A 57,671-nucleotide genomic window follows, 5' to 3' on the forward strand; every position below is an offset into this window, starting at 1 on the left:
ATTAACTCTTCATCACTTTTTAAACAGCTAATGATTAAATTGTTTAACTTAGTTACTTCATCTTTTAAATCTTGCTGTATTTTTACTATAATATTCATGGTTGGTATTTTTATAAATTGTTCTGTCATTGAGTTAAAAGCGGACGAATTCTTTTACCTCCTGCTTCTAGTAAATATTTACCGACCTTTTCTATTAACTCTTCATCACTTTTTAAACAGCTAATGATTAAATATGATGATTAACGAAGTTCATCGAGTATACATTCCTCTAATATTTTTTGATTAACATTAGGAATTAACTCCATAATTTTTTCTTTTACATTTTCACCGGGTTGCACTTTTTTTACTGCTGCTTGATATAAAGATAAATAATATAAAGGTATAAGTTTATTTATATCATCTATATTACCTATTTTAGCTTTGTTTAAATCGGACAAATCAAACACATACTCAATGCTAGCATCAATTAAATTAGATGAATTCGGGTGATCGGAAATAGTTTTTAAAAATGATTTCAAAGCATTCCCGTATACTTCCTTACTCTCTTCTGAAAAATCTTTAAAATCCCCTACTCCGTATATATATGCACTTAAAACATCTATTATTCTAGAGTAATCATTAATTACTATTGTACCTTTACTGTAAGAATCTTTAAGAGTATTTACTATAGTTTCATTTGTTATATTAAATCCCGATGCGTTTGAATAGAGACTTAAAGCATTTATCTGTGCTCTAGTTAATTTGTTTAATTCAGTCACTAAATTAATATTTAAATTAAAATTATATTCCCTATCTTCAAAAATACTAAAATTATATTGTTTATTATTATTTAAAATATAGCTTAGTTCATTATTAAAATCTTTATATAGCTTATTATCAGAAAGTTTAAATAAATAGGTTTGCTTATCGTAATATTTCTTTATAAATTCTAATGAACCTATTATAAAACCAGGTTTTAGCTTAAATTGCGAATCTACCAAAAGATCAATATTATTATTGCCGAAATCGTTTAACTTACCTTTATATAATAAATTAATATTATTTTCAAAGTTATTACTATTGATTTTTGCATTAGTAACTTCAATTGTTAAATCTTTAGCAATATCTTTAAAATGCACACTACTAGTACTAATCAAGAAATTACCGGAAAATTTGAAATTATTATTCCAAGCGGGTCGATATAATAATAAGCCGGCAGGTATTATTCTATCTTCAAGGTTACTTTGTACTATTTCAGTTTCATAATAAATTGCTAATTTTTGCGGTATGTTATCAAGGAAATCCTGTTTACTTGTATAATACTTACTTTTGTCAAATAACATAGTAAGTATAGTATGATCTTCTTCATATAATTTTTGATTATCGACTAAGTCAAAAATTTCTGTTTTACCGGAAGTAAATTTAATATTTTCTATTAAATTTATAACTTCAAATAAATCTTTTTTAAATCGTACTATTTCAAATAATTTTAAATTTAACGGTATTTTTGTTGATAATATACAGTTCTCATTATAAAATCTTACTCCAAAGCCTCTTTGAACCGGCTTAAATTTTCCGAATGCTTCTCCAGAAAAATGTATAAATAATTTCTGCTTAAGTAAATCATAACCGATATTTATCGGTGTGGTAAATTCAGTTATTCTATTAATACTCTCTTCTTGCCAATTAATTACTGAAATACCTAATTTGAAAGGAAAACCATATGGCTGAACTTTAGAAAACTTAATAAGATATTGCTGATTAGGATTATTATCAGCCTCTTCTATATTAAGGTTGGTACCGGCATATTTTTGATTTATAGAGTGTGATAAAGAGAACATAATAGTAAACCACAGCCCACTATATGCGAGTATAATAAAGATAGTTATAAATAATATTATTTTAAGAATTTTTTTCATCTTTAAATCGGTATTATAGTGTGTTTTCTGTTGTTGTATGGATAAGTTTTTTCGTCATTGCAAGGAAAAATTGAAAATTTTGACGAAGCAATCTCAGGAGTTTGTTATTATTTCATGAGATTGCCACGCAGTCTACGACTGCTCGCAATGACTGGGTGGTATCTACGCAACAATGCCCGCTTGCAATGACGTTTACTTACACAGCTCTATATATTCCTTATTCAATTTTATAACGTTCCAAATCCATAAACTCATCATAACTATAAAAGTTACTAATAAATATATTATAATAGAATCAAAGGTAGCAGTCGGAATAATAATAAATATCAAAGACTGTATAAATGCTCCAAGCGATTTACCGAATTTAGTACCTATTACCTCTACGGCAGCTTTTCCCTTAGTTCTAAGCTCTAAAGATAAAGGAATATACGCCATTTCTTTTGTTGAATCGAATAATGAATATTTGGACGATTTACTCAGTATGTTCTGAATTGCTCCAACAATAATCGCTGCATATAGAAGATTAAAATCACCGAAACATTCTCCTATTTCTTCAATAAAAATTATAAAGATAAAAAACATCAAGCCGGTAATAGACAACATAATAGGAGTTAATAATGCAGAAATGAGCCAACCGAGTCTTCTAAGAATATTACTGCCTATTATCATGAAAGTAACGCATGATATCCCCATCCAAATATTAAACCTGCCCATAAAGTTAACATAGTCTATAGTGTTTGGATGTAATTCTTTTATTTTTGCTTTCCAAGGTCCTTCAACTATATTTATTAATAATCCATAACAGATTATTAATAAGGCAATACGACCTATATATTTTGAGTGAATTACTAATTTGATACTTTCAATTACCGAAAGTTTTGTTTTCATTTTAGCTGTAACTTTTTTTGCATCTAAAACATTTATGGAATCTGTTAAAATAAATCTATTTATTATTCTAAATAGAAGCATAGCAATTATTCCTGCAGTAACAATAATTGACATGATTGGCTGAAGCATTATAGCATTTCCGGCAGATGAATTAAAAGAATCCGGTAATAATTCTGAATCAATGACGTCCTGCCCGCTTGAGAAAAAGACAAGTACGCTGCCTGCTATTATAAGACCGATATTACCGACCATTCCAAGAACGGGATAGAATCTTTTAGCTTTAGAAGTATCAAAAATGTGATTGGCAAACTGCCAAAACATTAAGTTTATGACTACTGCACTCCATAATTCCGCGAAAATATACATCAGTGCATAACTCCATTGACTACCTATTTTAATAAACCATTTAAAATTAGGGTATGAAGCAATTAATTTATTTATCATTTCATCATTAGGATGATAAATATCTTGATTTGGATAAATAATATAGGCAAATAATAAGAAAAATAGTAAAAAACTGCCGACTATAATGTAGAAAATATATTCAAAATTTAAGTTATTACTAAGTTTAATATAAAGTACGGTAAAAATTACGCACGAGGGTAATACTAACCATAATTTTAAGAAGCTAATAATTTCAGCCCCCATAGAGGGTACTACTAAACTATCTTTGATAGATCTTAAAGCCCCAAAATTAAAAAGGATACATAACATCATTAAAGCCATAGGTATAAATAGCTTTAATTCTTTCCTTTCTATAGGCCAAATTATTTCTTTAACTTTTTCAAAGAAAATTTTAGGCGGTAACATTTTTATTGTAACCTTACATATTAAAGTTAACTTTTAAATCTCTTAAGTGCTAAAGTCAATTAAAATAATTAATTTATACTACTCCAAGGTGTTATTTCTTTATATCACCAGTAATATTTTGTGATCTTATCTAATTTGTCCTGATTTGTCTTCCATAATTTCTGCTTATCGGTAGTCCATGGCTTAGGTCCTGCATAGTGTAAAATGAAATAAGAAAAATAAGGGCTTTGAGTCTCAAAATATGTACAACAGTTCCATCTCATCGATAAGGAATAAATATAATGCTGAAATGCAACATTTAATAAATCTTGGTTAGGAAAAGAAAAATCACATTTTGAATTTTGTAAAGTTTCTAAAAGCATATTTTTATCTTGCTTTTCTTGCATATTTTTTAAATAGAATAATCTCTGATATATTTCATGGAAGCTAATTTTTCCATTGATTCTTGACTAACGGGGTCATTAGAATTCATAACAATATGAAATCTATAGAAACTATCTAAGTCACTATTTAGTAGACTAGAGGATATTACTGTGCCGGCATGAATAGCAAATTTATCATTAAATAGTCAATGCTATATCGAGTATGTTATTTTGCTTTATACCGGTTAGTTTAATTACATTTTGTATTTCTTCTATGGCAAGCCTGTAATCGGTTTGTATAGTTTGTTCATTAAAAGATGACCTGCCTAATACATGAATTAAGCTAAGCCTATATAAACATCTAGCAGTAAGTTCCCGGTATATTAAGAGAGTAAACTGTTTAAAAAAGGAATCTCATCCGCTGTATAACCGCTATAATATTTGCTGTATAACCGCTATAATATTTTAGGAAATCATCATCATTCGTGACCTAAAATAATGAGTGTAGCTAAATTAATCGCAGCTTTTTTAGTATATAAAGTATCTAAACCGTAACTACCGTTTTTAATCGCTTTATATTGCTGAACTAAAGTAGCATTTTTGTCTAGATAAAGACGTAGTAAGCAATCATAACCCTGTGCTACCTCCAAACGCACCATTCCGTCTTCTACTTGAAAAGAGCAAATTCTTTCTAACCTTGCTTTACCTTTTGAGTTTAAAGATTCGCTATCTTCTAATTGCTCAAGTGCTAGATCAAAATTTAATTGATCTTCACGTATGGTACTATAGAACTTTTTATAACTATAATTCCCAATATCTATAATACAACCTGTGGTTTATATATTCTGTAATTACTTACGAAAAAAGTTGCAGTAATTATTACTGCTAGAAAAATAAAAAAAGATAGTATTAAATTCGTACGAGACATTTACATATTATAAAAATTAATGCATGGATTTTAACCATTAATAACAAAAGAGCAATAATTATTACAAATAGCGATAAAAAATTTATTAGTTATTTATATACTCATAATAAAGAACCTTATATAATGTTTTTTGTCAAAAAATAACATTTATGTCTAAAAAGAAAAATAGCAAGCCAAAACATGACGAGGTTATAAGAGTTGCATTTGAAAACCCTATAGTTACTCAAGAGTTCTTTGAAACCTACCTACTGCCACATATCAAAACTTTACGTTCTTTTGAAGCTCTTAGAATGGAAAAAAGATAGTTTTGTAGAGCGTAGCCTAAAGAAATCTATAGTAGATATTTTATTTTCCGCTAAATTTAATAATGAAAATGGATATTTATTTTTACTTTTGGAAAACCACAGCACTCCTGATCCGTATATGGCTTTTCGTGTGTTTAAATATATGTTAAAAATTGCTGAATATCATAGGAAGGCGACAGGCAATAAAAAATTTCCTTTTGTGTACCCTTGTGTGTTCTACAATGGTGTACAAAACTATAATGCACCTACTAATCTATGGGAGTTATTTGAAAACAGTGAACTTGTAAAAAATACATGGATTAATGATTATCAGTTAATTAATGTTCAAAATATTTCTGATGAAAAATTAAAAGAAAAAGATTGGTCTGGAATCTTGCAGTTTTTTTTAAACATATCCACGAACGAGATTTATTAAAGAGATGGCAAGAAGTAGCTGATCTTGTACCAGAATTTATTAAAGTTAATATCGGTATAGATTATATAGAGCTAATTTTGTCCTCTACACCTTGAATAAGATTAGGGAAAATGATAAAATAGAAATAGAAAAAATGCTTAAATCGCATTTAAACCCTGCATTAGGAGGAAACCTTATGAATAGCTTAGCTCATAGCTGGAAACAAGAAGGTATTGAAGAAGGTAGAAAAAAAGAGAAAATTACTATGGCTAAAGAAATGAAAAAAGAAGGACTTTCTTTAGAAGCTATTATGAAAATAACAAAATTAGATAAGAAAGATATTGAGAAATTAAAATAACATGATTACATTACATGCCGCAAATAAACAGAATACTCATATTTTTGCATATTAAGCCTATAGGAACTTAGAGCTAAAGGCATATATACTCGATCAACTGTAATAGTTGAGATTAAATCTTACATTTAGTAAAATAAATTAATTATTAAATGGAGATGAAAAATGAACTTAAATCAAAAAATAATAAAGCCAAAAATAGGGTTACTAGAACTAGCTAAGAGTCTTGGTAGCATATCGTCAGCATGTAAAGGTCAAGATTTGATCTTACAGACACTATAAATTTTGCACCTGATTGTCAGTTAAATTTTGACTGTCAGAGACGTATTCAAGATACAAGATTTCATTATTCTTTTCAACAGCTAATTTTTTACTATCCTTAAAAGTTTGCATAGGAGTTTTTCCATAACAATATTTTCCTAAATGTGGTCGCTCATTATTGAAATGCTCTAACCAAATATCAAGATCTAATTGTAAATCATCAAGATCTGTATAAATCTTTTTCCGCATAGCTGTATCAAAGAATTCTTGTTTCATGGTTTTATTAAAACGCTCACACATACCATTTGTTTGAGGAGAATATGCTTTAGTAGTAGTATGCTCTATACCTTCAATACTTAGAAATAATTCAAAAGCATGATGCTCTATATTTCCCTTATATTCTGCCCCACAATCTGTAAGAATACGAAGTATTGGTATCCCTTGAGTCTCGTACCATGGTAACACGCGGTCATTAAGCATATCAGCAGCAGTTAAAGCTGTTTTATCAGTATATAGTTTAGCATCAGCTACCCTAGTATAGCTATCAATAAATACCTGAGAATAAACCTTACCTATACCTTTGAAATTACCTACATAATGGGACTGTTGCGAGATAATTTTTAATAGTAAAATGAGAGGAAAACAGATAAATAAATATTTAGCTCTGTCCAAATATTTTTAAAAAGAAATTCTGTTTAATATTGAGATAAAATTTATTCAATAGTATAGTAATTTAATAGAGATTTGTTTACAGAGTTAGGATTTTTATTAACAAATTTCTCTAAGCTATTAAAGTTGTTAAAACCACTAATCGTTTTAAATTAAAACATATGGCATTCATAAATTCAGAGAATTGATTTTTGGCAATTCCTATATATCTAACCCGTTTATTATCTTTTGAAAATACCCTCTCAAAAGGTGCTCTGATTTTCGTATAATATTTATCAAGGTCAAAATTCTTATCTTTCATATTATTTTTCTTTATTGAGCAAAGATGGAACCCCTTTTTAGCTGCTGCATTCTTGGCAGAGATTGTACAATAACCTTTATCAACATATGTAGAGCACCGGAGCTTGGCATAACATGCTTAAAACCTTTGCTATCAGTAACATTTGCAGGGGTAACTGCAACCTTATTGATCATTCCTGATTGAATATCGACACTCACATGTTTTTTATAACCATACCAAAATTTATTTGCTCCCTTACAGCCAATTTTAGCTTGTTTATCCTTTACAACCTTAGGCAGAGTCTCATTATTCAATTTATCATATTTTTGTGTTCTTAGTTTATCACGTTCCTCCCAAAGATTAGCTTTTGAGATTAAATGAGAAGCATCTACAAAGGTAAATACTTCACCCATATAGCCTTGTGCTCGTAGTTGATCTCGGAATTTTACAAATATTTTTGATAGTAAATTAGTGCCTATTTTTTTACGTATTTTACTAAATACACTATAATCAGGCGTCTTCTCTGTAAGAGCAAAATCACAAAACCATTTTGCCGCTGTGCTATCAGCTAAATAACGTTCCAATTCCCGATCCGATAAGTCTTCCATAAATTGCAGCAGCAAACATTTAAACAGCCTCACTATACCATAGCCTTTATAGTTAGCTTCGCATTCTACTGCTAATAACTCAGCTTCAACTGCTTTAAAATTGAATAAACTTTTGAATTTACGATATTGATGATCCACACTTATTAACTCATCTAAACTTACCATTATCATTTGATACTCAGACATATGAACATATTTTTTGTTTTTTTTAATTATACCTGCTATCCTCTCATCTCGCAACAGTCCCAGTATATAGTTTAGCATCAGCTACCCTAGTATAGCTATCAAATACCTGAGAATAAACCTTACCTATACCTTTGAAATTACCTACATATAATACGTATCCTGACATCCTAAATAACCTGGATGCTGCGTCTCAATTTCTCCATGAGCTTCTTTTTCATTACGACGCTTCTCTAGCACTTGTAATTGAGATTCAGTAAGAACAATACCATCCTGAGCCATCTTTGCTTCTAATGCTTTAAGCCTTTTACTGATATTGTTTAAATCATTACGTAACCAAATTGATCTCACTCCTCCAGGCGATACAAGTATACCGCTCTTCTTAAGCTCATTTTATACTCTTAGCTGTCCATATGCTGGATATTCTATTGCCATATCCATTACTGCTTTCTCTATCGCTGGATCAACTCTATTCGCTATTATTGGCTTTCTTCGACTAATTTCATACAATGCCTCTTCGCCACCAGTTTCATACAGTTCTTTAAATCTGTAATAACTATCTCTACTATAGCCCATCGCTTTACATGCTGACGATATGCTATCAAGACTCTTAGCTAGTTCTAGTAACCCTATTTTTGGCTTTATTATTTTTTGATTTAAGTTCATTTTTCATCTCCATTTAATAATTAATTTATTTTACTAAATGTAAGATTTAATCTCAACTATTACATATAAATTGTTCCATCCTCTCCCATTACAAATGCTTGAACATTATTCATGCTTTTACTTTCTTTACCGATAGTAGAAGCTACTTTACCGTTAGCATCAAGTAATCTTTGAGAGGAGGTATCATAGAATAATTGGTGCTTCTTTTCCTCTGGTCCCATACGTAATATTTTAAATTCATGCCTATCCCATATTTGTTTACCTTGAGCTATTTTTTGAAGATGATGTTCTGCAAGTTTTGGATTTGGATGAACTACTTTAACTCTTACAGAATCTAATATTGCATCGTTTAATTTTCCTAACTCATGTTCCAGTATTAAAGCATGCTTAAATTTCTTTATTAATCTATTCCAATTATCTCTAGCTCTAGTTTTTGGATCTCTAAAAGGTGCATTAATCTTTCTTCCGACATCTCCAACTAGATAAACTTTATTATCTTTTTGGACTAAGTTATCTTTGTATAAAGGCTCTCCTTCTTGATTTATAAGTAGACCTTTTCTTTCAATAGCAGCTAATTGACCATCCTTATAAAGAATAATTTTTTCATTACTTAGTCCAAACTTTGAATTAATTTGTATTTTACCCTGATGATTTAAATGACCAATACCGATACCGTCAATATCTGCAATTTGAATACCTCTATTTTTATCAACAAATTTTCTAATTTCTTCAGAATTATTAATAAATTGACCGTTATCCTTTAATATTCCTTGTATATCGCCGGTAGTATAAGTAAATTCTTCTTTGATTGTTTTTGTGTCCTTTATAAGACCTACTGCAGCGAAAATTTGTTGAAAGAAATTTAGATTGCTCTTGACTTCAACATTTTTTACTCCAATAGCTTCTCGTTCATGAATTACCAATTGATCCGGCTTTAAGTAGCCGCCTTTATCATAAATATTAATTACTCTGCCTCTTATAAGGTCTACTTCTGTTGCTTCTTTATCTTGTGCAAATTCCTTAACTTGCAGCTCTTCTGCAAACCTTACTTTCTTTTTTTCCTTACCCATTTAAATTACCTAAATTTATAAATAAATAACTTTAGGTTTCATTTTAACAATAAAAACTTTTATTTTTTTAATAATAGGCTGTTTTTTTAGTAAATTGAGAATTTAAAATCACATATTATATGATAACTGATTTTTCTTATATATAGTGCGATAGGTTCTTGTTAATTTGCCAAATAGCGACAAATACTAAACAAGTTGTAAACATTTGTAGTAGCTGTAATAATATGCTTAATTCCGGTATTAATATAATAATAACCGGTTGTAATATTATCGGGACTCCGCTTGAAAACATTACTAGCCTTATAGAAGTTTGTATTGAAGTTTTAGTAGTAAGTAAATTAGCTAAGCTATATACTAACAAAACTATAATACTTCTCTCTAATAAGAATGTTACAAACCAAAATAATATAATAGCCGGCATACCGAAATAAATAAATAAATTTGGTGCATATAATAAATGATCGGCAAAATATTTTTTTATTATTTCAGGAGTTAAAATGACTTCATTTTGCTTGAATATCTCAGAATAGTTAACAGTACTTAGAAAATTTTTCTTAGTATTGGCTACAATTAAATTTATCTTCAGCTTATTCTCTTCAAGTACAAACGGTATTTTGCTTTTTTCTTTGTTAGAAACTTGATTTTTTGTATCAATGACGACTATTTTATTGTTATTCTTGCTATATAAATATATAGGCTCTACTTCTTCAACTGAAATGTTTGAATTATTATATTTAATTTCCGGTAATTGATTGATAATATATTCAATGTTGGCTGTAACTTTTGATGATTGTATTCCGTTAAAATAATCTTTTAAAGTTATTATGTAATTTAATATAAAAATACAATAAATTATTGATGGAATAAAAGATAAGGTAAATACATATCTTATTCCGTACCCTTGATAGTTTTTATATACATCTTTATAAAACTCTATAGAGCGAATTGATAAATGTAATTGACGGAGTAGTGCATTTAATCCTCCTAATATAAATGATAATAAATACATGTATAAGTAATTTATTTAAGTTTTTCAACCTCTTCCTTCTTTAATCCGGTTGAGGTAGCTATTAAATCAGTTTTTACACCGGCTGTGATTAAATTTTTGGCTATATTAATTGTGATTTAAGTATTTTTTCTATTTCTATTATATCATTTTGACCAAGTTTGGTCAAAATGTAGAATAACATTAACTCTATATAATCAATCCCTATATTAACCTCAGCAAATATAGCAAAAGGTCTGCTATTTCTTACCATCTCTTTAACAAATCTCGTGTATGAATGTGCTTCATACAAAATTATAAAATTCCGGACCAAGTATTTTCTGTCAATTTTTCATCAGGAATTTCATGAACATTAATTAGCTGATAATCATTAATCCAAGTAGCTTTTACTAATTCACTATTTTCAAATAATTCCCATAAATTTAAAGGAGCAGTATATTTTTGTATGCCATTATAAAACACTAAAGGATATATGAAAGGAAATTTTGTGTTTTTTAGTACTTTCTATGATATTCAGCAATATTTAACATAATATCATCACGGTTTGTATATAAAGATTCAATAAATAAAATAGAGTCCTTTAAAGCTAGTTGCACAGCTATATTGTCCTGATCATGTCTTTCTATAGCTTTAGAAGAAAGCCCAAATTCTTTAACTACATTACCTAATTCTTTTATATTAGATATATTTTTCAGTATTTTAGATGCGTCATGTAATATATTGGGGTTTATTTGTATTATCCAACCTAGGATTTTGGCGATTGTGAATTCAATATAATTACTAGGGTTATTAAGTAGTGTATTCAATATTTTTAATGTCTCTTGGGCTAAACTAGGATTTATACGTACTGTTTCAGTTAAGCTCCAAATAACTACAATTTTGACTTCGTTGCCGGAATCGTTTAATACTTCTTTCAATATACTAAATATTGCTAATGTTAAACTTGGTACAATATAATTTATTTTTTTATTTATTGCAACTATTAATTATTAATGTATAAGAAATTATACACTCAACAAAATTAGCACTTATAGTTATGAAATATAAAAATATGAAACGAACATCTAAAATATTAGCCATAGGAATTTTAATAGCCGGTAATAATATATTTGCACAGGATACGAAGTCTGCTAAAGAATAAGAACAAAGCAGGATTATTAGAACTAAGCTGTAAAGGGCTTTAGCAACTATAGGATTTTCAAATGCACTACGTACAATCTCATCATGTTTAGGCTTTTTTTTGTATAATATAATTTTACGAAGAAAATAATTTTAATTAGAGGTAGTATTAAAGTGCAATATTATATATAAGTTTGTTGATAAAAAATGATTTATTTACTAATATCTATATTTCCATAAATAATATTAGTTTTATATGCTACTGCTACTTCCTGAAATAACTTTGACTTTAATAGCACTTTTAGGGCAGTTTTTTGCCGTAATGATCCCAAATAAAAATAGAATTATTTCTAATATCATTATTTTACTATGCATATTATCAATTTTTCTTACCTTTAAGTACTCAAGTTATGAAGGAGTATGGTACTCATTTGCTACCGGAATAAATATCGGTATTAGTAAAAGCATAGTGCTACTATTCACTATTATCTCCATGATTATATACCGTGATTACTCTATTCTTGTTGCTGAGGAATTAAAGTTTGAATTTATTACTTTAATGTTATTATCGGTCGTAGGTATTTTTGTTGCAATTTCATCACGGAATTTTCTATTATTATTCTGCGGTATGGAGCTTACTGCTTTAACTTCATATGCACTTGCAGGATTCAAATTAAATGATATGAAATCATCGGAAGGTGCTTTAAAATATTTTATCTTAGGTAGTTTAGTTAGTTGTTTATCATTATTCGGTATTTCTTTTATATACGGATTTGGCGGAAGCCTACAATTTGAGTATATCTTATATAAACTAAATGATAATTCCGGAATGAATCTTGGTTTAATAATCGGTATTGTACTATTTTTAAGTAGTATTTTCTTTAAACTCTCAAGTGTTCCACTCCATTTTTGGGTCCCTGACGTATATGAAGGATCACCGATTACTTCGGTTACTTATTTCACCGCTGCCTCAAAAATAGGTATGGTTATTGTTTTATTAAATATCAGCAAATTAATTATAGGTAATTACTACCTTATTAATTATAATTTAATAAAGATAATTGCTATATTATCTATGCTGTTTGGAGCTTTTGGAGCCATTCGTCAAACTTCTCTAAAAAGATTAATGGCTTATAGTACTATTTTAAATATCGGTTATGTATTAATCGGCGTTCTTCTGCATAATCAAGAAGGATATAAAGCAGCTCTACTATATATTCTAATATATGCGGTAGGGAGTATAGGATTTTTTACTTGCTTAATTATACTGCTCGGTAAAGACGTCGATAAAGCTAGTTTTAAAACTATACAAGGAATTGCAGAGCATCATAAAACTATAGCTGCCGTAATTAGCATAGTTATGTTTTCAATGATTGGAATCCCTCCTCTTACAGGATTTTTCGGTAAATATTACCTTTTTTACCAAGCAATTAATCAAGAAGAATTCGCATTAGCTTATTGTGGTATTTTTACCAGCGTAGTTGCTGCGTTTTATTATCTTAAAGTAGTAAAAGCCATGTATTTTTCTAAAAAGATTGAGATAATTAAGCTGCCGATGCAATATGGGCTTTTACTGATTAATTACTTAGTTGTAGGCTTCTTGTTGCTTGGTTCATTTATTATCTCGTTTTAGCCGGTGTAGACTTTTTCTTTTTATTAACAACACTAGCTGCAGTAGTTTGAGTAGGCTTCATAACCTTTTCTTTTAGATTCTTTATATGTTTTAGATTTTCTTCATCTAATTTTAATAAATCTTGGTCTTTTTGTTTAGCTTTTTTAGTTAGACCTAATTGACTTGGAGTAACACTAACCATATCATCCGTTCCAACTGCTTTCTTAAATTTTTCTAGAGTATCTACATATTCTCTGTTTGCATATATATTTGTCTTTACCAATTTTTGTTTTGGTTCTTTCTTTATTTTATCAGAAGAACCAGCTAAATTTCTTTCATCTTTAATATCTTCATTTAAACTTTTTATTGTCTTTATTAAATGTTTTTTCGCACTATCTCTAATACCAAGTATTTCTAAAATTCTTGCAAAATTAGTAGTAATTTTATTTCTTAATTTAAGTTTTTGTCCTCCTTTTTTTCTTTCTTCATAATTAAGAATTTTCGCAAAATAATCAGGATACTCTTTCATTAATGTTTTTAATCCTTGCTCTTTCACTTCGTAATAAGGAAAACTATATTTTTTAGAAATTAAACTATTTACTTTAATTTCTAAGCCGTATTCCTTTAAGGATTCTTGCCTTTTTTTCATTGTATCTATTAAACTAGCCTTAATTGCTTCAGGCGTTATTTCTTTAGATTGTTTATTATTAAATTGTTTTGGCATCGCTTGTTTTGCAAATTCTGCAATTGCTTCATTACTATAATATTTAGTTAATTCATCAAAACTTTTATCAATAGTTTTGCTTAAATCAATTTTAGAAACTGCAAGTAAGCTATCGGCAAAATTAGGATTTTTCGTTCTTAAATTAGAAGGAAATTCTCTAAAATGGTTAGTGGGACCGAATCCAGGCAAATGTTTGGCTCTTGAATGCGGATATATATTATTTGTTAAATTATCAAAACTACCAACAAAATCAATTCTTACTAATTTAGGTAAAGTTTTTGGATTTTTTTTAATCTCTGATAACTCCTATATTTCCAACATGTATATCAAAATCGCCGATCAATAAACTTGCCGGCATAATGTTTTCAAAGTTCTGATACTTAATTTCCTTAAAAGCATTTTCTAAGGTTCTAAATAATTTATTTCTAGCCCCCATAAAAAGTGGTCTACCGCCGTCCTTTCTAAACCAAGAACTCGGTTTAGTTTTAGCAGACATATGTTTATCCATGTCCACATACATATCGCTACTATAATTCTCAAAAAATTCAGATTTGACATATATTTGCGAATCAACGGTTTTAGATTTATTAAAATCATCAGGAGCAATTAAATTAACCTTTGCTCCATTTCCAGGACTTATAGCTTCAAAAATTTGAGATCCTAAAAACTCGGCTATATTTTTTGAGCTTGAAGCCTCTTTTTTTATCATCGCCGTAATTTTACCGTCTAAGCTTTGATATACTCCGCCATGCTCTCCTACCTCATTAGCTCCGCCTCCTTTAGGCTTTAAAAAATTCCAACCTTTAAATACTGATTTCTTATTTTGCGTCATCTTCGCCTCTTTATAATGATTTACATCAAATTGATAATTTTGATATAATTATAAAACATATTATTTATTTTATATCAAGAACAGAAGCCGTTTTCTACTTAATTTTATTGTTCTTTAATATTTCAGCTACTTCAAGAGCTGCATAGGTAAATATACCTGTGGCACCGGCACGTTTAAAACTAATTAATGACTCCATCAAAGCTCTCTCCCAATCAATTGCCCCTGCTTCTGCTGCAAATTTTAACATTGCATATTCTCCACTAACCTGATATGCAAAAATTTTAGCATTAAAATTATTTGCCGCTTCACGAATAACATCCAAAAACGGCATACCAGGCTTCACCATTACCATATCGGCTCCCTCTGCTATATCATACTCAATCTCAAGCATTGCTTCCTTAATATTACGTACATCCATTTGATAGCTTGATTTATCTAAATAATTCTTTTTATTACTCTTAACAGCATCGCGAAACGGACCGTAAAAACTTGACGCATATTTAGCGGCATAAGCAAGAATTCCAACATTTATAAATCCCTCTTTGTCAAGATATTCCCTTATAGCCCTGATTCTTCCATCCATCATATCGGAAGGTGCAACAATATCTAATCCAGCTTTTGCTAGCACTAATGCCTGATTACACAAAGCTCTTACTGATCTATCATTATCAACTTCCCCATGATGCACAATACCATCATGACCATGTGTAGTATAAGGATCAAGTGCTACATCGCATATTATACCAATATCGATATTAGCGTTTTTGATGCTTCTAATAGTTCTACATATTAAATTATCTAAATTATAAGCCTCATCGGCATTTTCACTTTTTAGACTTTGATCAATACTCGGAAATAATGCAATAACATTAATACCAAGCTCTGCTGCTTCTTTTGCCGTTTCTACTATTTGATCAATCGATAAACGATATATACCAGGCATAGTTTTAATTTCTTGCCTTTCATTATGTCCTTCAACAACAAATAAAGGCAACACTAAATCACTAACCGATAAATTACTTTCGGATATTAACTCTCTAAGCCAAAAAGCTTTTCTATTTCTTCTAAGTCTAATATGGGGATACATAAAATTCATATCTCATTTTAGTTAATAACTTGGATTCTAATATATAAAATATATAACCTAACTATATTATAGTAAAAATATTGCATTACAAAAAGAAATTTTGCTTGCAATTTATAAAAAATTTAAGCAAGCTGTTTAATTATGTAAATAAACATAGGAGCTTAATATGGCACAATATAATATTCCAACATCAGTAAAAGATAGAATACAAGAGTGGGAAAAAAATCAAAAAATATGTCAAATAACCCACCAAAAAATACAAAACCGGCTGTTCCTCCAAAACCCACTTCTGAGCAAATAAAGGCATGGAACGAGGCACATAAAAAACAGACTGACTTAACTACACATTCCCAAGCACTTGATATATTTGTTGACACCCCATCTCCGCAAGTTGAAACCCAAAAGCCTATTATTTTTTCAAAACCGGCTCCGGAACAAACAAAAGTACCGGAAGAAACACCTAAAAAACAATCTAATTTAACCGTAAAAGAGAAAATAGAGAAATTTTTTAAAGATCATACTATTGATACCAAAGATGCTTTGATTCTGGAATTTAGCCGCTATATAGAAGCGTCTTGATGTTACTATTAAAGCTTATGAACAATCATTAGGACGGCTAATAAAACAAGTAGGAGTACCTCAAAAAGAGTTTGTTTCTTTTATAATCTAATAAAGAATCATACACACAAAGATAAATTTGAAAAAATCAATCAACATTATAAATTACCTGAACCACCTAAACTATCTGAGATAATTGATAATCTTAGAGAATTAGTAAACAATGATGATATAATAGCTTATTTGAAACAAAATAGAAAACACATTGAATTTAAAGAAAAAGTAAATAATATTATTCAGATTTATGATGATAATAAACATAATCCAGCTGCTATAGCTAAAGTTGAAGCAAAACTGAAAGAGGTAGGTAAATGGTGTGAAGAAACTACAAAAATGGATAATAATCCTATTTGGAACAATATTGGTAATTTTATAAAATATTCTTTTACCGGAGATAAAGCTAAAGCTGCTTTTTATAAAGATGCTATAAAAATTCTACTCAAAATACTAAAAAAGCTATAGCAGAAAAATCTCTTACCAATCCTTCTCCTCATTCATCTAATGTTCCACCATCGAAGAATCAAGGAGCAAGATATAAGAAGCTAATAAAAACTTTTAGGATCGATATCTATTTTTAGATGGCAAAAAGAAGGAATTTTTATAAGGCTTAGCCAAAATTTTAAATATTTCTGCAAATTAAATTTCTTATCAGCTATAATAAGTATTCGGTAACGATATTTACCAGCGAGCTTTGACATTAATGAGCTTGCCGGTCCTAAAATTTTCACGTTTGCTTTTGGTGCAATTCGGACCATATCCCTAGCAATTTCTAGAATTTTAGCCTCACTGGAACCTGATAAAATTACCGATGCTGTTTTGGAAAATGGTGGCATATCTGCTGATTTTCTTATTTCAAGTTCATTTGCAAAAAAACTATCTTCATCACCGGCTTTAACATAACTAAAAATTGTATTATCAGGATAATAGCTTTGTAAATATACTACACCTTTACTATCTCCTCTACCCGCTCTACCACCTACCTGATGTAGTAGCTGAAAAGTTCGCTCAGATGCTCTAAGATCGGCATTATTGCTTCCAAGATCGGCATCTATTACTCCAACTAAAGTAAGATTCGGAAAGTGATAACCTTTTGTTATTATTTGTGTGCCTATTAAAATATCAATTTCTAAATTTTCCATTTGATGTAGAAGCTGTGCTATTTTTTCCGGGCTTTTAGCATGATCTTTACTTATCACCGCAATTTTACTCTCAGGAAAAAGTACTTTTGCTTCTTCCTCTATTCTCTCTATACCTGGACCACAGATAGTTAATGTTTCATCCTCTAGACATTCAGGACAAGAACTAAAAATTTTACTTTGATAACCGCAATGGTGACATTCAAGTTTTTTAGTCGCTTTATGTACTACCATCCAAGAAGAGCAGAATTTACAGGTCAATCTGTGACCGCAAGCTTTGCATAGCATGAGCGGAGCATAACCACGCCTATTAAGAAATAATAAGACTTGCTTTTTATTATCTAAATTACCTTTGATAGCTTCTATAAGAATCTTGGATAAATAGGAATTCTTAGATAGCTTTTCTTTAGTCATATCGATTATTTCTATATTTGGCAAATCGACATTTTTGTATCTATTAACCAATGTAACCAATTGATATTTACCCATTTCTATATTATGTATCGTTTCAATAGACGGTGTTGCCGAACACAAAACAATTTGTGCTTTATCAAATGTACCTCTTACGATAGCCGTATCCCTAGCATTATATAATATACCGTCATCTTGTTTATAGGAATCGTCATGTTCCTCATCTATAACTATTAAACCGAGATTTTTAAAAGGTAAAAACAAACTACTTCTAGCCCCAATTACTACTTTAACTTTATCGCTTAATATACCTCTTAAAATCATTTTCTTGTGAGCTTTGGTAACGCTTGAGTTCCATATGATAGGCTCAAAACCGAATCGCTCTATAAAACGATTAATAATTTGTGTACTTAAAGCAATTTCAGGCAACATAACAAGCACTTGTTTGCCTTTTGCTAAGTAATCTGCTATTAGATGAAAATATATTTCTGTTTTACCTGATCCCGTAACACCTTTAACAAGTGTTGGCTTATTACTTTCATTTAAAATTGTTACTGCTTGTTTCTGCTCTTCTGACAAATCAGGTAGCACAAAGTTATTATTGACTTTCTGCTCCTTAACTTTAATCGGTTTTTCAGCAATATCTATAGGTAATACTAACTTGGCTATGCTCCCAAGCTCTGACATATAGTAGCTACTCATCCATTTAATTAATTCTAAAACTTCTGAAGTAATATTTAAGTTTAACGGTACTTTCGCTCTAATAGTTTTTATTTTTTTTGCCTCGGAATTTGAAACAAGCTCCCATACTATGCCGGTTAATTCCTTATTTCTAAAAGGCACTACAACAAGATCACCTATGTTTAGCTCTAAATCTTCAGGTATTAAATAATCTAGCGGAAATAATTTTGCTACCGGTAATAATATTTTTGCTATTCGCATATATAATGTATTTTATAATTTTTTTTTTATTATATACTAAACTGATAAATTATAGAAACCTAGATGAATAAAGAAACAAAAATTGTTATAGCAATTTCTGGAGCTTCAGGAGCAATATACGGTATTCGTTTGCTTGAAGTACTAAAGCAACAAAATATCGAAACTCATTTGGTTATTTCAGAGGGAGCAGCTCTTACTATAAAGCTCGAAACTCAATATTCTATAGATGAAGTTAAGCTACTGGCTAATGATTATTATGACGATAAAGATTTAGGTGCTACTATTTCAAGCGGCTCTTTTAAAACTTCAGGCATGATAATAGCCCCTTGTAGTATGAAGACCTTAGCCAGTATTGCTCACTCAATGGAAGATAATTTAATTAGTAGAACAGCAGGTGTTGTACTTAAAGACAGAAGGAAACTTATTTTAATGACCCGTGAAACTCCTTTGCATATCGGACATTTAGAAAATATGTTAAAAGTAGCGAGTTACGGCGGCATTATATCGCCGCCCGTGCCGGCTTTTTATAATAACCCTGTAAGTATAGATGATATAGTTAATCATTCTATTACTAGAGTTTTAGATTTTTTCGATATCGAAACTAATTTAATTAAACGCTGGGATAGTTATGAGCAATAAAGCATCAACTTTACTATTAAAACTTGCATTTAAAAAAGCCCGTAATATCATTAATAAATATTTTTCACCGGAAGAAAGTTTAGTAGATAAATTAATCGCTGAACGTAGAAATGAAGCAAAGTAATGAATAATGTAAAATGTTCTGTTTTGGGCTTTGTTGTGTGGATCGGTTTTAACGTCATTGCGAGGAAATGACATAAGTAATTGACGAAGCAATCCAGTAAAAATTCTGATTTACAGAATTTTTTTATCACCACGCAGCCTACGGCTGCTTGCAATGACGACTCGGTATCCTTTCAAACCATATAATAATTTAACAAACAACAATGGCACGTAATAAAATAAATAACGAAACAAATATATTAGCTGATAACAAAGATAATTTACCTATATCAAGGGTTTTACCTTCAAATGTTCAAGCAGAGCAAATGCTACTTGGGGCGATTTTAACCAATAACGAATTACTAAATTACGTATCGGAATTTTTACGTGATGAACATTTTTTTGAACCTATTCATCAAAAAATCTATAAGGCAATTGAGAAAATTACTGAAAAAGGGCTGACAGCTACACCTATTACTTTACGTAGTATGTTAACTCAAGATGAACTATTTCAAGAAGTAGAAGGAGCGGCGTATTTAGCAAAATTGATAACTATGTCAATGATGGTAATAAATCCGGTTGATTATGGTAAAATAATATATGATTTAGCAATAAAGCGTAATTTAATAAATATCGGTGAAGAAGTAGTAAATAATGCCTATAATTCTTCATTAGAAGTTGAAGCAAAGGAACAGATTGAACATGCCGAAGCTAAACTTTACGATTTAGCTAGCGAAGGTTTGAATGAAAAAAGTTTTACCAAAATCGGTATATCTATTTCAGAGTCACTAGCTAGTATTAATAGGGCTATGAAAAATAATGATCATATAATCGGTATATCTACCGGTTTGATTGATCTAGATAATAAATTATGCGGCTTTCATAATTCCGATCTTATAATTCTTGCAGGACGTCCGTCGATGGGTAAAACGGCATTTGCTATAAATCTTGCACTTAATGCCTGTAATAATATGCGCCTTAAAAATATTAGAGATAATCAAGAAATTCAGTCAGTAGGTTTTTTCTCTTTAGAAATGTCCTCAGAACAGCTAACCACACGTCTACTTTCAATGTGTGCAGAAATTGATTCTACTTCTCTTCGTACGGGGATTCTAGGTGAAGAAAAATATAACCGTCTTCGCAAGGAAGCAAATACTTTATCGGAATTACAATTTTTTATCGATGATACCCCTGCTCTATCTATTTCCGCTATAAGAACAAGAGCTAGAAGAATGAAACGCAAGCATAATCTCGGTATATTATTTATTGATTATTTACAATTAATTAGAGGAGTAAGTAAATCTGAAAATAGAGTTAGCGAGATTTCAGAAATAACCCAAGGTTTAAAAGCAATAGCAAAAGAGTTAAATATTCCGGTTATTGCGTTATCTCAGCTTTCAAGAGCGGTAGAACTACGTGAGGATAAAAAACCTATGCTATCCGATCTTCGAGAATCGGGAACTATAGAACAGGATGCTGATATAGTAATGTTTATTTATCGTGAAGAATATTATTTAACTAGAAAAGAACCGGCAGCAGGCGATGCTAAACATGCCGCATGGTTAGATAAGCTCAACAAAGTATATAATATTGCCGATATAATTGTTGCAAAACATCGTAACGGACCAGTTGGAAATGTTCCGCTTTATTATGATAGTCAATTTTCTAAATTTGGTAATTTGGAGACAAGAACTTTTAACTCTAATTAAATCAGAATTGTTTTACGTCATTATTGCGTGGATACCAAATCGTCATTGCGAGCGAACGTTAGTGAGCGTAGCAATCTCAGGAATTTTTCCTGAGATTGCTTCGTCAGTTACTTCATACCTTCCTCACAATGACTATGTTTATCTTTTATTTTTTTCTGTCCATCCTATTGCTTTATCAAGCATCTCATTATTATTGTTCCTATAAAGCCACATCTCATTATCAGGAATGAACTTACCGGGCTTTATTATTATAGTACCGTCACTTAATGTTAAAACTTGTATCTGTTTTCCTGCATATTTCTTCCCCATGGATATTTGCCCGTTATTTCCTACATGTTTGATTGTTTCTATATTATTTCCTATTATCATAATATACAAAATTCCTATTTTTCAATATTACTAGTATATGTATAAATAATAAATAGCCTTATTATTTAGTTACTATATTAACAAGTTCATAGCCCATTATAAGCATTTCGACAATTACGCATATAATAATTAGATATTGTTTTTGTAATTCAAGATAAAGGGACTGTTGCGAGATAATTTTTAATAGTAAAATGAGAGGAAAACAGATAAATAAATATTTAGCTCTGTCCAAATATTTTTAAAAAGAAATTCTGTTTAATATTGAGATAAAATTTATTCAATAGTATAGTAATTTAATAGAGATTTGTTTACAGAGTTAGGATTTTTATTAACAAATTTCTCTAAGCTATTAAAGTTGTTAAAACCACTAATCGTTTTAAATTAAAACATATGGCATTCATAAATTCAGAGAATTGATTTTTGGCAATTCCTATATATCTAACCCGTTTATTATCTTTTGAAAATACCCTCTCAAAAGGTGCTCTGATTTTCGTATAATATTTATCAAGGTCAAAATTCTTATCTTTCATATTATTTTTCTTTATTGAGCAAAGATGGAACCCCTTTTTAGCTGCTGCATTCTTGGCAGAGATTGTACAATAACCTTTATCAACATATGTAGCACCGGAGCTTGGCATAACATGCTTAAAACCTTTGCTATCAGTAACATTTGCAGGGGTAACTGCAACCTTATTGATCATTCCTGATTGAATATCGACACTCACATGTTTTTTATAACCATACCAAAATTTATTTGCTCCCTTACAGCCAATTTTAGCTTGTTTATCCTTTACAACCTTAGGCAGAGTCTCATTATTCAATTTATCATATTTTTGTGTTCTTAGTTTATCACGTTCCTCCCAAAGATTAGCTTTTGAGATTAAATGAGAAGCATCTACAAAGGTAAATACTTCACCCATATAGCCTTGTGCTCGTAGTTGATCTCGGAATTTTACAAATATTTTTGATAGTAAATTAGTGCCTATTTTTTTACGTATTTTACTAAATACACTATAATCAGGCGTCTTCTCTGTAAGAGCAAAATCACAAAACCATTTTGCCGCTGTGCTATCAGCTAAATAACGTTCCAATTCCCGATCCGATAAGTCTTCCATAAATTGCAGCAGCAAACATTTAAACAGCCTCACTATACCATAGCCTTTATAGTTAGCTTCGCATTCTACTGCTAATAACTCAGCTTCAACTGCTTTAAAATTGAATAAACTTTTGAATTTACGATATTGATGATCCACACTTATTAACTCATCTAAACTTACCATTATCATTTGATACTCAGACATATGAACATATTTTTTGTTTTTTTTAATTATACCTGCTATCCTCTCATCTCGCAACAGTCCCATAGTATCAGGAGGAACTGCATATTTAGTAACTACTAAATTTCCAAGATATTTAACTGTCACAGGTGCCAATAACGTTACAATACAAGATTGTGATGTTAGTGTTTTAGGAAAAGCTAAAGATCCTGACAATTTAATGGAAAAAATGACAAAAAAGAAATAGATTCCTAAGACATTAGGTACAAATGGATATCCTGTTGTACCTAAGGGTTAGGACTTGAGAAGCTTATTGAGCTCAGAGATAGAAAGGCCTGTAATACGCGATACTTCAGGAATGGAGTAATTATTAGAAAGCATATTTTTAGCCACTTCTATAGTTCTCTCGTGCTTTCCTTCATTTCTACCAATCTGCATGCCTTCATTTCTACCAATCTGTATACCTTCTTCTTTCCAATGATGAGCAAGACTAGTCATAAGTTTTTCTCCTTGTTCGGTATTAAGACGCGACTTTAATATTTTTTCTAACTCTATTTTATCAGATTTTTCAATTTTAATCAATGTATAGGTTAATATTAGCTCTAGGTAATCAATACCAATATTTAACTTAGCAAATTCAGGTAATAGGTCAGCTACTTCATACCATCTCTTAAGTAAATCTCTTTCGTGAATATGCTTCATGAAGAATTGCAGTATTCCCGCCCAAGCTTTTTGCTTTAATTCATCATCAGGAATATCATGAACATTTACTACCTGATGGTCTTTAGTCCAGATATCTTGCATTAGCTCTTTATGCTGGCACAACTCCCAAAGATTCTTTGGAGCGTTATATTTCTTTGTGCCATTATAAAATACTAGTGGATATACAAAAGGCAAATGTTTAGATTTAGGATTAAGAGTTAAATGCCTTGCGGCAATATCCGTCATATACTTAAAGAGCCTAAAAGCCATGAAGTGATCAGGAGTACTTTGATGTTCTAGAAGAACCCAAAGATATCCAGTATCATCTTTAAACTTAGCTGAGAATAGGATATCAGATATAGAGTGCTTTAGATCTGCTTCAACAAAGCTTTCTTTTTCCATCTTCAGAGTATGAGATGAAAACATAGCTTTAATTTCTTTTGGCAAATGCATCTCAAAGAACTCTTTAGCAACTATTGGGTTCTCTAGAGCTTTGCGAATAATGGCATCATGTCTTGGACGTTCGGAAGTAGCACCAGCATCGCTATCTGTACTTAATTCTGTTTGCTGTTGCCTCTGATTAAGCTTTTTGTTAGTCATGCTTGCAAATCCTTAAAATCTCATAGTCATTGTATGTTCTAACTCTCTTTCTAGACGTAGCTCTTTGACTTCTGCTTTTACCTTTGCAAATGTGGTAGCTATTTGCTTCTCATCTACAAAGCTTGGTATATTATTTTGCATCTCATGCTTCATATATTTAAGCGGACATGTATATTTCTTAGTGCCTACCATTACGTGCTCATCATCTAATAGCTGCTTGATATTCTCATTATGATGATCGACATAATGCTGCTGACATGTTTTACTTAAATTATTAAGCACGTTTCGACTATCATTAGAGTTAAATTGATCGAGTATATCTTGGTCATTTAATATACCATTTTTTTGAGCATATACTACCATATTATGCATATTTGTAATTAGCGTATTTTGCTCTATAGTCTTAGCATTTGAAATAGCAGATAATATACTGTTTCCATATTTCTCTGGATATTTAAGCTTGCCATCAAGAGACTTAAAGAACTCATGTTCACGACTAATTGCAGTTAACATTTCATCGGTAGTTTTGGCATCTACTTTATCTTGTCTGATCTTCTGATGCTGAGTCTCTAACTGATGACGCTCTAAACTGCTATCAAAATGCTTATAGGTCGCTGCTAAGTCCTTACTATCTTTCAGCTGAGTTAGTATATCTGCAGTGGCGAAGACATTATTACGCTCTACTGCTGCCACCACATCTTTTAATTTAGGTAAAAGTTCTTGTTCTTTGTATTCAAGAGCTTGCTCTGCTAGATCCATAAATTCATAATTAAATGTTGTGTATTTAATATTACCATTTTGAGCTACAAAAAACTTTTGATCTTTCTTTAGAGCTACAAATACCTCGGATACTGTCTTAGCTATCAATATATCTTGTTTGATTCGCTCCGTATGTGCTACTAAGGTCTTGCGTTCTGTTTCTCTTTCAATATCGGCAAGTCTTGTCTGTTCTAGGCGTTTTTGACGTTCCGCATAAACCTTATGGCTAGTAGCAACTAGCTCGTATGATTTTTGCTCCCAAGCTTTAAGAGTGCAATGTGCTTCATATACTGAATTTGCAATCTGATTTTTGTCAGTAGTATCTAGCACATATCTACCATTCCATTCCGAGATAGTACTATACACATCTCGTGCTATCTCTTTGTGGTGACTATCAGGTAAATAATGAATATTAGTGCCAAGCTGAGTTGAATGCAGAATAGATACATCACGAACGATATTTTCATACAAAGTTACTTTGCCGTGCGATTCACCATAGTTTTTAATCATTAACTCCAAGTAGTCGCGATATACTTCATGCGTCCCTGCTATTCCGCCATATTCTAACGCTTTTTTCTCGTATAGATTTTGAGTATCATCTATTAACTTAGCTCTATGCTCTATAGTCTCAATATCAGAAGTATTGTTGCCATTATTTAATTCCTTGATACTCTCACTTAAACGCTCATCGCGAGTTGCAAGACTAGTTAATATATCTTGATACATTGGTGAGTTATATTTTAAGTAATCATGTGCTACGCTTCCCTTACCTGTTACCTCTAAATACTTAACGTAATTACTTGATTCTTCTGCACTAAAGAAAGTGGCAGCCTTAAACTCATTATTAGCCACTAAGCCTGTGATTTTCTCTTCATTTACTATCTTGCCTTTAAATACTTCCTGCCAAATATTACGCTCAACTAACCACTGCGAAGCATCTGAAGCGTTAGTACTCTGTAGTACGTTTTGTATTTGCTGAATATCTAAATGAGCAGCGCTAACATTTTCTATTGCCTCTTTTACATTTGCAATGGTCATACCATCAGGTAATCTATCTGCTAAATCCCACTTCTCAGGTAGTAAATCTTTGTGGATACTACCATTAAACTTCAATGTCGTTGGATCAATGACACTTACAAAGCCTATATGATCGTTTGCTTTGTTGAGCTTATCTTTAATTACTTCTGCAGCTTTAAAGCCCGGCTGATCATTATCGGGCCATATTATTACGTCCCGCCACTGCAATTGACCCCAGTTTACTTTATCAGCAGCATTACTGCCTCCTATCCATGATACGACATTATAGTCAGGTAGTATTTTAGATGCAGCAATCGCAGCTTTTTCACCTTCTACTATCAATATAGTCTTACTACTGCAAATAGCTTTCTCTATACCAAAGATAGGCTTATTGCCCTTGTCAGTAAATCCTTTAAGACGCCAACTATACTCGTCTTTTGCAGCATTGTAGCAATAGGTAACAGGTAGCGTCTGTTTCTTGCCATCTTCTTTGCCTACAAAACGCACTACATATCCAAGTAACTTGTCATTAGCATCTTTGTAAGCATAGACCGCCTCTAATGTATTATGCTGCATCATGCCCTTTAGATGCTTGTTTGGATCAAAGATGTCAGAATTAGTAATTTTGTCCTGAGCAACTATCCACTCATTTTCTGGCTTCTGCTGTGTTTGTTCTTGCGTCTGCTCTTTATTTACTCTGCTAATGCGATAATCGTAACTATTTGATTCCGCTCTTAGCTGTGCTAGCTCAGCAACAATCTCAAGTGATTGACGTTTGCTCACTACAGCTCCTTCTGCTACAAAACCAAAGATATTACCGCCTTTCCCACTACTATGACGTATCCACGTCCCTTTGTTTAGGTTCATGCTAAGGCTGCCCATACTGATCTCAGAGCCACTTCTCTTTATAGCTCCGGCGACGCCTCTAATAGATGCAGCATATTGCCTAAATATTTTCTCTATATCGCTGCTTGTTAGAGCTTCCTGCACATCTTTAAATCTTAAAGATGGTACTTTAGTGCGTTCTTTTCTGCGATTACTACTATTCGTGATGTTACTGCGAGTAGTACCAGCACTAACATCGCGATTAATAGCCTGATGAGTAGCATGAGCTTTAACAACTTTCTCTTGAGATTCTGCGGCTTGCTGCTCTTGCTCCTTAGAATATCTCTCATACTCTACAGCGTACTCCTCATAAGTAGCATTTAGTCTTGTGTATTGCTCGTTCTGACTGTTGTAGTACTCACAAAGCAAATCTTGTACTTCATCACTCTCTATTAAAGACTTAAAGCTCTTGATATTTAAGCCGCTACCTGCCTGCATTGTCTTTAAATTACTTAAGAACTTCTCTTCTGCCTTACTTGCTTTTAAAGACCCAAGAACATTTAATTCCTCTTTAAGCACTACTATTTTCTGTTCTTGCTCTTTAATTAAATCAGCCTCCTTAATCTCTTTTAGCCTTGCCATACTTTCCTCATACTTTAGAAGCTGCTGCCCTAGTTTACCCACCTGCTCTATAGATTTACGACGGCTAGAGCTTACTCCAAATATAGTGCCTAAACCAATGCCAGCAAGCTTCCCAAGGTGTGATGGATTAGACTGAACACGCGCAATTAATTCTTGCACATCTATATTAGAGTTAGCCGCTTTAACTGCTTCCCACTTCTCTATTACTGCTGATCCTTGCTGCTCGTAAATACGCCCCAAGTAATGAGGAAATAATGTTCGAACAAAATTACCGGTAACTTGCTCTTCTTGTTTTAAATCACTTAAATATTGCTGGCTCTCAAGCAAATCACTTCTCTTAAGCTCTACTAATTCCTTGTTATCAAATATATAACTATCTATTGATGAAAGATCCTTTTGAATTCTTCTATTTAACAAGATCTCACCACTAGTATCACGAGCAAGCAGCATTAAATCTTGATATGCCTTACAATTACTTATTGTGCTTTTCTCGGTAATATCATGTAAATAATACTTGTATGTATCATGACCTGCATGTTTACGGAGCGTCTCATAGTTAATATTTAACTGAATAGTACGCTCGCCCATTAATACAGCATTACTCGTAAATGTAGTATTCTCTTGGATTAATTTAAGGTTTGTTGAAATTTTATTGACTGTTGCGTTTAAGCTTCCTTTATATTGCTTTAATTGCTCTTTAATCTGACCAATCTGCTCTTCTAACTGAGCTTTCCGATCTTCTGACTTGCTAAAATTCTTCTCACGTACTAAAGCTCTCATTGCAACCTTGCTTTCCGTAACTAACTTACTCTCAGCTTTCTTTGTAAGAATTAACTTCTTAAATTCATCTGCATTCTCAGTATCAACCACATTAGAGTAACTGGCACAAATAACTGAAGCGTAATCTCTTAAAACCTCTTTTTCTAATTTTAGCTCCTCAAAGATTTCTTTAAGATTTTCAAAGGCACTTTCTTTTAAACAAACAGCGATGATTTTGCTTTGATCTTTGCTATCAAGCTCTTTGAAGTTAATGTGAGCCTTGCCGTCAGTATATGTAACACCTTTTATTGCTTTTAGCTTAGTGCTTTCTTGCGTCCTACTATATGCACTCTCTGATTTCTCACCCTTTGCATCACGCACAATATTCTCAATAACGTATTTAAAGCTGTCTTGTGCCTCAGACAGAGCAATACTATATGGATCAATCTTTAAATCTTTGATATTTAATTCTAATTCAAAATCAATAGCAGGGCTTGCATCGTCTAATTTAATTCTCTTTAAATTAGTAGCTTGACTTAGAATTTTGCTATGTAAGCTTGTAATATTACCAACAGACTCGATATCTCTCTTCCATTCTCGCATCTTGCCGTGACACTCAAATACTCGCACCCGCGCTTCTAAATACTCCTTAATGATTGACTGGTTACCGTCTAAGACACCATCGCTCCTATAGTCTATTGCAAAGCTATTATTAGCTCGTCTGCTGACTGCAAGAGTTAAGCCGATTAACCAATTAGGCACTTCTTTTGGGATATGCTTTTGATATGTTGTTCCATCCTCATTCTTAATCGTTTGAGGCAGCATTTCATAGCTGTTAATCTTAAACTGATTTCTCACTTTCTCTACGTCACTATCAAGACGCTGATACACTATGTTTTCTAGCTCTTTTGCGGATGCATGAAGCTTAACCTCCTGTCTATGACGTGACATGAGAACCAAAAACGCCTCATATCCAATAGAGCGGTCAAAATATACATGCATGCGGTCCACCGTCTCGCCTTGCAACTTGTAACCAGTTAAGGCGTATCCATGATTTAACTTCACTCGTCTCTTATTGTTAAATGCATCTAAAAAAGTATTAATCTCAATTATATCCTTATTGCCATCTGCTTTATGGACTAATACCCGTAAAACCCCATCACCTTTACTATTTGCTCTTCCTCCAAAAGGATTTACTGATAATATTGTACCAACTTCACCATTACTAATACCGTATCTTAAACTATTCTCTTCAAATACTATTTGATCGCCTTTCATTAGAGGTAGCATTCGCCCGCCACTGCTAATTTGTACTTCAGCTCCTTTTAATGCTCCGCTATTTTTTAGCTCATTTCTTACTCGGCTATTAAACTCAGCTACCTTCTCATTTGTATATGCTCCAATTGCTATACTTCTTATAGCTATTAAATCATCTCTCTTAAGACTATCCATCTGCTCAGTATATTCCTTAGCAAATAACGTAACTAAGCTAGTTTTAGCCTCTTCTTCATTATCTTGAATGTTAAATACGTCTAGTTTTCTGTATATCTCGATGGCATCAACCATCTCAAAGCGTCCCATAGCTTCAGTTGCTTGTCTGTATTCTAACCGCTCTTGTCTTCTTACTTCAGTAAGTTTAACTCCTCCTGCAATCTTACGAGCTTTGTTAAATGCACCAGTCATACCAACAGCTGTAAACTGGTTGTTATCGCCGACTAATACTAATTTAGCCTTAGCCCTTAAGACTTCATGTGCTAAATAGTCCATATTAGCAAGCTCTATCATACTTGCCTCATCGGCAATCAGTACTGTTTTGCTATCAAGTACATCAGAGCGTAAAAAGTTCAATACCGAGTCACAACCAATAGATTTTAAATATTCCTCCTCCTCATAATATTTACTGCTTAAATCTATCTTAAACTCTCCTCCTTTGGATTCTACGATTTTCTTACGAAGTAAACTCGTATTATCTGCCTTAATTCCAGCATTGCGACTTAAGACCTTAGCAGATACACTGCTTGGTCCAGTACCTACTACCTTAAATCCTGCCGCTTTGTACTGGCGTACTATCTCTCGCATCACGAAAGTCTTACCTGCTCCGGGATTCCCTTCAAGTACACTAATGTCAGATCCGTTGCAGACAGACAAAATCGCTTTAATTTGCTCATCACTGAACTCATGAGCCTTACTACCTACTCCGAGCAACCTATCTTTAAAACTCTTATTCTCACCAATATTGTTGTTGCTAATATCAAGATTATGCTCTTCTTTTGTGTTTAATTCCTCTATAGCAGATACGTATCTCAGCTCTAAATTCACTCTGGATTTTAATGCATATAGCGTTCTCCCAGTCAAATCTTTCTGATCCATCAGCTCTATCTTGTCAGATACCAAAAGCTGATTGTAAAGACTTAAAAACTCCTCACCATATTCTTTGTTTAAATGCTCGATAGCTGGGTTGTTAGATGCGATGTTTGTTTGGTTACTATCTGTATTTTGCTCCTTGGTTCCTGCAGTAATTGCTACTGCATCATTTGCTATATTTTGCGCTACATTTTCACCGCCTACTTGCTCCCGCACAAGACCTTTGCCAAACGCTCTAATAGCTTCTTGCTCCTTTGCAATATCACTACCTTTTGAAACTAAATGCACCATCAATGCATCCGATAATGCTATAGCAATATCCTCTTTAGTAAACACTGGCTTTGTATATGAAATACGACCAAATACTATTTCAGGATTCTCATATATCTTCTTTGCATTCTCAGCTATAATCTCTTTGTTTTTTGCCTCAAGCTCAGTTGCTTTCATGTAATGTGCAGGGCCTTTATGATGCGTTGGCTCTTGATCTAGTCCGAGCTCCTTGAATGACTTAGCAGTTACTCTGAAAGGTAACCCTGCTTTCTCATATACTTTGTTGATTTCAATTTCGCATTGATGTCTTAAACCATGCAAAAATCTTTTGCTTATTAATTCTCTATCTTTGACTTTTGCAAATATTACCTCACCATTCTCTAAACGTTCTAATCTTCTTTCTAAAAACTGAAAATGTACATGCGGATTATCAGGATTATCATAATGTATATTGACGTCACATACTAAACCGCGTGCCACTATATTCTTTTGTACAAATTCCTCTACTAATCTAATATTTTCTTCCTTACATATTTCCCTAGGTAAGGCGAATTCTATACCTCTTGCAATAGTAGCATCATCTCTTTTTTCTCTTGTTTCTGCCGCGTTCCATAGTTGTGCTCTATCTTGCAACCATGCTACATCTTCAAAGCCTTCAGGCACAAATATCTTGCTGTATTCCACTCCTTTCTTTTTAGCAAAATCATAAGTAATACTCATCGCTTCGCCACTCTCATGATCAATAGTGCTATATACTAATTTACTTGCTGCAATATATGCAGCTGTAGTCACCGCATTTTGCCCCTTACTTCTTTGTATACATGAACCATGAAAATGATATGATGCCATCTATTTTAATGATTATTCTAAAATTATTACTCTAAAGATATTTTTCCTACTCACTGAGCGCATGACATTTTGTGTAACAAAATGTCCCAGTGCGCTCTTACGAGAATCTTACTACTACATCATATTTTACTATCTTTTACAATCTCTTTTTCATTACACATTTCTAGAGGGTTTTAAGGGGGCTTGCTGCCCCCTTAAATGAACCCCCGCAATATCTGTAAAAGAAATATGTGTGATACTTGTTTTTGTTTGACTGCATGCCTCTTTTGTTGGTATACTCATATAGTGTTATATGTCCAAAATTGGATTAAACTTTTGAAGTATGAGGAATCATGGCAACTAAAGCTCTGGCAACAGCTACTAAACTTGCTAATTTACAGCAACTTAAAAAAGAACGTATTGCTAAAATAGAAGCACAATTAGAACATCAGCAATCTCAGTTACTTCAAAAACGTAAAGAAGAATTGTTTAATATCGTTAAAGCATGTAATGCTCTAACGATTGATGATAGATTGCTAATAGGATTTCTAAAGTTTGTAAAAGATGCCAGTAATAAAAATCATCCTTTTTTAAATGAATTAAAAGAGGTACATAAGAAATCTAAGATGCCCAGTAAACCAAAATCAGGAAACATCAAAACTGATTAAACTAATTACAAAGAAATTGTGGTATACTCGTATGCAATTACAAAAAGCAGCTACTTTTGATCGCAAAGCTGATGCACGAAAAAAGATCATGTTAGGTGGATTATTCGTGAAAGCTGGTCTTGATTATCTGCATCCTGATAATGCTCATATTCTTTACGGAATGTTACTTGATTGTAAGGAGCAGCTTATTACTAATCCGAAGATTATAGATAAATGGAAAAGTAAGGGTAGAGAATTATTATTCTCTAAACTGTAAATGATTATTTTAGAAAAGAATTTTGATTTTTTATGTATTGGCTTCTTTTAGTTATAGCAGGTATCTTTGAAATAGCTTTTATTATTGCATTAAAACATTCTGATGGCCTTACAAAACTAGTACCAACATTATTTTTTATTTTATTTGAAATATTAAGCTTATTCTGCCTTGCTAAAACATTAAATAAAATCCCTATAGGTACAGCTTATACTGTATAGACTGGTATAGGTGCTGCAGCTGCTGCACTTCTATCGATAATTGGTCTTAAAATATCCTAAAAGACAATAGTTAAAAGCTATATTAATTAACATACTTATACTTATGAACCCATCAATAAACACAGAAAGACCAAAGCTCAAGCTTAATTTTGGATCAAAACCACTCATCCTAAATACTAATGCAAGTACATTAGTTGCAGGTTCGGCTCTTAAGAAAGTGGTGGTCTTTGAAAAATCTAAAAGTGATGTCAAGGATGTAGGTAATTCACCTGCAACATCTGACAAAAATGATGAGGCTATAGGTACTGCTAAAACCAACAACAAGACGGTAAAGCAGAGTAAAAAGCAAGAGACTACTGTAAGTAACAAAAAAGCTGAAAGTAATAAAAAGGTAGTAGCAAATCCTGAGGAAATCTTAAAGGAAAAGATTAAGAGACGTAAGAAAGAACATTTTAGCATCCTGACTAAATTAAAGGCTGATTTTCCAACCATGTTCTCAGAAGAAGTTAAGCCTCTTGCTATAGGTATAGATCTTGAACTAAAGAAAGTATTAAATGGTGAGTTTACAAATGCTCAATTAAGTAGATTTTTCCATAGATATTGTGGTAGTTTTAAGTATAAAGAAAAACTGGTAGAAGGAGCTCAGAGATTTAATCTTGATGGCTCGCCAGCAACTTTAGTTACAGCGAAAGAAGTGCCAGTGATAGTAAGAAAACCAAGATTTAACAAGAAATCTCGTGATGCTTCGGATACTACTTCAACTGTTAGCAATGAAATAGAACCAACGCAATGAATGAAAAAGATATTAGTATTAACAAGGAAGCAGATTTAAATATAAATAGCGACACTTCCGAGCGTCCAAGGCATGATGAATTATTTAAAAAGGTCATGAGTGAACCTGTAGCTGCTCGTGAGTTTCTAGAGCATTATTTGCCAGTTTCGTTTAAGAACAAGATTAATCTTGATAGTATTAAAATAGAGAAAGAAAGTTTTGTTACTGAGGATTTACGCAAAAGACTTAGTGATGTGGTTTATTCTGTTTCTTTAAAAAAGAATAATATTAAAGATAGTACTACTGCTGATAATGTAGAAAATGATAAAGCTTACGTATACGTTCTGATCGAGCATCAGTCTAGTAGTGATTACTGGATTGCCTTTAGACTGTGGCAATATATGCTTTTGTTATGCGAAAGGCATAAGGACGTCAATAAAAACAAAAGTAATAGCACAGAAAAAAAAGATAACAAGCTTCCGCTAATCTGTCCTATAGTGGTATATGCAAATGATAAGCCTTATAATGCTCCGAGAAACTTTTGGGAGTTATTTGAAGATAGCAAGACTGCTAAAGAATTAATGGGTGATGAGTATTTACTTGTTGATTTACAACAACAAAGTGATGATGAGATAGAGCAAAAGAAGCATCTTGGTATGATGGAGTATATGCTTAAACATATCAAAGCTCGTGATATCTTAAATCTATGGCAAAGCCTACTTGAGAAGTTTGAGAGCAGTATTGAGATAGATAAGGAAAATGGCTACATTTACATTAAGTGGTTATTGTGGTATAGTGATGCTAAGGTATCTGAAGATAAACAAGTAGAACTAGCTAAGATTATAGCTAGCTACTTAAAAAAAGAAGATCAAGAGGGACTTATGAGAACTATTGCTGATAAATATATTGATGAAGGTATTGCTCAAGGCTTGCAGATTGGCAGAAACGAAGGCATGCAGATTGGGGAAGCTAAGAGAACCATGGAAGTAGCCAAAAATATGTATAATGCTGGCTCTGATATTTCTTTTATATCTAAAGTTACAGGGCTTTCTATCCAAGAGCTCAACACTCTTCTTAAACCTAAATCCTAACTATTCTTTCTAGAAAGTAGTATATTCTACTTTCCATTTGTATTTCTTAATTAATTTAATTTTTTGTACTTACTACTTGCTACTTGCTTCTTTTGCTCTAATACGCTCTTAACTCTTTGGTTTAATTCTTCTCTTCTTTTTTTGTAACAAATTCTATTGTCTTGATTTAATATTTCTTCTTCTGCCTTAGCGTTTAAATTAGATTCTTGAGTATTGTAGTTTCTGTAATCTTGGAATTTTTGATTTTGTGATTTCATTTCTAGAAGACCTAAAGGATAATTTAATTGCACTCTATCTTAAATCTTATGTTTGGTCAAAAGCTATTCTAAATACAAAGTAAAATATATCTGTACGGAAAACACTTGTTTTCCGACATCTTATAAAATTAAGCTTGAGAGAAACAAATGTTATTATAATTCAGTGACTGAATCATATTCCAAATAATTATATTTCTCGAAAAATTCAGGCTGGCATCGTCAAGTTAAGGGAGGTATAAATTAAGCAATGGGAGATTGAAGCAGAGTTAAATGTACAATTATCATCCCTCCTAACTAAAAGAAAAGAAGAGATATTTAATATCTTTAATAAATTTTCTGCTGTCGATATTGACGATAAATTACTAATCGGATTTCTAAAATTTGTCACTAATAAAGATAATAAAGACCATCCTATTATTAAGGAGTTTTTAAATATCTCCAATAAGTCTAAATTACGTAAAAATACTAACTAACAAGAGATGCATATGAACACAATGGCAACTACTGGAAAATCTAAGCTGAAACTTAATTTGACAGCAAAACCATTAACTCTTAATGCTAATTCTTTAATGCAAGGTCCTGCTCTTAAGAAAGTTGTAGTCTTTGAAAAACCTAAAAGCGACGTCAAAGATACAGGTAATTCACCTGCCACATCTGATAAAAAAGATGCGTCTATAGGTACCACTCAAGCCAAAAGCAACGATACAAAAAAGAGTAAAAAACAAGAGGCTGTATCGAGTAACAAAAAAGCATCAAATCAAAAGGTAGTAGTAAGTCCTAAAGAAATATTAAAAGACAAGATGAAAAGACGCAAAAAGGAATATTTTAGTATCTTAACTAAGTTGCAAACCGATTATCCGGAAGTGTTCTCTGAAGAGGTTAAGCCTCTTGCCATCGGTATAGATCTTGAACTAAAGAAAATATTAAATGGGACTGTTGCGAGATAATTTTTAATAGTAAAATGAGAGGAAAACAGATAAATAAATATTTAGCTCTGTCCAAATATTTTTAAAAAGAAATTCTGTTTAATATTGAGATAAAATTTATTCAATAGTATAGTAATTTAATAGAGATTTGTTTACAGAGTTAGGATTTTTATTAACAAATTTCTCTAAGCTATTAAAGTTGTTAAAACCACTAATCGTTTTAAATTAAAACATATGGCATTCATAAATTCAGAGAATTGATTTTTGGCAATTCCTATATATCTAACCCGTTTATTATCTTTTGAAAATACCCTCTCAAAAGGTGCTCTGATTTTCGTATAATATTTATCAAGGTCAAAATTCTTATCTTTCATATTATTTTTCTTTATTGAGCAAAGATGGAACCCCTTTTTAGCTGCTGCATTCTTGGCAGAGATTGTACAATAACCTTTATCAACATATGTAGCACCGGAGCTTGGCATAACATGCTTAAAACCTTTGCTATCAGTAACATTTGCAGGGGTAACTGCAACCTTATTGATCATTCCTGATTGAATATCGACACTCACATGTTTTTTATAACCATACCAAAATTTATTTGCTCCCTTACAGCCAATTTTAGCTTGTTTATCCTTTACAACCTTAGGCAGAGTCTCATTATTCAATTTATCATATTTTTGTGTTCTTAGTTTATCACGTTCCTCCCAAAGATTAGCTTTTGAGATTAAATGAGAAGCATCTACAAAGGTAAATACTTCACCCATATAGCCTTGTGCTCGTAGTTGATCTCGGAATTTTCAAATATTTTTGATAGTAAATTAGTGCCTATTTTTTTACGTATTTTACTAAATACACTATAATCAGGCGTCTTCTCTGTAAGAGCAAAATCACAAAACCATTTTGCCGCTGTGCTATCAGCTAAATAACGTTCCAATTCCCGATCCGATAAGTCTTCCATAAATTGCAGCAGCAAACATTTAAACAGCCTCACTATACCATAGCCTTTATAGTTAGCTTCGCATTCTACTGCTAATAACTCAGCTTCAACTGCTTTAAAATTGAATAAACTTTTGAATTTACGATATTGATGATCCACACTTATTAACTCATCTAAACTTACCATTATCATTTGATACTCAGACATATGAACATATTTTTTGTTTTTTTTAATTATACCTGCTATCCTCTCATCTCGCAACAGTCCCTAAATGGACAATTTCCGAATAATCAATTAAATAGATTTTTCCATAGATATTGTGGTAGTTTTAAATATAAAGAAAAACTGGTAGAAGGAGCTAGGAGGTTTAATCTTGATGGCTCTCCTGCAGCTTTAGTTACTGAAAAAGAAGTGCCAGTCATAGTTAAGAAGCCTAAAAATGTTGCTAATGCCGCAAAAACTGTTAGCAACGAAATAGATCCAAAGCAATGAATGAAAAAGATATTAGTAGTAGCAAGGAAGAAGACTTAAGTACAAATAGCGATGCTAGTGACACTAGCGATAATGTGACTGCTGAGCGTCCAAAACATGACGCCCTTATTCGTAAGGCTCTAGAAAATCCAATTGTTGCCAAAGAGTTCTTTTACTCATGTTATTTTGTTGTATTAATTCATGAGATGTGGCAGAAAAAGAAAGCATGTTAGAGCCATTGGAGTTTTGCATAAAATTCCTATAAGCAGACATCATACAGTTTAAGAAGAATAGTTTATACTTAGATGGTAAATTATTTTTAAATAAGCTTTTCATAAATTCAAGCTCAATAGGAACGAATAACTTAGTTCTTAAAATATGTTTCAAATTAGACTCGTGATCTAATTTAGAACTATTACTTACTTTTAAGTTAGTAGGTGAGTCTTTAATTACCGAGTACACCCTATCAGGAAGCACAGGAACTAACTTATTAGCTAAATCCATACCATTGCTTCTTTTTCTTCTAAAGACCTTCAGCAGTCCTAAAGACTCAAGTTTAGCTGTCATCTTTAGGCACCGTCAAGTTAAGTAAAATAGTATCAAAAAGTATTATATTTTTAGATTTCAGGCAGCAAGAAGTTTTTTAGTAGCTTCATCCCAAATGGATTTAGCGGATGCAAATGCAATTCTTCGCTCAGGTGCTGTTTTAGTATATTTATGGCAAATATATTTCTGACTTTGCCCATCAGTGATAATGTACATTGTGCTGAATTAGGATGCTTGAATTTAATTAATATCTTTTCTTTTCGCCTAAGTTGGCTGGTGAGCATTTTCAACACGATTATTTAATCTCTTATGAGTGCGATGCTTAGTCTTAGGACACATAAGCTTAACCGGTTTAATGTAACTCCTGAGCTTATCGGTAACAATTACTCTTGGAACTGGATAATTACCCAATAATTTTGATAAAAAGCGGATAGCTGATTTCTTGTTACGACGCTTCTGCAGTAATACTTCTAATTCATGCCCCTCAGAGTCAACGGCTCTCCATAATATAAATACTTCGCCTTTAATCTTAATATTCATCTCATCTAAATGCCATTTATCAGTTGGTTTCCGATCGCTCTTTCTAATGACATCTTGAAAATAAACTGCAAACTTGCAACACCAAAATCTTACAGTCTCATGACTTAAAATAATACCTCGATAGGCCATCTGTTCTTGAACATCTCGGTAACTATTATTGAACCGATGATATAACCATGTAAAATTTAGGCATAAATTATTACTGCTATTCTATAAATCATTCATTGCAATTGCTCAATACTTAATTTATACCTTGCTTAACTTGACGGTGCTCTTCGTACTTTAAAAAGTCTTGAATAGTCATCTCATATATCAAAGTATTAACAACTTAAAATTTGAGTTGTAAACGACTAAAAAAATCTTGTGTCTCAGGATAGAAGTAGAACGCATTATTTTTTGTTTTGGAACATTTTTGATTTTCATGGTGTCTACGAAGTTATAATTTAGTAGACATAAGAAAAAGTACTAAATATACTGTATATTAAATCGTAAAAACGTTATTAGTAGACATCTCTGTCTACTAATCGATATAATGGACAATATATTAAAAGCAATATGAGATTATTTGGCTATGCTAGGGTATCAACTAATCAGCAACTTTTAGACATACAGATAAAACGTTTAAAAGATGCCGGAGTAAAAGAATCAAGAATATTCTATGACAAAGCAACAGGTCGTAACTTAGACAGAGCGGGATTAAATAACTTATTACATAAGGTAGAAGAAGGGGATGTAATATTGATTACCAAGTTAGATCGTTTAGGCAGAGATACTGCCGATATGATTAACCTAGTTAGTCAGTTTGCCAAAATAGGTGTAGCCATGCGTTTTCTTGATGATGGTATTAGTACAGAAGGTAGCACAGGAAAAATGGTTATTACAATTCTTAGTGCAATAGCAGAAGCCGAGAGAGTCAGGATACTTGAAAGAACTAATGAAGGTAGGTTAGAGGCGAAAACTAAAGGTATTAAGTTTGGTCGCAACCGTATTATAGACAGGAATAAATTGTTACAATTAAATGCAGAAGGAATTAAAGGGGTAACACTAGCTAAAGAAATGAAAATAAGCCGTGCTGCTGTTTATAAAATTCTAAAAGAAGAAAAGCAGCACGGCACCAATGTAGGTTAAGTTGTAACTATTACATATTATGATATTTTGATTTTCTTAGCCTTACTTTGTTCTTTTTTAGGTATTTTTATAGACAATATACCGTCCTTAAAGTTTGCTTCTACATGTTCTTCATCGATATTAGATGGTAAACTAATAGATCGCGAGAAGGAACCATAATATCGTTCCTGCATATGATAATTATGATCTTTTTTCTCAGAGGATTGTTCCTTTTTGCCCTCAATAATTAAAATATTACTATCTATTTTAAGATCAATATTATCTTGCGTGACACCTGGTAATTCAAGTTCTAGATGATATTCAGATTCATTTTCAGTAATATCAGTTCGAGGCGATAACATTCTGTCATTGTAAGAGACAGGGTAAGAAAATGAAGCTATTTCATTAAAGAAGTTATTCAAAATATCATCAACATAACTTCGTTTATTAGCATTAGTTTGTAATTCTGATTTATTTCTAATACGTGGTAAATTAAAAGACATCAGTACCTCCATAAGTTTAATAAATATTGATTTAGTATTAACTTAGCAAAATTTAAAAATATTATCAACTATTGAATCGGTATTTCTTTTGCATCTTTTTCTTTAACCTCCATACGAGGTAGAGTAATAGTCAGGATACCATTCTTTAAGTTTGAAGAGATATTATTTTGATCTATATCTTCATATAAAGATACGACATAATTAAAATTTCTATTTTTATAATCATCTGAAGCATCAGATTTATTATCTTTTTCTATATTTCCTGTAACAAATAATTTATTACTGCCTACCTTAACTTTGATTTGGCTTTTATCATACCCTGGTACTTCTAATACTAAGATATATTGCTTATCTTTAGTAATAAATCTACTTTTTAAAGAACTTGAGCTATAGGTAGAGAGTTTATCATCGAATATACTATTCCAGTAGTAATCCAAAGCAGAAAAAGGACGTAAGTCGGGAGGATGTCGCAAGTAAACAGTATGAGCCTTATTATCAGGTTTACTATAGTTATCAGCGGCAATAACCGGATTAGCCAATAAAATGACAGTAATACAAGAGAACAAATATGATTTGATATTGTTATATAGCATATATACCTCTTTAGGATTTATATAATACATAAGATTTGTGAACTCACTTAAGTAAGTTTTCACACTAAAAATATAAGTAGTGGAAGGGAGAAATTCAATAGCACAAAAATCTTAATATATTATCAATTATCAAAAGCCTCGATTTATCGCTTCTTGCCCAAGACACTGTATAGTTTCTTTAAGTATTAAATCTTGACTTCTACACTTAATAAGTTGTTAACCATTCCTTTAGCTTTGAATAACGTAAAGAAGTTTTATTATCTTTAATAGCTATAGCCAATGCTTTTTTCTGTCCAATTATTATAACTAGATGTTTGCCGCGGGTTATGGCAGTGTAAATTAAATTACGTTTAAGCATCATATAACTTTCATAGTTCTCATATACAAAGAAGCAGGGGACAAAATGCTGTTGCTACCGCTGCGTATATTTCTGCATCAAAATTAGTGTATAAAACCATAGATCCAGAGAGCGGCGAAAAGATAAGTATTACTTATGATTTTACTAAAAAGCAAGGAGTAGTATTTAGCAAGATATTTGTACCTGAGGGGTTTGAAGATGTAGCATGGTTACAAGATAGAGAGCAGTTATGGAACGTAGCTGAAGTACGAGAAAAAAGAGAAGCTGCTAGAACTGCAGCACAAATAGAATTCTCATTACCAAAAGAGGTAAGTCAGGCAGAAAATATTAGGCTAGTGGAGGAATATGTACAGAAAAACATAGTATCAAGAGGTATAGTTTGTGAAGTAAATATACACTACGATAATCCTGATAACACATGTACATATTCAATATTTAACAAGAAGATTAGAGCGATTAATTAACAATGAAGTAGTGCTTGCAAAAACAAAGGACAGAGATTTAGAAAGTACAAAGTTTTTATGTTTTGCAAGGGAGCAGTGTGAGATAGAAATCAACAAAGTATATGAGGAAGCAGGGTTACCTTTTAGGGTAACCGCTAAGTCATTCAAAGAACTTGGACTAGATCAAGAGCCAACGCATCATAAAGGGCCTGCTCATTATATGAAGGCAACTAAGCTTGAGGCAAAGAACCAAGAAATAATAGCCGAGAATTCAAAGAAGATATATGAGAATCCGGAAATAGTATTTGGTCGCATTTCATATACAAAGCCTGTGTTTACTAAAGAGGATATAGCGATAGCATTATCAGATGCTTTAATGGTGCATTTAGTATCAAAAGGCAGCAATATTATTCAGGAACAAGAGGCTATTAGAGCATTTGGAAAAGGATTAGTTCAGGAGCAAGATAGTAGTGAATATGCACCAAAAAGCGTAAGTAATAATCCAGCAGCAAGTGCAGATAATAACCCGGCTATCGAGCATCTGAACAAAGAATATGGAGAGGAGTTTTTAAGGCTTTATAATCAGCTGCTTGTATCAGACAAAATAGAGCTGATGGATCAGAAAGATTTGATGGGTAGAACGCTATACTCCTTGAAATTAAGAGTGAATTTAGAGCGTCGCTATGTATCTGCTATAGAGGAGTTAAATGAAAAAGAAGAGCATAATCTTAATATTTTAGATAGCACTATTGGAGAAAGAAATAGTCTCAAAGAATAAATAGGCGATGTGGTAAATATAATAGGAGCAAACCTACAAAATAAGTTTAATGATAAGATAGGAGGTAGTTTAGGTTTAAAGCTTAATGTATTTGGTAGCAAAACTCATGAGTTTAGTACTGAGCAGATAGAAGCGATCTTATTGGTCTGTAACAGCTCTGATGGGACTGTTGCGAGATAATTTTTAATAGTAAAATGAGAGGAAAACAGATAAATAAATATTTAGCTCTGTCCAAATATTTTTAAAAAGAAATTCTGTTTAATATTGAGATAAAATTTATTCAATAGTATAGTAATTTAATAGAGATTTGTTTACAGAGTTAGGATTTTTATTAACAAATTTCTCTAAGCTATTAAAGTTGTTAAAACCACTAATCGTTTTAAATTAAAACATATGGCATTCATAAATTCAGAGAATTGATTTTTGGCAATTCCTATATATCTAACCCGTTTATTATCTTTTGAAAATACCCTCTCAAAAGGTGCTCTGATTTTCGTATAATATTTATCAAGGTCAAAATTCTTATCTTTCATATTATTTTTCTTTATTGAGCAAAGATGGAACCCCTTTTTAGCTGCTGCATTCTTGGCAGAGATTGTACAATAACCTTTATCAACATATGTAGCACCGGAGCTTGGCATAACATGCTTAAAACCTTTGCTATCAGTAACATTTGCAGGGGTAACTGCAACCTTATTGATCATTCCTGATTGAATATCGACACTCACATGTTTTTTATAACCATACCAAAATTTATTTGCTCCCTTACAGCCAATTTTAGCTTGTTTATCCTTTACAACCTTAGGCAGAGTCTCATTATTCAATTTATCATATTTTTGTGTTCTTAGTTTATCACGTTCCTCCCAAAGATTAGCTTTTGAGATTAAATGAGAAGCATCTACAAAGGTAAATACTTCACCCATATAGCCTTGTGCTCGTAGTTGATCTCGGAATTTTACAAATATTTTTGATAGTAAATTAGTGCCTATTTTTTTACGTATTTTACTAAATACACTATAATCAGGCGTCTTCTCTGTAAGAGCAAAATCACAAAACCATTTTGCCGCTGTGCTATCAGCTAAATAACGTTCCAATTCCCGATCCGATAAGTCTTCCATAAATTGCAGCAGCAAACATTTAAACAGCCTCACTATACCATAGCCTTTATAGTTAGCTTCGCATTCTACTGCTAATAACTCAGCTTCAACTGCTTTAAAATTGAATAAACTTTTGAATTTACGATATTGATGATCCACACTTATTAACTCATCTAAACTTACCATTATCATTTGATACTCAGACATATGAACATATTTTTTGTTTTTTTTAATTATACCTGCTATCCTCTCATCTCGCAACAGTCCCATAATAAATTATTTATCTTTGCTTTATATAACAGATAAACGAGTATTGATGTAACGATAGCAAGAGTTGAAATTATCCAAACTAATAATTGTACGGACGGCCATTTTGCTATATTACTTAATTCCTTAAATCTCTGACTTCTACATTACTGGTAATCATTTGTTGATAAAATGTTGGATTATTATGATGTGCTACAATAAGAATACTACAAGTCCAAATTATATATACTATTGCAGGAATTAAGCTTCCAAATAAAAACGCCGTCTTTAGCATTTTTGTTACAATAATTAGTTAAGGTATGGAAGATTACTTGGAAACCAAATGAAGTAAAAACTACCGGAGTGACTATACCCCATATAGATATTTCTTTTAGAGGTAATAATAATACACCATGCTCCTATATAAGTTATACTTGTATTTAAAGCTAATAACTTCTGTAATATTGAAGAGCCTCCGTATATAAATACTGCAAGTAAAGCATATGAAAGGAGCTTAAGGCTTACCGTACCGATGATTTGAGCAGTATGTCCTGAAAAATATTTTCCCAATGCCCAAGTGTTAAGCCTTTACCCGCTTGAAGATTAAGCTCTAGGTTAATTAAAGAAGTATAATACATTATAAACCAAATTATAAACATCAATATTATACTAGGTATTATACCTAATTTTGCTAATACCATGGGTAGTGCTATCATACCGCTACCTATACAAGTACCTGAAATTAACAGGATTGAACCAATAAGTTTTTGCATAATTTAATGAAGTTTAGATTAAAGCAAAGGACTTAATTTTTGTTAAAAAGAAAATCAGCTAAAAAAAGACGATAAGAATTTTAAAGAATAAAAAGTTTTGATAAGTAAAATTAACATTCGTATAATTTTGTTAAAACATATGTAGCGGTATAGTATAATTATATTAATAATTAATGTAAAATTATTAATATTGCTTTTTAAGGGTATTTTTATATATTCTTATTAGACCTCTTCCCAAACCAACTTATAGAGAGGAATTGAAAGGAGACACGGAACACAGCACCACAGCGTATATAGAAATACGTGAAGATGCGAGTACCGGATCGACGTATAAATTATCTCTAGAAGCGACGCTTGGGAAGAGGTCTATTGAAAATTACTATATTTAAAAATGCATAGATTAGCTAAAATAATTAGTAATGCAGGAGTTTGTTCTAGGCGTGATGCTGAAAAGCTGATAGTTGAAGGACAGGTAAAAGTAGACGGCATTACAATTTTATCACCGGCTACAAATGTTGATATTAGTAATCAAATTGAAGTATCAGGCACATTAATCAATAATATACACAAACCAAGGCTTTGGATTTATTACAAACCTGTTGGTTTAATTACCACTCATAAAGATCCTTTATCTCGTAAAACGGTGTTTGAACAGCTAACCGGTTTACCTCGTGTTATTTCAATAGGTAGGCTGGATTTAAATAGCGAAGGTGTATTATTACTAACTAATAGCGGTGATTTAGCTCGTCAGTTTGAGCTCCCCTCAAGTAGGTTAAAGCGAGTATATCATGTTAGGGCGTATGGGCAGTCTGATATTCTACTAAAAAGCAATTATAAAAATTTAGAAATTGACGGGATATTTTATAACCCTCATTCGATAAAATTACTTAAGCAAAATAAGACTAATTCTTGGTTTGAAGTAGTTTTATTTGAAGGAAAAAATCGTGAAATTAGAAGAATATTCGAGTATTGTGGACTAAAAGTTAACAAATTAATTAGGATTCAATATGGTAATTTTACAATAGATAATTTAAAACCCGGAGATTATAAAGAAATAAATAATAAAATACTGGAAAAATAATTAGTAATGTGTTATTATTAATACATTTTAACTAATCATATAGAATACATATGACAAATCTTAATATATATAAATGTGCAGAAAAAGACCTAAACGATTACCTTGGTTATATAAAAGATAACCCTAGTGTCTCGCTAAATGATTTTATCAAAAATAAATATTTCGCTGAAGATAATGATAAAATTATCATTACTAGTTTAGAAAATATGGAAATTAACGCAGATTTAGCCAATGCTAATTTCCAAGGTACAATACTAACAGATGCCGTATTTAATAATTGTGACTTAACAAATACCATATTATGTGATTCAGATTTAACAAATGTAAAATTTAATGATTGTACATTTATCAGTACCGACTTTAGAGGAGCAAATCTTCATTATACAGATTTTAATTATAAAGATTATGATTATGATAACTATAAAATCCCCAATCTCAAAGATAAAATACGAGATATAAAACTATCTTTTTCAGATCTTGAAAGATTAAATCAATATATAGATAAAGATTTAGAAAAAGAACATATCAAAGAAATAGTTATAGATGAAGCTACGAAGACAAAGAAATATATTTTGGCTGGAGAAGACGAAAAAACTTTATGGGAAATCAAATCAAAAGAGCTAAAGACTAAGCAAGAAGAGTTAGAAACTCTAAAGCAAAATTTAGATAATCCTGGGATTGCTACCAATCTTTTAAATGCTTTTTGGAATAGTGCAGAAACTATTGCTAGAAACCGACAAAACGAACTAGAAAAAATCAACAAGTTACAGCATGAAGTAAACAAATTAGAAACTGAAGTATATGCTTTAGATAATCTTAGAATGTTCTGCGGTAAGGGTTTAGATGGTATTTTTGAGCAGTTAAAAGACGAAGAAATACAAATAAAACTAGACCCATCATATATTATAGGTTCGACTGCCAAAGAACGAGATATACCGAAAGAATATATAAAATTAACTTCTGCCGAATTTGATCTATATTTAGCTGAAGCAGCAAAACAATCCAATACAAAATTATCTCTTACCGAATTTGTTAGAAAGCAAAAAAATCTTTCAGAAGATTTAAATATAGTTCCTGATCTTTCAGCGATTAATTTATCAGGTAAAACTCTTACTAATCTTAACCTGAAGAATACATTATTTGCTTCAGCCAACTTAGAGAATATCAAAATCTCAAATTGTAATTTAGATTTTACTAATTTTGAAGGAGCTAATTTACAAAATGCCGTTTTTCAAAATGTTACGGCTCGTAACGCAGGATTTCTTTTTGCTGATCTTAAAAAGAGCAAAATTGAAAATAGTGATATGTCGAGAGCTTACATGCCTAAAGTAGATTTATCTGAAGTAGAGGTAACAAATAGCAAATTTAATGCGGTTATGATGGTTAATGCCGATGCCGAAAAGTTAATTATTAAAGATTCAGAATGGAAAAATTCTAATCTTACCGGTATATCGCTTGCCTATGCAGATATGCAAAGAGTTCAAATGCAGGGGGTAGTTTTAAATAATGCACTTCTAGATCAAGCAAATATCGTTTCTACTGATCTTGAAAATGTTTTTATGAATAAAACACATGCATTAGAAGCAAAATTTAAAGAGCAATGTAACATGCAAGGCATAACTGCAAGAAATGCCTATTTTAGCGATGCTGAATTTGAAAATATACTATCTTTAAAAGAAGCGGACTTAAGAGAAGCTATAATGCAGCGTGTTAAACTTAAGAACGCTGATTTAACAAAAGCACAGCTTGATAAAGCAAATCTTGAATATGCCGATCTTACAAACGCTACGCTTACTAATGCAACTGCACAATTTGCTAAGTTAAGTAATGCTACTTTAGAAAAAGCAGAAGCCGAAGGATTAAATATTTCGGATGCTATTGCTAAAAATATTAATGCTAAGGAAGCTAACTTTAAAAATGCAATTATGAAACGTGCCGATCTTACTAAAGCCAATTTCACTAAAGCAGTATTGGAAAATGCCGATATGCAAGCAGTGGAAGCAGCCGAGGCTATATTTAAAGAAGCAAATCTAAAACAAGCGAATCTAAAAGCAGCAAATCTAGCTGGAATTAATAAAGAAGGAGCAGATTTTGATAAAGCAAAAATCAACGATGCTACAAAGATGCATGATACTAAAGGTGAGGCTAAAGGGAATTTAGATCATCAAGATAAAGACGGTAAAAAAACATCTGTCAATGTTAACGAACATGCTAAATTACAAGATAAAATTCATGCAAGAGAGAAAAGCGGTTGGTTTCTGAAAACCGGAGTAGGACAGCTTTGTACAAAACTTGCTAAAAGTACTACATCAGGAATTAGCCACGTAACAAATTTTTTAGCAAGTAAAAAATTTTTAGTAGGATTTGCCGTAGTAGCGGGTCTTGCAGTAACAGCTGCACCTTTCATAGCAATGCCTGTGTTATTGGTCACCGGCACGGCCCTTACTACTAAAGCTGTCATTCTAGGAGCAGGTATTTTGGCCGGAGGGCTAGTCGCTACCGGAACTTATAAACTCACTCAAAAACCTTTACGCAATCTTCAGAAGTCATTTGAAAACTTAACTAGTAGTATAGATAAATATATCTCACCGCCTCCTAAAAATATTGATGAATTAGTAATAGAAAAACAACAAGCAAGACAAAAAGCTGAGACAGAAAAATCTCAAGAAAGGGAAGAAAATTTAAATAATGTAAATAATAATATTGATAAAGCTAAAGAACAAGATCTTTTAAAACAAGCACAAAATAATTTAAACCAAGCAACGCCAAAAGTAGAAATAAAAGAAAAGCAAGATAAAACTGTAGAAAAACAACAAGCAAAATCTAATACATTCGCAGCAAAATTTAAGCCTAACACTAAAGGCAAAGGATTTGCCACAAAAATAAAAGACGAAAAAAAAATCACGCTTAATAAAAGAAGTATATAACTAAATAAGTGTTAAAAATAATATCCGGTAAATATAGAAACCAAATTATACCTACCGCTAAAAATATCAAATATCGACCTTCCACCGGTAAGCTCAAAGAGGCAATATTTAGTATATTAACCTCCGGTGAGTTTACCGGTAATAAATTATTTAACGAAAATACTCACATTCTTGATTTATTTGCCGGTAGCGGTAGCCTTGCTTTTGAGAGCCTATCAAGAGGAGCAGGTTTTGCTACCTTAATTGATATTGATACATCCTCATTAAAAATAGCAGAAGGATTTGCTAAATCTCTAAACATTGAAAATAATGTTAATTTCGTTAATATTAATGCTTTAAATCTACCAAAAGCTACTAGACATCTTTTTAAACCAGCTTATAGAGAGGGATCTAAAGGAGACACGGAACGCAGCACCGCAGCGTACACACTAGTACGTGAGGATGCGAGTACTGGATCGACATCTAAATTACCTCTAGAAGCGAAGTTTGGGAAAATATATAATAAATCATTTGATCTTGTCTTTATAGACCCCCCTTATCATAAAAATATAGTGCCTAAAGTAATGAAACTGCTGATAAAAAATAATTGGCTCAAAGACGGTGCTATTATAGTTATTGAGATGGCTAAAACAGATGATTATGTTTTAGATGAAAATATTGAAATTATACGTGAAAAACTATATGGTAAGAGTAAGCTGTTGGTTTTGAGCTTTACCGTCATTCCCGCAAAGGCGGGAATCCAGTAAAACATATAAAATATAAAAACTTGTTTTTATATTTTTATTTTATTAATAGTATGTAATTTTGTACCTGTATTGCGTAACAAGACATTAAAAAACAAACATGACCAAAAAACATTACATATGTTCTAACTGTGGAAATATTAGTCCTAAATGGTCAGGGCAGTGCTTTGATTGCGGTGTATGGGGTAGTATTGTCGAAGAGATAGTCAGTACAGATCAAGCAATTGTTAAAGTCGGTAGCAAGCAAGACTTCGATAAGCTTTCAGGGCATGTAACCGAGCAGTCACGCATCCCTACCCCTATAGGTGAATTAAATAGAGTACTAGGCGGCGGTTTAGTGCTTGGTTCTGCTATATTAATAGGAGGAGACCCTGGTATAGGCAAATCTACTTTGTTACTACAGCTAGCAGCAAGTAATTTTGCATCAAAGATGAATTGCTTATATATAACGGGCGAAGAATCGTTAGACCAAATAAAATTAAGGGCCATAAGGCTAAACCTAACTAACTATAATACCGATATTTTAGCAGCTACTAATTTGGAAGATATTATTGCGAGTATAGAAGCTAATAAAAATAATATTGATTTAATAGTGATTGATTCTATTCAAACAATTACCACAAAAGAATTATCATCGCCTCCAGGCACTGTTTCGCAAATTCGTACATGTGCAAATGAGCTTGTTAATTATGCTAAGCAAAACAATATAATTATTTTATTAAGCTGTCACGTCACTAAAGACGGACAACTAGCAGGTCCTAAGATACTTGAACATTTAGTTGATACCGTGCTATATTTTGAGGGAGATCATAATAATCATTTCCGTATTTTACGCTCATATAAAAATCGTTTTGGCGGTGTGGGTGAAATAGGAGTATTTGAGATGAGCGGCAGCGGGCTTATTGAAGTAACAAATCCGTCTGAACTATTTTTAATGAAGCGAGAGCAGAACGTTATAGGTACGTCTATTTTTGCAGGAATCGAAGGTTCAAGACCGTTACTTATGGAAGTACAAGCCCTTATAGTACCCTCAAATATGGTAACTCCTAGACGCTCTGCGGTGGGCTGGGATGCTAATAGGTTATCAATGATACTTGCCGTGCTTAGTAGTAGGATAGGACTTAATCTTGCTAATTATGAGGTATATTTAAGCATTGCGGGGGGACTTAAAATTGCCGATCCTGCTTCTGATTTAGCAGTAACAGCGAGCTTAATATCTGCTGCAACCGGCAAACCTGTACCCGAACATAGCGTCTTTTTCGGCGAAATAAGCTTATCGGGTGAAATAAGAAAAACCGCAAAAGCAGAAACAAGAATAAAAGAAGCCATAAAACTTGGATTTAATAAGATTATCTGCTCTAAATTTGAAAATTTAACGTATGACTTTATATCTTCCGTCTCACATTTAAAGGACCTAAAAGAGATAATTAAATGAGTATAGTTTATGAAATAAGAAATTTGGAAGAAGCACGTAATTTTTTATCTAGTGTAGAAGAGCAGCTGATATTAACAAATCATGCCTCTAGCGTAAAATATTACGGTATACTAGCAATTGATTACATGTTTAAAACTCTAAGTAAAGAATTTCCGGAAAAAATTTTAGATCTTACCGTAAATGTAGGAGAGGATCACGCCGCTTTATTTACTGCAATCAAACTAGGGTATAAGAATATATCATATACAGGGAATTCTGAGGAAGCTAGGGGGTTGTTGTACGGCTATCAAACCGTCATTACGAGCGACTGAAAGGAGCACGGCAATCCAGAAAATAATTAAAAAATGCTAAAATTAGCATTTTTAACTGGATTGCTTTGTCAATTACTCCGTAATTTTCCTCGCAATGACGAAAATTTAATAATAAAAATCATGAATATCAAAGATATAGGAGTAATAATTGCTAAAAAACCTTTGAAAGAAAATACATTTATTATTACGGTTTTTACTAAAAATCATGGTTTATATTCGGGAGTTGTAAAAAATTTTTCTAGAAAAAGTAAATTTATATATCAAGAAGGGAATATTATAGATTTTCTTTGGCAGGCAAGATTACATGAACATATTGGTATGGCTAAATGTGAACTCATTAAATCTTACACCGGTTATTTTATCACAAATAAAGCTAAATTATATGCCTTTAATTCCGTTATATCTTTAATCAAAGAGTTATTTCATGAAAGAGAAGAACATTCTAAATTTTTTTCATTTCTAATTAACTATTTAGATAATTTATCAAAGAATTTTTGTTTTCGTGATTATATTAATTTTGAGCTAGCTTTACTTGCCGAGACGGGTTATAAGCTTGATCTTACCAAGTGCGGCGTGAGCCATGTTACAACTGATTTAATCTATGTATCACCTAAATCAGCTAGAGCATTATCATATGAAGTAGGAAAACCTTATAAAGATAAATTATTGATGTTACCAAGATTTTTACTTTCAGATAATAGTGAGATTACATTAGAAGAAAAACGGCAAGCTTTAGCTCTAACAAACTATTTTTTTAATAGATATTTATTTCATAATAATAGACAGGTTGAAGCACGCCAAACTTTTATTGAATATACTTTAAATAATTTTTAGAGACTATATTTTTACTTTTATTTTTCTTATTTTATTGATATACTTACTTAAGTAATTACTTAAATAAGTATGTAATATGACTAGACTAAGCATAGATATACCAAACGAATTACATCATTTTCTTAAAGTTCACACTGCACATAAAAATGATACTATTATGAATTTTGTAAGAGAAGCGATATATCATAAAATAGCACAGGAAAAAGCATTAAATGCAGAATCAATAAAAATATTAGAAGAATCAGCAAAAGGTTTAAATATTAATAAATATTCTGCGTATAAAGAAATGTATAAAAAGCTTAATTTAATATGATTCTGCAAACCTCTACTATTTTATTCCATGTCATTCCTGCGAAAGCGGGAATCCAGTTGAGTAAAGCTTTTAAGAAGCTTTACTCAAGAAGAAAGTAATATAATAAAAAAATCTTTAAAATCAAGATTTTTTTTAGCCTGGATTCCTGCTTTCGCAGGAATGACATAAGGGCTTTTCAAAAATTTCCCGGTACACTATTATACATACCGGTACACATAGTGTAATAATCTATGAAAATACTAGCATTTGACACAGCCAATAATACTGCATCGGTAGCAATATCCGAAAATGAGAATATCCTTGCATGTATAGAAGAATTACGTCCTTCTATGCAAGCAGAAAATCTAATGCCGATGATAGAAGACGTGATGAAATCAGCTAAATGTTCATATGATGATTTAGATTATTTAGCGGTAACTAACGGACCCGGTAGCTTTACCGGTATTAGAATAGGACTTGCTAGTGCTAAAGGTATATTATTTTCCAAGGAGAGTATTAAAGCAGTAGCGGTTAGCAATTTTGAATATGCTTATTTTAGAGCCATAACTCAAGTTAAAGATTATGATAAAATATATGTCTTTTTAAACGCTTATCGCTCACAGCTTTATATGCAAGTTTTTCATAAATCAGGACAAATAGAAGAGCCGTTGTTGATAGATTTCGAGTATGCTATAAAACTGCTTACAAATGAGAAAGGGAATATAGTTTGTTGCGGTAGCGGACTTGAATTTATATATCACCAAATTATGCATTTGCCGAATATAATAACCTTGCCACGTTTTGCACGAGTTAAAGCTTGGGTTACCTGTAGATATATTGTTAGTAGATTGTCGAGCGATATAAAATTAAATAGCTCTATCGAGCCACTATACATACGCCCTCCTGATGCTAAAATCGCAATCAATTATGCCATTCCTAGTTAAAAATAGGAATCCATTTACTGGATTTCTATAATCAACGAAATGACATAAGAGCTTTATTATAAGTATACTACATCATCTTCATAATCAAAGACTCCAAAATAATTATAAGATAATTTCTCACCTGATAACTTCATAGTAAAATCACTATTAGAGTGTTCTACTTGATTGTCTGATACTTCTATTTCATCTTCATAATCAGAGAATCCGGAATCACTATCAGATACTGCACCTGATTCTTGCTTTACACACTTCTTGTCGTGTATTAAGGCTATTATTTGCCCAACTAATGATTTCGATAAATCATGATTATCCGAGTTAATAATATCAATGATTCTTACTAGACTTTCATCTGAGGCGTGCGAAATTATTGTTGCTAGCTTATCATTTGAAATATTACTCATGATTCTTACTAAATTTTTATTTGGAATAATATCAAAATTTTCTGCAAGTTTTTCTTCTCCTGCTAAAATAATTATATTTTCAAGCTGTTCATCAGAAATATCCTCATCTGATAATTTTTTTAGTTCCTGCTCGGTAAGCTTTTCTAAAGAAATGGTAGTATCTATATATGTATTTAATTTATCTAATGGAATAAATTGCATTAATTTTTCAAAATGCTCCGGCAAAATATAATGAACTAATTTTTGTGCTTGTTCGTCGGAAATATTATTAATTAATTCTACCAATTTTTTATATGTTATCCTTTCAAAAACTTCATCTAATGCATTTTCAGACGTGTTTAAAATTTCTTCTACTAACTCATTATCAGGAAGAGTTTCTAGTTGATCTAAGAAATTAAATGTTTCTTCAGTGTTATTATTTAAATAAGAAAAAACTTTATTACTCACAAAATTAAAAGTTTCAGCAACTTTAGAAGAAAGAATACTAGATGTATTTTTTATAATATTAAAACTCTTTACTCCGAAATCATAAACTGTTTTTAATGATGAACTCAATGTACTGAAAAAACCTTTACTTTTAGGTGTGTTAGTTACTTTTTCACTACCATCAAGCTTATTTAAAAGATCTGTAAATCTGATTTGAGAGATGCCTAGAGTATTAGTAGTTTGCTTTGGAGAAGTTATAAACTCAAATTCATCGTTAGCAAGATAGGAGGCTAGCTTTGGAGAGGTATTATGTGGGATTAAATTTTGTAACTTATTAAAAATTGATGTTATGGCCATAATTTTCCCTCATTTCTGATTATAATAATCAACATTGCATTATAATAGAAATTATGAGGAGGTCAAGATAAAGGATAATAATTATTAACTTTTTATTATATTTTACTTAAAATTGATTAATTTATCAAAAAGGGATATTCTACTAAATGTCATGCCCGCGAAAGCAGGGCGTTGTTACGTGGTTCTAACTTTTCGTCATTGCGAGGAAATTACTAAGTAATTGACGAAGCAATCTCAGAAGTTTGTTATTATTTAATGAGATTGCCATGCAGTATACAACTACTCGCAATGACGATTTAGTAGTATCCATGCAACAATGCCGCAGTACTTGTATGATAATGTAGCCAATTTTTGAAGTTCAACGAGTATATTATAATTGTCTTTGTTCTTGAATTAGCTCAAACACTTCAACTGTGTCTCCTTCTCTAATATCTTCGTAATTTTCAAATGCTATACCACACTCATATCCTTCTCTAACTTCTTTAACTTCATCTTTAACGCGTTTTAAAGTTTTGAGTTTTCCTTCATGAATGACTACATTATCACGTAATAAGCGTACGCCCGCTCCTTTCTTAATAATCCCTTTAGTTACATAGCTACCGGCGATTTTACCGACTTTGGTAATATTAAATATTTGTCTAATTTCTGCGCTTCCGATATACTGCTCTCTAACGATCGGATCAAGCATACCGCTCATAATGGCTTTTATATCATCAATTAAATGATATATTATACTATAATATCGAATATCGACTTTTTCTTTTTCTGCGGCAGTTAAGGCATTTGCCCCTGCTCTAACGTTAAAGCCGACAATAATAGCCGAAGAAACATGTGCAAGAGATACATCGGATTCCGTTATCGGACCTACGCCGCTATGAAGTATACGAAGCTTTATCTCATCACTCGGTAATTTTAATAAGCTACCTGAAATAGCTTCAACCGACCCTTGAACATCACCTTTAATAATTAAAGGTAATTCCTTAATTTTACTATTACCGGAAGCTTTTAAAAACAAATCTTCTAAACTTGAACGCGGTGCAATAGATATTTTTTTTTCTTTAGCAAGACGTATTCTATATTCGGCTATATCTTTTGCTTGTTTCTCATTTTGTACTATGTTAAATTTATCGCCGGCAAAAGGCACTTCATTTAACCCCTGAATTTCTACAGGAACAGACGGAGTTGCTTCTACTATTTCTAGTCCCTTATCATTAGTCATCTTTTTAACTTTACCGTAAGCAGTACCAGCTATTATAATATCACTGTTTCTTAAAGTACCTCGCTGCACTAATATAGTGGTTAGCGTTCCTCTTCCTTGTTCAATTTTTGACTCGATTACAACACCGGCAGCTGAACCGAAAGGATTTGCCTTTAAATCCTGCATTTCTGCAATTAATAAAATTGCTTCTTCAAGTTTATCTAAGTTAATTTTCTTTAGTGCCGAGATAGGAATAATCATAACGTCACCACCTGCCTCTTCGCCGATAATTTCGTGGACATATAATTCGTTCTTTACACGCTCAATATCAATATCAGGCTTATCAATCTTATTAATAGCTACAATTATAGGCACACCTGCTGCTTTCGCATGATTAATTGCCTCAACCGTTTGCGTTTTGATTCCATCATCTGCTGCGACCACTATAATAACTATATCCGTTACTTTAGCACCTCTTGACCGCATTTCCGAAAAAGCTTCATGCCCAGGAGTATCAATAAAAGTAATTGCTCTACCGTCTGCAAGAGTTACTCTATAAGCCCCAATATGTTGTGTAATTCCGCCTAGCTCACCTGCAGCAATATCTGTAGACTTAAGAGCGTCAAGCAATGAGGTTTTACCATGATCGACATGACCCATTACCGTCACAACCGGAGCACGCGTTCTTAAATCCTCAACCTTATCATCACTAATTAAAACATTTTCAACATCTGACTCTTGGACTCTTTTTACCGTATGCCCTAAATTTGTTGCAACTAGTTCTGCCGTATCGGCATCTATTGTTTGGCTAGCATTTGCAAGAATACCGAGTTTCATTAATTCTTTAATTACATCAGCCACTCTTTCAGACATAGCATTTGCAAGATCGCCGACTCCGATAACTTCCGGGATCGTCACTTCTCTATATACTTTCTCAGGTGCTTGTGATACTAATTTACGCTTTTCTTTTTCTCTAGCTCTTTTTATAGAAGCAAGACTTCTAGTTCTACCGCTGCCGCTTTCGTCGTCGCTAAGCATATTGAAAAGATCGGCTTTTTTGAATTTTTTTGGCTCTTCTAGCTTAATTTTTGGTGCTACTATTTTACTATCTGCTGTTTTATCTAATTCTTTCTCTGATTCTATACCGTAACGTGTTCGCATTCCTACTAAAGGAGACTTTACAAAAGTTTCTTCTTTCTTTTTAGGTATTTGTGACGGTATATCTTCATCATCTTGAACGATTTTAGCACTAACTTCTACTTTATTTTCTTCGGTATTTTGCTGTTTTTGTTCAACTTCTTTATCAGTTTCTAGTGGTTCTATTTTTGAGTTAGCAGACTGGTTAATACTTGCAAGTTTACTTAAAGTGCTTATTTTTGAAGGGTCATTTAATTGAGATTGCTCAGCAGCTTTTTTCAGAATAGATAAACGTCTGTTAAATTCTTCCTTATTAGCATCAATAACAGTTTGATCTAAGCTATTCCTTTCTTTATTTAATGAAAGGGTAGTAGCACTACCGGTAGAGCTTTTTCTAACTTCTACTAGCGTTTTAGATTTAGCATTAACAAAGCTTTGAGCTCCTGTAAGAGAGTCAAAAGACTTATTAAGCGATAATTTTGAATTGCCAAGTGTCAACTTTTTGGGTTTGATTTCCTGGTTATCCGTCATATTTAAAACCTTTGTGTTTCTGTTTTTTCCGTCTACTACTTGATTATTTCATTCCTAGCTAAAAGCGGCGTTGCTCGCATGGCTCGTGTATGTCATTCCCGCGAAAGCGGGAATCCACTAAAATTTATAAAAAAACTTATTTTTATAGGTTTATTTTTCAAGGACGCCCTAATTACTAAGCTATTTATTCTGGATGCCTGCTTTCGCAGAAATGACATACACCCTACATTCAACCCACTAACTATCCTTCAATTCACCATGCTGTCTAGCAGTTTTAATCAGCAATTTAATATTTTCGTCCGTTATATTAGAATTTGGAGCTAAATTTTTAAATTCATTTACGCTCATCTCTCCTAAATCTTCTATGGTCTTTATACCATATTCGGCAAATTGTAATATTAATTCAAGCGATAATTCTAATATATCTATTAATTCTTGCTCAACTCCTA

Annotated in this window: 57 protein-coding genes and 7 pseudogenes (2 of these 64 cut by a window edge); 28 read left to right on the top strand and 36 right to left on the bottom strand. The window is 31.9% G+C overall.

Annotated features, from left to right (window positions below; all coding sequences use genetic code 11):
* The 4 genes and pseudogenes from C4Q30_RS01690 to C4Q30_RS10415 all read right to left on the bottom strand — a co-directional run.
* On the bottom strand, positions 1–98 hold the start of the coding sequence (locus C4Q30_RS01690; protein WP_103897139.1) for a polyprenyl synthetase family protein. It extends 889 nt beyond the left edge of the window; the window shows 98 of its 987 coding nt (coding positions 1–98); its start codon is at positions 96–98; the stop codon falls past the left edge of the window.
* Positions 99–238: 140 nt separating this feature from the next.
* Entirely contained in the window at positions 239–1,897 is a 1,659-nt protein-coding gene (locus C4Q30_RS01695) for a hypothetical protein (RefSeq protein WP_103897019.1), read from the bottom strand.
* Positions 1,898–2,089: 192 nt separating this feature from the next.
* Positions 2,090–3,595: a nucleotide exchange transporter Tlc3 gene (gene tlc3 / locus C4Q30_RS01700; RefSeq protein ID WP_103897020.1), complete on the bottom strand. Its 1,506-nt coding sequence runs from the start codon at positions 3,593–3,595 to the stop codon at positions 2,090–2,092.
* Positions 3,596–3,699: 104 nt separating this feature from the next.
* A pseudogene (locus tag C4Q30_RS10415) lies at positions 3,700–4,885 on the bottom strand (glycosyltransferase family 8 protein).
* 276 nt (positions 4,886–5,161) lie between these two features.
* Between C4Q30_RS10415 and C4Q30_RS09420 the strand changes: the two are divergent.
* Together C4Q30_RS09420 and C4Q30_RS09425 are read left to right on the top strand one after the other, a co-directional pair.
* Entirely contained in the window at positions 5,162–5,605 is a 444-nt protein-coding gene (locus C4Q30_RS09420) for an Rpn family recombination-promoting nuclease/putative transposase (RefSeq protein WP_245207412.1), read from the top strand.
* Between the two features lie 91 nt (positions 5,606–5,696).
* Positions 5,697–5,942, top strand: a complete 246-nt coding sequence (locus C4Q30_RS09425) for an RpnC/YadD family protein (RefSeq protein WP_245207413.1) — start codon at positions 5,697–5,699, stop codon at positions 5,940–5,942.
* A 273-nt stretch (positions 5,943–6,215) separates the two neighbouring features.
* Here C4Q30_RS09425 and C4Q30_RS01720 read toward each other — a convergent pair.
* From C4Q30_RS01720 to C4Q30_RS09430, 9 genes and pseudogenes are all read right to left on the bottom strand, one after another.
* A pseudogene (locus tag C4Q30_RS01720) lies at positions 6,216–6,809 on the bottom strand (integrase core domain-containing protein); the annotation flags it as partial.
* A 172-nt stretch (positions 6,810–6,981) separates the two neighbouring features.
* On the bottom strand, positions 6,982–7,170 hold the full coding sequence (locus C4Q30_RS08975; protein ID WP_103897023.1) for a hypothetical protein: 189 nt from the start codon (positions 7,168–7,170) through the stop codon (positions 6,982–6,984).
* Positions 7,171–7,181: 11 nt separating this feature from the next.
* A complete protein-coding gene (locus C4Q30_RS01730) occupies positions 7,182–8,021 on the bottom strand; it encodes a transposase (RefSeq protein ID WP_103897024.1) in 840 nt (279 codons plus the stop codon).
* Positions 7,993–8,606 (bottom strand): annotated as a pseudogene (locus C4Q30_RS01735) (helix-turn-helix domain-containing protein); the annotation flags it as partial. The gene C4Q30_RS01730 and the pseudogene C4Q30_RS01735, both read right to left, overlap by 29 nt.
* Positions 8,607–8,665: 59 nt before the next feature.
* Positions 8,666–9,676: a hypothetical protein gene (locus C4Q30_RS01740; protein WP_245207414.1), complete on the bottom strand. Its 1,011-nt coding sequence runs from the start codon at positions 9,674–9,676 to the stop codon at positions 8,666–8,668.
* A 136-nt stretch (positions 9,677–9,812) separates the two neighbouring features.
* On the bottom strand, positions 9,813–10,685 hold the full coding sequence (locus C4Q30_RS01745; protein ID WP_103897025.1) for a DUF1189 family protein: 873 nt from the start codon (positions 10,683–10,685) through the stop codon (positions 9,813–9,815).
* Between the two features lie 100 nt (positions 10,686–10,785).
* The gene (locus C4Q30_RS08730) at positions 10,786–10,974 is read right to left on the bottom strand and encodes a hypothetical protein (protein ID WP_198913016.1); all 189 of its coding nucleotides are present in this window, start codon (positions 10,972–10,974) and stop codon (positions 10,786–10,788) included.
* A 2-nt stretch (positions 10,975–10,976) separates the two neighbouring features.
* The gene (locus C4Q30_RS01750) at positions 10,977–11,144 is read right to left on the bottom strand and encodes an Rpn family recombination-promoting nuclease/putative transposase (RefSeq protein WP_014120874.1); all 168 of its coding nucleotides are present in this window, start codon (positions 11,142–11,144) and stop codon (positions 10,977–10,979) included.
* A gap of 32 nt (positions 11,145–11,176) precedes the next feature.
* Complete coding sequence (locus tag C4Q30_RS09430; RefSeq protein ID WP_245207415.1) at positions 11,177–11,599, bottom strand: hypothetical protein; 423 nt, start codon at positions 11,597–11,599, stop codon at positions 11,177–11,179.
* 458 nt (positions 11,600–12,057) lie between these two features.
* Between C4Q30_RS09430 and nuoN the strand changes: the two genes are divergently transcribed.
* Positions 12,058–13,434: an NADH-quinone oxidoreductase subunit NuoN gene (nuoN, locus tag C4Q30_RS01765; protein ID WP_103897026.1), complete on the top strand. Its 1,377-nt coding sequence runs from the start codon at positions 12,058–12,060 to the stop codon at positions 13,432–13,434.
* On the opposite strand, the pseudogene C4Q30_RS01770 reads toward nuoN, so the two are convergent.
* Both C4Q30_RS01770 and hemB read right to left on the bottom strand, forming a co-directional pair.
* Positions 13,421–14,969: pseudogene (locus C4Q30_RS01770) on the bottom strand (hypothetical protein). The gene nuoN and the pseudogene C4Q30_RS01770 overlap by 14 nt on opposite strands.
* 94 nt (positions 14,970–15,063) lie before the next feature.
* Complete coding sequence (hemB, locus tag C4Q30_RS01775) at positions 15,064–16,056, bottom strand: porphobilinogen synthase (RefSeq protein WP_103897141.1); 993 nt, start codon at positions 16,054–16,056, stop codon at positions 15,064–15,066.
* Positions 16,057–16,269: 213 nt separating this feature from the next.
* Between hemB and C4Q30_RS08980 the strand changes: the two genes are divergently transcribed.
* A complete protein-coding gene (locus C4Q30_RS08980; protein ID WP_209445187.1) occupies positions 16,270–16,635 on the top strand; it encodes a hypothetical protein in 366 nt (121 codons plus the stop codon).
* A gap of 222 nt (positions 16,636–16,857) precedes the next feature.
* Entirely contained in the window at positions 16,858–17,136 is a 279-nt protein-coding gene (locus C4Q30_RS01785; RefSeq protein WP_041404336.1) for a hypothetical protein, read from the top strand.
* 80 nt (positions 17,137–17,216) lie between these two features.
* On the opposite strand, the gene C4Q30_RS01790 is transcribed toward C4Q30_RS01785, so the two are convergent.
* Positions 17,217–19,163, bottom strand: a complete 1,947-nt coding sequence (locus C4Q30_RS01790) for a primosomal protein N' (protein ID WP_103897027.1) — start codon at positions 19,161–19,163, stop codon at positions 17,217–17,219.
* A 63-nt stretch (positions 19,164–19,226) separates the two neighbouring features.
* On the opposite strand from C4Q30_RS01790, the gene C4Q30_RS01795 reads away from it, so the two are divergent.
* Both C4Q30_RS01795 and C4Q30_RS10165 read left to right on the top strand, forming a co-directional pair.
* On the top strand, positions 19,227–19,802 hold the full coding sequence (locus C4Q30_RS01795; protein WP_014014448.1) for a UbiX family flavin prenyltransferase: 576 nt from the start codon (positions 19,227–19,229) through the stop codon (positions 19,800–19,802).
* The gene (locus C4Q30_RS10165; protein WP_280641658.1) at positions 19,792–19,926 is read left to right on the top strand and encodes a hypothetical protein; all 135 of its coding nucleotides are present in this window, start codon (positions 19,792–19,794) and stop codon (positions 19,924–19,926) included. The genes C4Q30_RS01795 and C4Q30_RS10165 overlap by 11 nt, the downstream gene beginning before the upstream one ends.
* Positions 19,927–19,970: 44 nt before the next feature.
* On the opposite strand, the pseudogene C4Q30_RS10655 reads toward C4Q30_RS10165, so the two are convergent.
* A pseudogene (locus C4Q30_RS10655) lies at positions 19,971–20,053 on the bottom strand (lytic transglycosylase domain-containing protein); the annotation flags it as partial.
* Positions 20,054–20,128: 75 nt separating this feature from the next.
* Here C4Q30_RS10655 and C4Q30_RS01800 point away from each other — a divergent pair.
* Positions 20,129–21,613 carry a replicative DNA helicase gene (locus tag C4Q30_RS01800; RefSeq protein WP_103897028.1) on the top strand — a complete coding sequence of 495 codons (1,485 nt, stop codon included), beginning with the start codon at positions 20,129–20,131 and terminating at the stop codon, positions 21,611–21,613.
* Between the two features lie 138 nt (positions 21,614–21,751).
* Here the strand turns inward: C4Q30_RS01800 and C4Q30_RS01805 are convergent, their stop codons facing one another.
* From C4Q30_RS01805 to C4Q30_RS01825, 4 genes are all read right to left on the bottom strand, one after another.
* Positions 21,752–21,982 (bottom strand): hypothetical protein, encoded by a 231-nt coding sequence (locus tag C4Q30_RS01805; RefSeq protein ID WP_014120881.1) that lies wholly within the window; start codon positions 21,980–21,982, stop codon positions 21,752–21,754.
* 341 nt (positions 21,983–22,323) lie between these two features.
* Entirely contained in the window at positions 22,324–23,406 is a 1,083-nt protein-coding gene (locus C4Q30_RS01810) for a transposase (protein WP_209445188.1), read from the bottom strand.
* Between the two features lie 147 nt (positions 23,407–23,553).
* Positions 23,554–24,561 (bottom strand): Rpn family recombination-promoting nuclease/putative transposase, encoded by a 1,008-nt coding sequence (locus tag C4Q30_RS01820; RefSeq protein ID WP_103897029.1) that lies wholly within the window; start codon positions 24,559–24,561, stop codon positions 23,554–23,556.
* 12 nt (positions 24,562–24,573) lie between these two features.
* Entirely contained in the window at positions 24,574–32,046 is a 7,473-nt protein-coding gene (locus tag C4Q30_RS01825) for a MobA/MobL family protein (protein ID WP_103897030.1), read from the bottom strand.
* A gap of 332 nt (positions 32,047–32,378) precedes the next feature.
* On the opposite strand from C4Q30_RS01825, the gene C4Q30_RS01830 reads away from it, so the two are divergent.
* The 5 genes from C4Q30_RS01830 (at position 32,379) to C4Q30_RS01850 (ending at position 35,030) form a co-directional block, all read left to right on the top strand.
* Complete coding sequence (locus C4Q30_RS01830; RefSeq protein WP_103897031.1) at positions 32,379–32,693, top strand: hypothetical protein; 315 nt, start codon at positions 32,379–32,381, stop codon at positions 32,691–32,693.
* A gap of 31 nt (positions 32,694–32,724) precedes the next feature.
* On the top strand, positions 32,725–32,949 hold the full coding sequence (locus C4Q30_RS01835; protein ID WP_103897032.1) for a conjugal transfer protein TraD: 225 nt from the start codon (positions 32,725–32,727) through the stop codon (positions 32,947–32,949).
* A gap of 32 nt (positions 32,950–32,981) precedes the next feature.
* Positions 32,982–33,167 (top strand): DMT family transporter, encoded by a 186-nt coding sequence (locus C4Q30_RS01840; protein WP_103897033.1) that lies wholly within the window; start codon positions 32,982–32,984, stop codon positions 33,165–33,167.
* A gap of 103 nt (positions 33,168–33,270) precedes the next feature.
* Entirely contained in the window at positions 33,271–33,960 is a 690-nt protein-coding gene (locus C4Q30_RS01845; RefSeq protein WP_103897034.1) for a ProQ/FinO family protein, read from the top strand.
* A complete protein-coding gene (locus C4Q30_RS01850; RefSeq protein WP_103897035.1) occupies positions 33,957–35,030 on the top strand; it encodes an Rpn family recombination-promoting nuclease/putative transposase in 1,074 nt (357 codons plus the stop codon). The genes C4Q30_RS01845 and C4Q30_RS01850 overlap by 4 nt, the downstream gene beginning before the upstream one ends.
* Positions 35,031–35,080: 50 nt before the next feature.
* Here the strand turns inward: C4Q30_RS01850 and C4Q30_RS01855 are convergent, their stop codons facing one another.
* Positions 35,081–35,287: a hypothetical protein gene (locus tag C4Q30_RS01855; protein WP_103897036.1), complete on the bottom strand. Its 207-nt coding sequence runs from the start codon at positions 35,285–35,287 to the stop codon at positions 35,081–35,083.
* A 494-nt stretch (positions 35,288–35,781) separates the two neighbouring features.
* Between C4Q30_RS01855 and C4Q30_RS01865 the strand changes: the two genes are divergently transcribed.
* Positions 35,782–36,234, top strand: coding sequence for a hypothetical protein (locus C4Q30_RS01865; protein WP_245207416.1), 453 nt, complete (start codon positions 35,782–35,784; stop codon positions 36,232–36,234).
* Positions 36,235–36,398: 164 nt separating this feature from the next.
* Here the strand turns inward: C4Q30_RS01865 and C4Q30_RS08985 are convergent, their stop codons facing one another.
* The gene (locus C4Q30_RS08985) at positions 36,399–36,977 is read right to left on the bottom strand and encodes a transposase (protein WP_209445189.1); all 579 of its coding nucleotides are present in this window, start codon (positions 36,975–36,977) and stop codon (positions 36,399–36,401) included.
* Complete coding sequence (locus C4Q30_RS08990) at positions 36,953–37,411, bottom strand: transposase (RefSeq protein ID WP_245207417.1); 459 nt, start codon at positions 37,409–37,411, stop codon at positions 36,953–36,955. The genes C4Q30_RS08985 and C4Q30_RS08990 overlap by 25 nt, the downstream gene beginning before the upstream one ends.
* On the opposite strand from C4Q30_RS08990, the gene C4Q30_RS01875 reads away from it, so the two are divergent.
* On the top strand, positions 37,358–37,642 hold the full coding sequence (locus C4Q30_RS01875; protein WP_103897038.1) for a ProQ/FINO family protein: 285 nt from the start codon (positions 37,358–37,360) through the stop codon (positions 37,640–37,642). The two genes, C4Q30_RS08990 and C4Q30_RS01875, sit on opposite strands and share 54 nt — an antisense overlap.
* 105 nt (positions 37,643–37,747) lie before the next feature.
* On the opposite strand, the gene C4Q30_RS01885 is transcribed toward C4Q30_RS01875, so the two are convergent.
* The 3 genes and pseudogenes from C4Q30_RS01885 to C4Q30_RS01895 form a co-directional block, all read right to left on the bottom strand.
* Positions 37,748–38,188: a hypothetical protein gene (locus C4Q30_RS01885; RefSeq protein WP_245207418.1), complete on the bottom strand. Its 441-nt coding sequence runs from the start codon at positions 38,186–38,188 to the stop codon at positions 37,748–37,750.
* 57 nt (positions 38,189–38,245) lie between these two features.
* Complete coding sequence (locus tag C4Q30_RS01890; RefSeq protein ID WP_209445191.1) at positions 38,246–38,383, bottom strand: hypothetical protein; 138 nt, start codon at positions 38,381–38,383, stop codon at positions 38,246–38,248.
* A gap of 48 nt (positions 38,384–38,431) precedes the next feature.
* A pseudogene (locus C4Q30_RS01895) lies at positions 38,432–38,839 on the bottom strand (IS6 family transposase); the annotation flags it as partial.
* A 423-nt stretch (positions 38,840–39,262) separates the two neighbouring features.
* Between C4Q30_RS01895 and C4Q30_RS01900 the strand changes: the two are divergent.
* On the top strand, positions 39,263–39,835 hold the full coding sequence (locus tag C4Q30_RS01900; protein ID WP_029374872.1) for a recombinase family protein: 573 nt from the start codon (positions 39,263–39,265) through the stop codon (positions 39,833–39,835).
* A 17-nt stretch (positions 39,836–39,852) separates the two neighbouring features.
* Here the strand turns inward: C4Q30_RS01900 and C4Q30_RS01905 are convergent, their stop codons facing one another.
* The 3 genes from C4Q30_RS01905 to C4Q30_RS01915 form a co-directional block, all read right to left on the bottom strand.
* A complete protein-coding gene (locus tag C4Q30_RS01905; RefSeq protein ID WP_051965355.1) occupies positions 39,853–40,317 on the bottom strand; it encodes an Hsp20/alpha crystallin family protein in 465 nt (154 codons plus the stop codon).
* A gap of 68 nt (positions 40,318–40,385) precedes the next feature.
* Positions 40,386–40,910, bottom strand: coding sequence for an Hsp20/alpha crystallin family protein (locus C4Q30_RS01910; protein WP_198913021.1), 525 nt, complete (start codon positions 40,908–40,910; stop codon positions 40,386–40,388).
* Between the two features lie 205 nt (positions 40,911–41,115).
* A complete protein-coding gene (locus C4Q30_RS01915) occupies positions 41,116–41,271 on the bottom strand; it encodes an ATP-binding domain-containing protein (RefSeq protein ID WP_245207419.1) in 156 nt (51 codons plus the stop codon).
* Between the two features lie 83 nt (positions 41,272–41,354).
* Between C4Q30_RS01915 and C4Q30_RS09435 the strand changes: the two genes are divergently transcribed.
* From C4Q30_RS09435 to C4Q30_RS09445, 3 genes are read left to right on the top strand one after another with little or no spacing between them, the layout of a single operon-like run.
* Positions 41,355–41,732, top strand: a complete 378-nt coding sequence (locus C4Q30_RS09435) for a MobA/MobL family protein (protein WP_245207420.1) — start codon at positions 41,355–41,357, stop codon at positions 41,730–41,732.
* Positions 41,733–41,742: 10 nt separating this feature from the next.
* Positions 41,743–42,489, top strand: coding sequence for a hypothetical protein (locus C4Q30_RS09440; RefSeq protein ID WP_245207421.1), 747 nt, complete (start codon positions 41,743–41,745; stop codon positions 42,487–42,489).
* Between the two features lie 9 nt (positions 42,490–42,498).
* A complete protein-coding gene (locus C4Q30_RS09445) occupies positions 42,499–42,669 on the top strand; it encodes a hypothetical protein (RefSeq protein ID WP_245207422.1) in 171 nt (56 codons plus the stop codon).
* Between the two features lie 164 nt (positions 42,670–42,833).
* On the opposite strand, the gene C4Q30_RS01925 is transcribed toward C4Q30_RS09445, so the two are convergent.
* From C4Q30_RS01925 to C4Q30_RS01935, 3 genes are all read right to left on the bottom strand, one after another.
* Positions 42,834–43,856, bottom strand: a complete 1,023-nt coding sequence (locus tag C4Q30_RS01925) for a transposase (protein WP_209445172.1) — start codon at positions 43,854–43,856, stop codon at positions 42,834–42,836.
* 285 nt (positions 43,857–44,141) lie between these two features.
* On the bottom strand, positions 44,142–44,402 hold the full coding sequence (locus tag C4Q30_RS09450) for a to amino acid permease (RefSeq protein WP_245207423.1): 261 nt from the start codon (positions 44,400–44,402) through the stop codon (positions 44,142–44,144).
* The gene (locus tag C4Q30_RS01935; RefSeq protein ID WP_024704589.1) at positions 44,354–44,605 is read right to left on the bottom strand and encodes an aromatic amino acid transport family protein; all 252 of its coding nucleotides are present in this window, start codon (positions 44,603–44,605) and stop codon (positions 44,354–44,356) included. The genes C4Q30_RS09450 and C4Q30_RS01935 overlap by 49 nt, the downstream gene beginning before the upstream one ends.
* 221 nt (positions 44,606–44,826) lie before the next feature.
* Here C4Q30_RS01935 and C4Q30_RS01940 point away from each other — a divergent pair.
* From C4Q30_RS01940 to tsaB, 9 genes and pseudogenes are all read left to right on the top strand, one after another.
* Positions 44,827–44,979: pseudogene (locus C4Q30_RS01940) on the top strand (palindromic element RPE1 domain-containing protein); the annotation flags it as partial.
* 17 nt (positions 44,980–44,996) lie between these two features.
* The gene (locus C4Q30_RS01945) at positions 44,997–45,686 is read left to right on the top strand and encodes a pseudouridine synthase (protein ID WP_103897041.1); all 690 of its coding nucleotides are present in this window, start codon (positions 44,997–44,999) and stop codon (positions 45,684–45,686) included.
* Between the two features lie 50 nt (positions 45,687–45,736).
* Positions 45,737–48,613, top strand: coding sequence for a pentapeptide repeat-containing protein (locus C4Q30_RS01950; protein WP_103897042.1), 2,877 nt, complete (start codon positions 45,737–45,739; stop codon positions 48,611–48,613).
* A gap of 8 nt (positions 48,614–48,621) precedes the next feature.
* The gene (locus C4Q30_RS01955) at positions 48,622–49,359 is read left to right on the top strand and encodes an RsmD family RNA methyltransferase (RefSeq protein ID WP_103897043.1); all 738 of its coding nucleotides are present in this window, start codon (positions 48,622–48,624) and stop codon (positions 49,357–49,359) included.
* Between the two features lie 97 nt (positions 49,360–49,456).
* Positions 49,457–50,791 (top strand): DNA repair protein RadA, encoded by a 1,335-nt coding sequence (gene radA / locus C4Q30_RS01960; protein ID WP_103897044.1) that lies wholly within the window; start codon positions 49,457–49,459, stop codon positions 50,789–50,791.
* Entirely contained in the window at positions 50,788–51,102 is a 315-nt protein-coding gene (locus tag C4Q30_RS01965; protein WP_103897045.1) for a hypothetical protein, read from the top strand. Before radA ends, C4Q30_RS01965 begins: the two co-directional genes overlap by 4 nt.
* A gap of 120 nt (positions 51,103–51,222) precedes the next feature.
* Entirely contained in the window at positions 51,223–51,936 is a 714-nt protein-coding gene (gene recO / locus C4Q30_RS01970) for a DNA repair protein RecO (RefSeq protein WP_103897144.1), read from the top strand.
* A gap of 76 nt (positions 51,937–52,012) precedes the next feature.
* Positions 52,013–52,249 (top strand): hypothetical protein, encoded by a 237-nt coding sequence (locus C4Q30_RS01975; RefSeq protein WP_010977422.1) that lies wholly within the window; start codon positions 52,013–52,015, stop codon positions 52,247–52,249.
* Positions 52,250–52,479: 230 nt separating this feature from the next.
* Positions 52,480–53,172, top strand: coding sequence for a tRNA (adenosine(37)-N6)-threonylcarbamoyltransferase complex dimerization subunit type 1 TsaB (gene tsaB / locus C4Q30_RS01985; protein ID WP_103897046.1), 693 nt, complete (start codon positions 52,480–52,482; stop codon positions 53,170–53,172).
* Positions 53,173–53,228: 56 nt separating this feature from the next.
* On the opposite strand, the gene C4Q30_RS01990 is transcribed toward tsaB, so the two are convergent.
* The 3 genes from C4Q30_RS01990 to nusA form a co-directional block, all read right to left on the bottom strand.
* Positions 53,229–54,356, bottom strand: coding sequence for a hypothetical protein (locus C4Q30_RS01990; RefSeq protein WP_103897047.1), 1,128 nt, complete (start codon positions 54,354–54,356; stop codon positions 53,229–53,231).
* Positions 54,357–54,726: 370 nt separating this feature from the next.
* Positions 54,727–57,222, bottom strand: a complete 2,496-nt coding sequence (gene infB, locus C4Q30_RS02000) for a translation initiation factor IF-2 (RefSeq protein WP_103897048.1) — start codon at positions 57,220–57,222, stop codon at positions 54,727–54,729.
* 237 nt (positions 57,223–57,459) lie between these two features.
* Positions 57,460–57,671, bottom strand: the 3' portion of a protein-coding gene (gene nusA, locus C4Q30_RS02005) for a transcription termination factor NusA (protein WP_014014462.1). 1,300 nt of this gene lie beyond the right edge of the window; only the last 212 of its 1,512 coding nucleotides appear in the window; the start codon falls outside the window, past its right edge; the stop codon is at positions 57,460–57,462.

The organism is Rickettsia fournieri, from assembly GCF_900243065.1.
In the GTDB taxonomy this organism is placed as follows: Bacteria; Pseudomonadota; Alphaproteobacteria; order Rickettsiales; family Rickettsiaceae; genus Rickettsia; species Rickettsia rickettsii.

What these genes read in the sequence shown, in the direction of transcription:
- C4Q30_RS01695 (WP_103897019.1), bottom strand. Translation starts at nt 1,897, where the DNA reads ATGAAAAAAATTCTTAAAATAATATTATTTATAACTATCTTTATTATA.
- tlc3 (WP_103897020.1), bottom strand. Translation starts at nt 3,595, where the DNA reads ATGTTACCGCCTAAAATTTTCTTTGAAAAAGTTAAAGAAATAATTTGG.
- C4Q30_RS08975 (WP_103897023.1), bottom strand. Translation starts at nt 7,170, where the DNA reads ATGAAAGATAAGAATTTTGACCTTGATAAATATTATACGAAAATCAGA.
- C4Q30_RS01730 (WP_103897024.1), bottom strand. Translation starts at nt 8,021, where the DNA reads ATGCTAAACTATATACTGGGACTGTTGCGAGATGAGAGGATAGCAGGT.
- C4Q30_RS01740 (WP_245207414.1), bottom strand. Translation starts at nt 9,676, where the DNA reads ATGGGTAAGGAAAAAAAGAAAGTAAGGTTTGCAGAAGAGCTGCAAGTT.
- C4Q30_RS01745 (WP_103897025.1), bottom strand. Translation starts at nt 10,685, where the DNA reads ATGTATTTATTATCATTTATATTAGGAGGATTAAATGCACTACTCCGT.
- nuoN (WP_103897026.1), top strand. Translation starts at nt 12,058, where the DNA reads ATGCTACTGCTACTTCCTGAAATAACTTTGACTTTAATAGCACTTTTA.
- hemB (WP_103897141.1), bottom strand. Translation starts at nt 16,056, where the DNA reads ATGTATCCCCATATTAGACTTAGAAGAAATAGAAAAGCTTTTTGGCTT.
- C4Q30_RS01790 (WP_103897027.1), bottom strand. Translation starts at nt 19,163, where the DNA reads ATGCGAATAGCAAAAATATTATTACCGGTAGCAAAATTATTTCCGCTA.
- C4Q30_RS01795 (WP_014014448.1), top strand. Translation starts at nt 19,227, where the DNA reads ATGAATAAAGAAACAAAAATTGTTATAGCAATTTCTGGAGCTTCAGGA.
- C4Q30_RS10165 (WP_280641658.1), top strand. Translation starts at nt 19,792, where the DNA reads ATGAGCAATAAAGCATCAACTTTACTATTAAAACTTGCATTTAAAAAA.
- C4Q30_RS01800 (WP_103897028.1), top strand. Translation starts at nt 20,129, where the DNA reads ATGGCACGTAATAAAATAAATAACGAAACAAATATATTAGCTGATAAC.
- C4Q30_RS01805 (WP_014120881.1), bottom strand. Translation starts at nt 21,982, where the DNA reads ATGATAATAGGAAATAATATAGAAACAATCAAACATGTAGGAAATAAC.
- C4Q30_RS01820 (WP_103897029.1), bottom strand. Translation starts at nt 24,561, where the DNA reads ATGACTAACAAAAAGCTTAATCAGAGGCAACAGCAAACAGAATTAAGT.
- C4Q30_RS01825 (WP_103897030.1), bottom strand. Translation starts at nt 32,046, where the DNA reads ATGGCATCATATCATTTTCATGGTTCATGTATACAAAGAAGTAAGGGG.
- C4Q30_RS01830 (WP_103897031.1), top strand. Translation starts at nt 32,379, where the DNA reads ATGGCAACTAAAGCTCTGGCAACAGCTACTAAACTTGCTAATTTACAG.
- C4Q30_RS01835 (WP_103897032.1), top strand. Translation starts at nt 32,725, where the DNA reads ATGCAATTACAAAAAGCAGCTACTTTTGATCGCAAAGCTGATGCACGA.
- C4Q30_RS01840 (WP_103897033.1), top strand. Translation starts at nt 32,982, where the DNA reads ATGTATTGGCTTCTTTTAGTTATAGCAGGTATCTTTGAAATAGCTTTT.
- C4Q30_RS01845 (WP_103897034.1), top strand. Translation starts at nt 33,271, where the DNA reads ATGAACCCATCAATAAACACAGAAAGACCAAAGCTCAAGCTTAATTTT.
- C4Q30_RS01850 (WP_103897035.1), top strand. Translation starts at nt 33,957, where the DNA reads ATGAATGAAAAAGATATTAGTATTAACAAGGAAGCAGATTTAAATATA.
- C4Q30_RS01855 (WP_103897036.1), bottom strand. Translation starts at nt 35,287, where the DNA reads ATGAAATCACAAAATCAAAAATTCCAAGATTACAGAAACTACAATACT.
- C4Q30_RS01865 (WP_245207416.1), top strand. Translation starts at nt 35,782, where the DNA reads ATGGCAACTACTGGAAAATCTAAGCTGAAACTTAATTTGACAGCAAAA.
- C4Q30_RS08985 (WP_209445189.1), bottom strand. Translation starts at nt 36,977, where the DNA reads ATGGGTGAAGTATTTACCTTTGTAGATGCTTCTCATTTAATCTCAAAA.
- C4Q30_RS01875 (WP_103897038.1), top strand. Translation starts at nt 37,358, where the DNA reads ATGAACATATTTTTTGTTTTTTTTAATTATACCTGCTATCCTCTCATC.
- C4Q30_RS01885 (WP_245207418.1), bottom strand. Translation starts at nt 38,188, where the DNA reads ATGACAGCTAAACTTGAGTCTTTAGGACTGCTGAAGGTCTTTAGAAGA.
- C4Q30_RS01890 (WP_209445191.1), bottom strand. Translation starts at nt 38,383, where the DNA reads ATGTACATTATCACTGATGGGCAAAGTCAGAAATATATTTGCCATAAA.
- C4Q30_RS01900 (WP_029374872.1), top strand. Translation starts at nt 39,263, where the DNA reads ATGAGATTATTTGGCTATGCTAGGGTATCAACTAATCAGCAACTTTTA.
- C4Q30_RS01905 (WP_051965355.1), bottom strand. Translation starts at nt 40,317, where the DNA reads ATGTCTTTTAATTTACCACGTATTAGAAATAAATCAGAATTACAAACT.
- C4Q30_RS01910 (WP_198913021.1), bottom strand. Translation starts at nt 40,910, where the DNA reads ATGCTATATAACAATATCAAATCATATTTGTTCTCTTGTATTACTGTC.
- C4Q30_RS01915 (WP_245207419.1), bottom strand. Translation starts at nt 41,271, where the DNA reads ATGATGCTTAAACGTAATTTAATTTACACTGCCATAACCCGCGGCAAA.
- C4Q30_RS01925 (WP_209445172.1), bottom strand. Translation starts at nt 43,856, where the DNA reads ATGGGACTGTTGCGAGATGAGAGGATAGCAGGTATAATTAAAAAAAAC.
- C4Q30_RS01935 (WP_024704589.1), bottom strand. Translation starts at nt 44,605, where the DNA reads ATGCAAAAACTTATTGGTTCAATCCTGTTAATTTCAGGTACTTGTATA.
- C4Q30_RS01945 (WP_103897041.1), top strand. Translation starts at nt 44,997, where the DNA reads ATGCATAGATTAGCTAAAATAATTAGTAATGCAGGAGTTTGTTCTAGG.
- C4Q30_RS01950 (WP_103897042.1), top strand. Translation starts at nt 45,737, where the DNA reads ATGACAAATCTTAATATATATAAATGTGCAGAAAAAGACCTAAACGAT.
- radA (WP_103897044.1), top strand. Translation starts at nt 49,457, where the DNA reads ATGACCAAAAAACATTACATATGTTCTAACTGTGGAAATATTAGTCCT.
- C4Q30_RS01965 (WP_103897045.1), top strand. Translation starts at nt 50,788, where the DNA reads ATGAGTATAGTTTATGAAATAAGAAATTTGGAAGAAGCACGTAATTTT.
- recO (WP_103897144.1), top strand. Translation starts at nt 51,223, where the DNA reads ATGAATATCAAAGATATAGGAGTAATAATTGCTAAAAAACCTTTGAAA.
- C4Q30_RS01975 (WP_010977422.1), top strand. Translation starts at nt 52,013, where the DNA reads ATGACTAGACTAAGCATAGATATACCAAACGAATTACATCATTTTCTT.
- tsaB (WP_103897046.1), top strand. Translation starts at nt 52,480, where the DNA reads ATGAAAATACTAGCATTTGACACAGCCAATAATACTGCATCGGTAGCA.
- C4Q30_RS01990 (WP_103897047.1), bottom strand. Translation starts at nt 54,356, where the DNA reads ATGGCCATAACATCAATTTTTAATAAGTTACAAAATTTAATCCCACAT.
- infB (WP_103897048.1), bottom strand. Translation starts at nt 57,222, where the DNA reads ATGACGGATAACCAGGAAATCAAACCCAAAAAGTTGACACTTGGCAAT.